Origin of the sequence: Natronorubrum amylolyticum, from assembly GCF_052040145.1 — an archaeon.
Lineage (GTDB): Archaea > Halobacteriota > Halobacteria > Halobacteriales > Natrialbaceae > Natronorubrum.
Genome location: NZ_JBPPFW010000006.1, coordinates 56,476 through 110,206, shown reverse-complemented (window position 1 = coordinate 110,206; position 53,731 = coordinate 56,476). Strand labels below are relative to the sequence as shown.

At 62.1% G+C, this 53,731-nt stretch carries 63 protein-coding genes and 1 pseudogene (1 of these 64 cut by a window edge); 32 read left to right on the top strand and 32 right to left on the bottom strand.

Annotated features, from left to right (window positions below):
* A protein-coding gene (locus tag ACSFDB_RS19945) for a DUF2270 domain-containing protein (protein WP_440767331.1) crosses the window boundary here: on the top strand, window positions 1-147 show its 3' end. The gene continues 570 nt to the left of window position 1, outside the view; only the last 147 of its 717 coding nucleotides appear in the window; its start codon lies off the left edge, out of view; its stop codon occupies window positions 145-147.
* 409 nt (window positions 148-556) lie between these two features.
* Here the strand turns inward: ACSFDB_RS19945 and ACSFDB_RS19940 are convergent, their stop codons facing one another.
* The 3 genes from ACSFDB_RS19940 to ACSFDB_RS19930 all read right to left on the bottom strand — a co-directional run bounded on the left by ACSFDB_RS19940 (window position 557) and on the right by ACSFDB_RS19930 (window position 1,445).
* Window positions 557-754, bottom strand: a complete 198-nt coding sequence (locus ACSFDB_RS19940) for a hypothetical protein (RefSeq protein ID WP_440772646.1) — start codon at window positions 752-754, stop codon at window positions 557-559.
* A gap of 101 nt (window positions 755-855) precedes the next feature.
* The gene (locus tag ACSFDB_RS19935) at window positions 856-1,209 is read right to left on the bottom strand and encodes a type II toxin-antitoxin system PemK/MazF family toxin (protein ID WP_440772645.1); all 354 of its coding nucleotides are present in this window, start codon (window positions 1,207-1,209) and stop codon (window positions 856-858) included.
* Window positions 1,206-1,445 carry a hypothetical protein gene (locus tag ACSFDB_RS19930; protein ID WP_440772644.1) on the bottom strand — a complete coding sequence of 80 codons (240 nt, stop codon included), beginning with the start codon at window positions 1,443-1,445 and terminating at the stop codon, window positions 1,206-1,208. Before ACSFDB_RS19930 ends, ACSFDB_RS19935 begins: the two co-directional genes overlap by 4 nt.
* Before the next feature lie 397 nt (window positions 1,446-1,842).
* Between ACSFDB_RS19930 and ACSFDB_RS19925 the strand changes: the two genes are divergently transcribed.
* On the top strand, window positions 1,843-2,553 hold the full coding sequence (locus ACSFDB_RS19925; RefSeq protein ID WP_440772643.1) for a hypothetical protein: 711 nt from the start codon (window positions 1,843-1,845) through the stop codon (window positions 2,551-2,553).
* Window positions 2,554-2,630: 77 nt separating this feature from the next.
* Here ACSFDB_RS19925 and ACSFDB_RS19920 read toward each other — a convergent pair whose 3' ends face one another.
* The 6 genes from ACSFDB_RS19920 to ACSFDB_RS19895 all read right to left on the bottom strand — a co-directional run bounded on the left by ACSFDB_RS19920 (window position 2,631) and on the right by ACSFDB_RS19895 (window position 7,911).
* Window positions 2,631-4,070 (bottom strand): NAD-dependent epimerase/dehydratase family protein, encoded by a 1,440-nt coding sequence (locus tag ACSFDB_RS19920; RefSeq protein ID WP_440772642.1) that lies wholly within the window; start codon window positions 4,068-4,070, stop codon window positions 2,631-2,633.
* A 213-nt stretch (window positions 4,071-4,283) separates the two neighbouring features.
* Complete coding sequence (locus ACSFDB_RS19915) at window positions 4,284-5,459, bottom strand: DegT/DnrJ/EryC1/StrS family aminotransferase (RefSeq protein ID WP_440772641.1); 1,176 nt, start codon at window positions 5,457-5,459, stop codon at window positions 4,284-4,286.
* Window positions 5,460-5,607: 148 nt separating this feature from the next.
* Complete coding sequence (locus ACSFDB_RS19910; RefSeq protein ID WP_440772640.1) at window positions 5,608-5,994, bottom strand: universal stress protein; 387 nt, start codon at window positions 5,992-5,994, stop codon at window positions 5,608-5,610.
* A 377-nt stretch (window positions 5,995-6,371) separates the two neighbouring features.
* Window positions 6,372-6,683 (bottom strand): DUF7521 family protein, encoded by a 312-nt coding sequence (locus tag ACSFDB_RS19905; protein ID WP_090311506.1) that lies wholly within the window; start codon window positions 6,681-6,683, stop codon window positions 6,372-6,374.
* On the bottom strand, window positions 6,680-7,027 hold the full coding sequence (locus tag ACSFDB_RS19900; protein ID WP_006091105.1) for an ArsR/SmtB family transcription factor: 348 nt from the start codon (window positions 7,025-7,027) through the stop codon (window positions 6,680-6,682). The genes ACSFDB_RS19905 and ACSFDB_RS19900 overlap by 4 nt, the downstream gene beginning before the upstream one ends.
* A 173-nt stretch (window positions 7,028-7,200) precedes the next feature.
* Complete coding sequence (locus ACSFDB_RS19895; RefSeq protein WP_440772639.1) at window positions 7,201-7,911, bottom strand: alpha/beta hydrolase family protein; 711 nt, start codon at window positions 7,909-7,911, stop codon at window positions 7,201-7,203.
* 113 nt (window positions 7,912-8,024) lie between these two features.
* Between ACSFDB_RS19895 and ACSFDB_RS19890 the strand changes: the two genes are divergently transcribed.
* Window positions 8,025-8,189: a hypothetical protein gene (locus ACSFDB_RS19890; protein WP_440772638.1), complete on the top strand. Its 165-nt coding sequence runs from the start codon at window positions 8,025-8,027 to the stop codon at window positions 8,187-8,189.
* A gap of 132 nt (window positions 8,190-8,321) precedes the next feature.
* A complete protein-coding gene (locus ACSFDB_RS19885; RefSeq protein WP_440772637.1) occupies window positions 8,322-8,594 on the top strand; it encodes a hypothetical protein in 273 nt (90 codons plus the stop codon).
* Between the two features lie 15 nt (window positions 8,595-8,609).
* On the opposite strand, the gene ACSFDB_RS19880 is transcribed toward ACSFDB_RS19885, so the two are convergent.
* Entirely contained in the window at window positions 8,610-8,927 is a 318-nt protein-coding gene (locus ACSFDB_RS19880; protein ID WP_440772636.1) for a hypothetical protein, read from the bottom strand.
* 183 nt (window positions 8,928-9,110) lie between these two features.
* Between ACSFDB_RS19880 and ACSFDB_RS19875 the strand changes: the two genes are divergently transcribed.
* Window positions 9,111-9,344, top strand: a complete 234-nt coding sequence (locus ACSFDB_RS19875) for a hypothetical protein (protein ID WP_440772635.1) — start codon at window positions 9,111-9,113, stop codon at window positions 9,342-9,344.
* 44 nt (window positions 9,345-9,388) lie between these two features.
* Here the strand turns inward: ACSFDB_RS19875 and ACSFDB_RS19870 are convergent, their stop codons facing one another.
* A complete protein-coding gene (locus ACSFDB_RS19870; protein WP_440772634.1) occupies window positions 9,389-10,483 on the bottom strand; it encodes a tyrosine-type recombinase/integrase in 1,095 nt (364 codons plus the stop codon).
* Between the two features lie 463 nt (window positions 10,484-10,946).
* Between ACSFDB_RS19870 and ACSFDB_RS19865 the strand changes: the two genes are divergently transcribed.
* Both ACSFDB_RS19865 and ACSFDB_RS19860 read left to right on the top strand, forming a co-directional pair.
* Window positions 10,947-11,465: a DUF7342 family protein gene (locus ACSFDB_RS19865; protein ID WP_440772633.1), complete on the top strand. Its 519-nt coding sequence runs from the start codon at window positions 10,947-10,949 to the stop codon at window positions 11,463-11,465.
* 88 nt (window positions 11,466-11,553) lie between these two features.
* Entirely contained in the window at window positions 11,554-11,892 is a 339-nt protein-coding gene (locus tag ACSFDB_RS19860) for a toxin-antitoxin system TumE family protein (RefSeq protein ID WP_440772632.1), read from the top strand.
* 152 nt (window positions 11,893-12,044) lie between these two features.
* On the opposite strand, the gene ACSFDB_RS19855 is transcribed toward ACSFDB_RS19860, so the two are convergent.
* Window positions 12,045-12,872, bottom strand: coding sequence for a DUF4097 family beta strand repeat-containing protein (locus tag ACSFDB_RS19855; protein ID WP_440772631.1), 828 nt, complete (start codon window positions 12,870-12,872; stop codon window positions 12,045-12,047).
* Between the two features lie 288 nt (window positions 12,873-13,160).
* On the opposite strand from ACSFDB_RS19855, the gene ACSFDB_RS19850 reads away from it, so the two are divergent.
* Entirely contained in the window at window positions 13,161-14,306 is a 1,146-nt protein-coding gene (locus ACSFDB_RS19850; protein WP_440772630.1) for a tyrosine-type recombinase/integrase, read from the top strand.
* A 173-nt stretch (window positions 14,307-14,479) separates the two neighbouring features.
* Here ACSFDB_RS19850 and ACSFDB_RS19845 read toward each other — a convergent pair whose 3' ends face one another.
* Genes ACSFDB_RS19845 through ACSFDB_RS19805 form a run of 9 tightly spaced genes read right to left on the bottom strand, consistent with a single transcriptional unit; the run spans window position 14,480 to window position 22,971 of the window.
* Window positions 14,480-16,336, bottom strand: a complete 1,857-nt coding sequence (locus ACSFDB_RS19845; protein ID WP_440772629.1) for a Na(+)/H(+) antiporter subunit D — start codon at window positions 16,334-16,336, stop codon at window positions 14,480-14,482.
* A complete protein-coding gene (locus tag ACSFDB_RS19840) occupies window positions 16,333-18,303 on the bottom strand; it encodes a proton-conducting transporter transmembrane domain-containing protein (protein ID WP_440772628.1) in 1,971 nt (656 codons plus the stop codon). The genes ACSFDB_RS19845 and ACSFDB_RS19840 overlap by 4 nt, the downstream gene beginning before the upstream one ends.
* Complete coding sequence (locus ACSFDB_RS19835) at window positions 18,300-19,907, bottom strand: proton-conducting transporter transmembrane domain-containing protein (RefSeq protein ID WP_440772627.1); 1,608 nt, start codon at window positions 19,905-19,907, stop codon at window positions 18,300-18,302. The genes ACSFDB_RS19840 and ACSFDB_RS19835 overlap by 4 nt, the downstream gene beginning before the upstream one ends.
* Window positions 19,900-20,280, bottom strand: a complete 381-nt coding sequence (locus ACSFDB_RS19830; protein WP_440772626.1) for a cation:proton antiporter subunit C — start codon at window positions 20,278-20,280, stop codon at window positions 19,900-19,902. Before ACSFDB_RS19830 ends, ACSFDB_RS19835 begins: the two co-directional genes overlap by 8 nt.
* On the bottom strand, window positions 20,273-20,776 hold the full coding sequence (locus tag ACSFDB_RS19825; protein WP_440772625.1) for an MnhB domain-containing protein: 504 nt from the start codon (window positions 20,774-20,776) through the stop codon (window positions 20,273-20,275). The genes ACSFDB_RS19830 and ACSFDB_RS19825 overlap by 8 nt, the downstream gene beginning before the upstream one ends.
* Window positions 20,776-21,324, bottom strand: a complete 549-nt coding sequence (locus tag ACSFDB_RS19820) for a DUF4040 domain-containing protein (RefSeq protein ID WP_006091089.1) — start codon at window positions 21,322-21,324, stop codon at window positions 20,776-20,778. Before ACSFDB_RS19820 ends, ACSFDB_RS19825 begins: the two co-directional genes overlap by 1 nt.
* Window positions 21,321-21,653 carry a monovalent cation/H(+) antiporter subunit G gene (mnhG, locus tag ACSFDB_RS19815; protein WP_440772624.1) on the bottom strand — a complete coding sequence of 111 codons (333 nt, stop codon included), beginning with the start codon at window positions 21,651-21,653 and terminating at the stop codon, window positions 21,321-21,323. Before mnhG ends, ACSFDB_RS19820 begins: the two co-directional genes overlap by 4 nt.
* On the bottom strand, window positions 21,650-21,937 hold the full coding sequence (locus tag ACSFDB_RS19810; protein ID WP_440772623.1) for a cation:proton antiporter: 288 nt from the start codon (window positions 21,935-21,937) through the stop codon (window positions 21,650-21,652). The genes mnhG and ACSFDB_RS19810 overlap by 4 nt, the downstream gene beginning before the upstream one ends.
* Entirely contained in the window at window positions 21,934-22,971 is a 1,038-nt protein-coding gene (locus ACSFDB_RS19805; protein WP_440772622.1) for a monovalent cation/H+ antiporter subunit E, read from the bottom strand. The genes ACSFDB_RS19810 and ACSFDB_RS19805 overlap by 4 nt, the downstream gene beginning before the upstream one ends.
* 248 nt (window positions 22,972-23,219) lie before the next feature.
* Between ACSFDB_RS19805 and ACSFDB_RS19800 the strand changes: the two genes are divergently transcribed.
* The 4 genes and pseudogenes from ACSFDB_RS19800 (at window position 23,220) to ACSFDB_RS19785 (ending at window position 26,043) form a co-directional block, all read left to right on the top strand.
* Complete coding sequence (locus ACSFDB_RS19800; protein WP_440772621.1) at window positions 23,220-23,393, top strand: hypothetical protein; 174 nt, start codon at window positions 23,220-23,222, stop codon at window positions 23,391-23,393.
* 3 nt (window positions 23,394-23,396) lie between these two features.
* Window positions 23,397-23,768 (top strand): (2Fe-2S) ferredoxin domain-containing protein, encoded by a 372-nt coding sequence (locus ACSFDB_RS19795; protein WP_440772620.1) that lies wholly within the window; start codon window positions 23,397-23,399, stop codon window positions 23,766-23,768.
* A 58-nt stretch (window positions 23,769-23,826) separates the two neighbouring features.
* The gene (locus ACSFDB_RS19790) at window positions 23,827-25,509 is read left to right on the top strand and encodes a class I adenylate-forming enzyme family protein (protein WP_440772619.1); all 1,683 of its coding nucleotides are present in this window, start codon (window positions 23,827-23,829) and stop codon (window positions 25,507-25,509) included.
* 8 nt (window positions 25,510-25,517) lie between these two features.
* A pseudogene (locus ACSFDB_RS19785) lies at window positions 25,518-26,043 on the top strand (MaoC family dehydratase).
* 176 nt (window positions 26,044-26,219) lie between these two features.
* Here ACSFDB_RS19785 and ACSFDB_RS21070 read toward each other — a convergent pair.
* The 3 genes from ACSFDB_RS21070 to ACSFDB_RS19775 form a co-directional block, all read right to left on the bottom strand.
* Window positions 26,220-26,378: a hypothetical protein gene (locus ACSFDB_RS21070; protein ID WP_502260898.1), complete on the bottom strand. Its 159-nt coding sequence runs from the start codon at window positions 26,376-26,378 to the stop codon at window positions 26,220-26,222.
* 152 nt (window positions 26,379-26,530) lie between these two features.
* The gene (locus tag ACSFDB_RS19780) at window positions 26,531-27,454 is read right to left on the bottom strand and encodes a diacylglycerol/lipid kinase family protein (RefSeq protein WP_440772725.1); all 924 of its coding nucleotides are present in this window, start codon (window positions 27,452-27,454) and stop codon (window positions 26,531-26,533) included.
* 273 nt (window positions 27,455-27,727) lie between these two features.
* A complete protein-coding gene (locus ACSFDB_RS19775; protein WP_440772618.1) occupies window positions 27,728-28,060 on the bottom strand; it encodes a hypothetical protein in 333 nt (110 codons plus the stop codon).
* Between the two features lie 170 nt (window positions 28,061-28,230).
* On the opposite strand from ACSFDB_RS19775, the gene ACSFDB_RS19770 reads away from it, so the two are divergent.
* Window positions 28,231-29,418: a thiolase family protein gene (locus ACSFDB_RS19770; protein ID WP_440772617.1), complete on the top strand. Its 1,188-nt coding sequence runs from the start codon at window positions 28,231-28,233 to the stop codon at window positions 29,416-29,418.
* A gap of 82 nt (window positions 29,419-29,500) precedes the next feature.
* Window positions 29,501-30,571: a quinone-dependent dihydroorotate dehydrogenase gene (locus ACSFDB_RS19765; RefSeq protein ID WP_440772616.1), complete on the top strand. Its 1,071-nt coding sequence runs from the start codon at window positions 29,501-29,503 to the stop codon at window positions 30,569-30,571.
* 27 nt (window positions 30,572-30,598) lie between these two features.
* Here ACSFDB_RS19765 and ACSFDB_RS19760 read toward each other — a convergent pair whose 3' ends face one another.
* Window positions 30,599-30,829, bottom strand: a complete 231-nt coding sequence (locus ACSFDB_RS19760; RefSeq protein WP_440772615.1) for a hypothetical protein — start codon at window positions 30,827-30,829, stop codon at window positions 30,599-30,601.
* A 146-nt stretch (window positions 30,830-30,975) separates the two neighbouring features.
* Window positions 30,976-32,343 (bottom strand): allantoinase AllB, encoded by a 1,368-nt coding sequence (gene allB, locus ACSFDB_RS19755; RefSeq protein WP_440772614.1) that lies wholly within the window; start codon window positions 32,341-32,343, stop codon window positions 30,976-30,978.
* Between the two features lie 278 nt (window positions 32,344-32,621).
* Between allB and ACSFDB_RS19750 the strand changes: the two genes are divergently transcribed.
* From ACSFDB_RS19750 to ACSFDB_RS19735, 4 genes are all read left to right on the top strand, one after another.
* Window positions 32,622-33,599 carry an NAD-dependent epimerase/dehydratase family protein gene (locus ACSFDB_RS19750; RefSeq protein ID WP_440772613.1) on the top strand — a complete coding sequence of 326 codons (978 nt, stop codon included), beginning with the start codon at window positions 32,622-32,624 and terminating at the stop codon, window positions 33,597-33,599.
* 244 nt (window positions 33,600-33,843) lie between these two features.
* Complete coding sequence (locus ACSFDB_RS19745) at window positions 33,844-34,197, top strand: hypothetical protein (RefSeq protein WP_440772612.1); 354 nt, start codon at window positions 33,844-33,846, stop codon at window positions 34,195-34,197.
* 1,208 nt (window positions 34,198-35,405) lie between these two features.
* Window positions 35,406-35,912, top strand: a complete 507-nt coding sequence (locus tag ACSFDB_RS19740; RefSeq protein WP_440772611.1) for a helix-turn-helix transcriptional regulator — start codon at window positions 35,406-35,408, stop codon at window positions 35,910-35,912.
* Between the two features lie 169 nt (window positions 35,913-36,081).
* Window positions 36,082-37,548, top strand: a complete 1,467-nt coding sequence (locus ACSFDB_RS19735) for a DUF7282 domain-containing protein (RefSeq protein ID WP_440772610.1) — start codon at window positions 36,082-36,084, stop codon at window positions 37,546-37,548.
* 123 nt (window positions 37,549-37,671) lie between these two features.
* Here ACSFDB_RS19735 and ACSFDB_RS19730 read toward each other — a convergent pair whose 3' ends face one another.
* On the bottom strand, window positions 37,672-38,175 hold the full coding sequence (locus ACSFDB_RS19730; protein WP_090311557.1) for a DUF7344 domain-containing protein: 504 nt from the start codon (window positions 38,173-38,175) through the stop codon (window positions 37,672-37,674).
* Window positions 38,176-38,544: 369 nt separating this feature from the next.
* Window positions 38,545-38,706, bottom strand: a complete 162-nt coding sequence (locus tag ACSFDB_RS19725) for a DUF7563 family protein (protein ID WP_175529395.1) — start codon at window positions 38,704-38,706, stop codon at window positions 38,545-38,547.
* Between the two features lie 596 nt (window positions 38,707-39,302).
* Between ACSFDB_RS19725 and ACSFDB_RS19720 the strand changes: the two genes are divergently transcribed.
* The 3 genes from ACSFDB_RS19720 (at window position 39,303) to ACSFDB_RS19710 (ending at window position 41,334) form a co-directional block, all read left to right on the top strand.
* Window positions 39,303-39,635 carry a helix-turn-helix domain-containing protein gene (locus tag ACSFDB_RS19720; protein ID WP_440772609.1) on the top strand — a complete coding sequence of 111 codons (333 nt, stop codon included), beginning with the start codon at window positions 39,303-39,305 and terminating at the stop codon, window positions 39,633-39,635.
* 227 nt (window positions 39,636-39,862) lie between these two features.
* Window positions 39,863-40,138: a PadR family transcriptional regulator gene (locus ACSFDB_RS19715; protein ID WP_006091066.1), complete on the top strand. Its 276-nt coding sequence runs from the start codon at window positions 39,863-39,865 to the stop codon at window positions 40,136-40,138.
* A 212-nt stretch (window positions 40,139-40,350) separates the two neighbouring features.
* Complete coding sequence (locus ACSFDB_RS19710; RefSeq protein ID WP_440772608.1) at window positions 40,351-41,334, top strand: DUF8471 domain-containing protein; 984 nt, start codon at window positions 40,351-40,353, stop codon at window positions 41,332-41,334.
* A gap of 540 nt (window positions 41,335-41,874) precedes the next feature.
* Here ACSFDB_RS19710 and ACSFDB_RS19705 read toward each other — a convergent pair.
* Window positions 41,875-42,402: a DUF7344 domain-containing protein gene (locus tag ACSFDB_RS19705; protein WP_440772607.1), complete on the bottom strand. Its 528-nt coding sequence runs from the start codon at window positions 42,400-42,402 to the stop codon at window positions 41,875-41,877.
* 418 nt (window positions 42,403-42,820) lie between these two features.
* Here ACSFDB_RS19705 and ACSFDB_RS19700 point away from each other — a divergent pair, with 418 nt between their 5' ends.
* From ACSFDB_RS19700 to ACSFDB_RS19680, 5 genes are read left to right on the top strand one after another with little or no spacing between them, the layout of a single operon-like run.
* Window positions 42,821-43,399, top strand: a complete 579-nt coding sequence (locus tag ACSFDB_RS19700; protein WP_090311564.1) for an acyltransferase — start codon at window positions 42,821-42,823, stop codon at window positions 43,397-43,399.
* Window positions 43,396-44,625, top strand: coding sequence for a DegT/DnrJ/EryC1/StrS family aminotransferase (locus ACSFDB_RS19695; RefSeq protein ID WP_440772606.1), 1,230 nt, complete (start codon window positions 43,396-43,398; stop codon window positions 44,623-44,625). Before ACSFDB_RS19700 ends, ACSFDB_RS19695 begins: the two co-directional genes overlap by 4 nt.
* On the top strand, window positions 44,622-45,611 hold the full coding sequence (locus ACSFDB_RS19690; protein WP_440772605.1) for a Gfo/Idh/MocA family oxidoreductase: 990 nt from the start codon (window positions 44,622-44,624) through the stop codon (window positions 45,609-45,611). Before ACSFDB_RS19695 ends, ACSFDB_RS19690 begins: the two co-directional genes overlap by 4 nt.
* Before the next feature lie 50 nt (window positions 45,612-45,661).
* Window positions 45,662-47,155 (top strand): nucleotide sugar dehydrogenase, encoded by a 1,494-nt coding sequence (locus tag ACSFDB_RS19685; RefSeq protein ID WP_440772724.1) that lies wholly within the window; start codon window positions 45,662-45,664, stop codon window positions 47,153-47,155.
* Window positions 47,148-48,203: a glycosyltransferase family 2 protein gene (locus ACSFDB_RS19680; RefSeq protein ID WP_440772604.1), complete on the top strand. Its 1,056-nt coding sequence runs from the start codon at window positions 47,148-47,150 to the stop codon at window positions 48,201-48,203. Before ACSFDB_RS19685 ends, ACSFDB_RS19680 begins: the two co-directional genes overlap by 8 nt.
* Before the next feature lie 48 nt (window positions 48,204-48,251).
* Here the strand turns inward: ACSFDB_RS19680 and ACSFDB_RS19675 are convergent, their stop codons facing one another.
* A complete protein-coding gene (locus ACSFDB_RS19675; protein ID WP_440772603.1) occupies window positions 48,252-48,455 on the bottom strand; it encodes a hypothetical protein in 204 nt (67 codons plus the stop codon).
* A gap of 190 nt (window positions 48,456-48,645) precedes the next feature.
* Between ACSFDB_RS19675 and ACSFDB_RS19670 the strand changes: the two genes are divergently transcribed.
* Together ACSFDB_RS19670 and ACSFDB_RS19665 are read left to right on the top strand one after the other, a co-directional pair.
* Complete coding sequence (locus ACSFDB_RS19670; protein ID WP_440772602.1) at window positions 48,646-49,077, top strand: hypothetical protein; 432 nt, start codon at window positions 48,646-48,648, stop codon at window positions 49,075-49,077.
* Window positions 49,078-49,260: 183 nt separating this feature from the next.
* Window positions 49,261-49,551, top strand: coding sequence for a winged helix-turn-helix domain-containing protein (locus tag ACSFDB_RS19665; RefSeq protein ID WP_440772601.1), 291 nt, complete (start codon window positions 49,261-49,263; stop codon window positions 49,549-49,551).
* Between the two features lie 42 nt (window positions 49,552-49,593).
* Here the strand turns inward: ACSFDB_RS19665 and ACSFDB_RS19660 are convergent, their stop codons facing one another.
* Window positions 49,594-49,953 (bottom strand): thioredoxin family protein, encoded by a 360-nt coding sequence (locus ACSFDB_RS19660; protein ID WP_440772600.1) that lies wholly within the window; start codon window positions 49,951-49,953, stop codon window positions 49,594-49,596.
* Between the two features lie 296 nt (window positions 49,954-50,249).
* Here ACSFDB_RS19660 and ACSFDB_RS19655 point away from each other — a divergent pair, with 296 nt between their 5' ends.
* Together ACSFDB_RS19655 and glnA are read left to right on the top strand one after the other, a co-directional pair.
* On the top strand, window positions 50,250-50,585 hold the full coding sequence (locus ACSFDB_RS19655) for a DUF8106 domain-containing protein (RefSeq protein ID WP_440772599.1): 336 nt from the start codon (window positions 50,250-50,252) through the stop codon (window positions 50,583-50,585).
* A gap of 267 nt (window positions 50,586-50,852) precedes the next feature.
* Window positions 50,853-52,208: a type I glutamate--ammonia ligase gene (glnA, locus tag ACSFDB_RS19650; protein ID WP_440772598.1), complete on the top strand. Its 1,356-nt coding sequence runs from the start codon at window positions 50,853-50,855 to the stop codon at window positions 52,206-52,208.
* A gap of 108 nt (window positions 52,209-52,316) precedes the next feature.
* Here glnA and ACSFDB_RS19645 read toward each other — a convergent pair whose 3' ends face one another.
* Window positions 52,317-52,550: a MarR family transcriptional regulator gene (locus ACSFDB_RS19645; RefSeq protein WP_440772597.1), complete on the bottom strand. Its 234-nt coding sequence runs from the start codon at window positions 52,548-52,550 to the stop codon at window positions 52,317-52,319.
* A gap of 192 nt (window positions 52,551-52,742) precedes the next feature.
* Here ACSFDB_RS19645 and ACSFDB_RS19640 point away from each other — a divergent pair, with 192 nt between their 5' ends.
* A complete protein-coding gene (locus tag ACSFDB_RS19640; RefSeq protein ID WP_440772596.1) occupies window positions 52,743-53,105 on the top strand; it encodes a hypothetical protein in 363 nt (120 codons plus the stop codon).
* Between the two features lie 115 nt (window positions 53,106-53,220).
* Window positions 53,221-53,568 carry a hypothetical protein gene (locus ACSFDB_RS19635; protein WP_440772595.1) on the top strand — a complete coding sequence of 116 codons (348 nt, stop codon included), beginning with the start codon at window positions 53,221-53,223 and terminating at the stop codon, window positions 53,566-53,568.
* Window positions 53,569-53,731 lie beyond the last annotated feature (163 nt).

Genomic DNA, 53,731 nt, shown 5'->3' with positions numbered 1-53,731 from the left:
CCTGGCCTGGTCGTCACAACAGCGCTGGCTTTGTTCTATATCGGAGTCTTTTTGATTGCGTTCTGGCCGGGCAAACGCGAGGCGAAAGGAGAGATCCACGACGTTGAGTCCGGCCATTGGAAGGACGCGGAGGATGAACGTCAGTAATCCGTTCAGAGGAAGGCGTTACCGCTGTGGTCGAACTGTAAGCGCAGCACCCGCGAGCGACCACCGGGAGCAAATGGCCTTTTTATTGAAGTTTTGCGCAAGGGTAGCAAAGCGAACCTAACGCGGAAAGAGTTCGCTCCGCATGGGTACTGAGTGAATCAATGGATGGCTGAGCTTCTGCGGTTCACTCGTTCGGAAACCGGAAAAGTGCACGCAATCATGTGATGTATATTATCGGCCTGGATAAAGTGGAGCAAAGGGATAGTAGATAGCACTAAGCGAGTTTTGAGGGCGTGTACCACGTGATCCGCACTCAGAAATCTTCCGATTGCTGTTTAGTTGGTTCGTATCGAAGTGTATGAGCCGTGACCGATCACCGGAGCTAGCGGACACTACACGTGCGAGTACATCACTTTTCTGACTGCGCATATCGGTCGTACAGCCACCACGGAACATCGAGTACCACAGCCAGCCCGACTGCTACTCCGAACCCCACCAGTAACCCATCAGTGAATCGAACTGCGAGGAAGACTGCAATACCGCTAACAGCAACTCTCGTTACTCGATTCGGGTTCCAATCGAAAAGAGCAGACCGAAGTGTGGACATATTGTTCGATCATATAGTCGAAGTTATAACTGTTCTGCAAACAAGGGTCTAACAAGAGCCAATCGATACACGCACGCACTATTCAGACCACAGCAGATACGTCAGTCCAGTCCGAGACTCAGTTTCAACGCTTCGTCCACTGCCTCCATCGACTCTCTGTCGAGACTCCCAAGCACCGAGTGAACCCGTTTTTCGATGGAGACGGCACGAATTTGATCGAGTCGAATCGAGGAATCTTTCTCGAACGGTGACTCCGCTGCTTCGACGAGAACCTCGAACGGGTAGCCCCTGTACGTTCCCGTCGCAGGTGCAACGATTGTCGTACTGGCGTTTTTGTTCCCAACGTCGTTCTGGACGACTACCACAGGGCGAGTTTTCTTCATTTTGTGCCCTTCCGCAGGATCAAGCCGAACGATAACGACGTCGCCGCGACGAATTTCCGAGACCTCGCTCATTTATCCAGCCCGTCCCACGCCTCGTCCGATGCTTCGTCCCACTCTTCTGCAAGCTCTTCCGCACTCTCAGATGCCTCGCGGTACGCAGCAGCCAGTTCATCTTCGTTGGGATGGCCAGACTCTACCTCAACGACGGCGACGGTCACACGCTTGTTCGCGTACTCCGTTCCGAGATAGATTCGACCTCGGTCATCGGTCTCGTTAGTTCGTAGGTCCCGAGCATCTACTTTCGTCATGTTACCGACTTGGACCTACCGCTGAATAAGTATTGCCCACTATTACCCACGGCAGATGCTTTCTGTGACTCGTACTATGGATTTCAGCTACCTGAACAAGGTCGAACAGGGCGAGACCACTGAAAAACGCTGTCGATGGCTTCGTTGCCGAAAACTGATTCAATCGCCGTCCCCACCTCTGATTTCCTGACACTCACCGGTCGATGGCAAATGCTTGATGGGTTCGCTCGAGAATGCGAGCCTATGTCCGAATTCGACCGACGACGGAGCCGACCGTCGATAGCCGCCTGCGTGCAAACCATCTCTACTCCGGTTTCAGTGACGGCAAACCGGTCGATCGGTGAGAACGGGAACGAACAGGGACCGATCTGGAACCCGTTCGAAGGGGTGGATCGGGATGGAAACTGATCCAGAAACTGGAGACAAGGAGTCGGTACAGGCTTCGGTCGAGTTCCGAGACTGTACGCGGATCCAAATTACTGGCACGTACGAGGACGTCCTCCTCGGTGTGACCTTCGTCTCTGACGACGGAGAGACGGGCACGGTCGTCGATTCGGTCGGCGGCGTTGACGGTGAACGAACGATCGACTCGACCGTCGAATTCGACCTTTCGCCGGAGTCGACGGTCCTCGAGTACGTCGAACTGTTCGAGAGCGAGGCTGCAATCCCGGGGCTCGGAGACGCACGGGTCGAGAATCCGCAGTTCGAGGACTGTTATCTGGACCGAGTGGACGGCGAAAACGGTGGCTCGAGGTCGTCGCCGTCTGCGGAGTTCGTCGACTGCGAGACGGTTCGGGTCACCGAACCCGCAGCCGAGGTGCTCCTTTCGTTGTTCTGGTGGGACGAGCGGGGGCAGCTCGGAACGATCACCGAACCGGTCGGTAGGGTCGAGGATGAGCGGACGATCTCAGCGACGACGGAGTTCGGAACGTTCGCCTACGGCCCGGTTATTTCGGGAATCGAACTCTTCGACGCCGGAACGCCGACGGTTCCTGGTGGCGGAGACGTGTCGGTCCGAAATCCGGATGCCGAGTCGTGCGCGACATCGATCCGTGACGCGTACGACGGGCCCGACGAACTGGGCGAGAGTCCACCCGAGCGTTCCTGATCGGGTCCGAGACGGGAATTCGATTGCACGGGCTGTCGGTGTCGAGGATGGTCGATTATGCGATCGAGCAGTCAGAACTACACTTCTTTCGAGGAAAGCGTCTCACGCGTCTGCTCGCGCGAGACCGGGTCGTGACTGTCGAGGATAGCGGCCGCGTTCTCGTAGCTCGGGGCCCGTTCGAGCGTCTCGTAGTTGTTGTATCTGGTCGCCGTATAATCGGTGTACGCGTTGGACGTAAACTGTTCGTTCAACTCGAGACAGTGGTCGCGTACCGTCCGTTCGGGCTCGAATCCCAGCTCCGTCCGGATCTTCTCGAACTCCACGCGATAGCTCCGTTCGTCCGTGAGCTCGTCGTGGTACTCGATCGAAGCGTCGGGGAAGCAGTCGGCAACGATGGTCGCGAGTTCGTCGATCCGGTAGTTCTGCTGGTTCGACCCGACGTTGTAGACGGTGTCGGCAACGTCATCGATCGGCGCGGTTAGACAGTCGACGTACGCCCGAGCGGCGTCAGCGACGTGGACGTTCGGTCGGTACTGGTCGCCGCCGAACACCGGGATCGTTCCCTCAGTATGGGCCTTGGCCGGCAGGATGTTTCCGACGAGATCGAATCGCATCCGCGGCGACTGGCCGTAGATCGTTGCCATCCGGAGAATCGTCGGCGAGAAGTGCTCGTCGGCGAGATCGTGGAGCACGCGCTCGGATTGAATCTTCAGCCGAGCGTACAGCGAGACCGGATTTCGTGGCGATTCCTCGCAGAGGCGCTCGGCTTCGGTCTCGGAGCGTCCGTAAACGCTGCAGGTCGAAGCGAAAACGAAGCGGTTGATACCGTGGTACTTACAGATCGACGCCAGCAGCTGCGTCGAGTGGAGGTTGTACTCGAGCGTCTTCTCCGGATCGATCTCGGAAGCGGGATCGCCGACGATGCCGCCGAGATGGATGACGGCGTCGACCCCGTCGATCGCTTCGAGAACGGTATCGATTGATCGGGCATCGCCTCGATACAAGGTGAAGCGATCGTCGTCGCGAAGCCTGCTGATGCCCGCGTCGCCGTACATCAACGGATCGAGCACGCGAACGTCGAACCCGTCCTCGAGAAGTTGCCGACAGAGCACCGAGCCGAGATATCCTGCCCCCCCGACGACGAGAACCGTGTCGACGGCGTTCGAATTCGGCTCGACTTCTCGTGTCACGTCGTCGATCAGCTCGATCGTCGTGACGTCGGTGACTCGTTCGTCGCCGTCGACCACGGGCGCGATGGTTGTCTGCTGTACTCGATCGTCGCCCTCGAGAGCGTTCGATGCCCCTTCCACTGTTCGGATACTCCCGCTCGTATCGACGATAATTGGATCATCGTTGACCACGTCCGAAACCGGCGTATCTGGTGTCCCCCCCTCGAATAGCTTTTGTCTGAGTCGCTCGTCGGTCGCGGTCCCAACGAGTTGGTTCTCGTCGTTGACGAGAACGATACCTCTTGCTTCGGATCGATCGATCCGTGAAAGTGCGGTCCGGATCGACATCCGCGAATCGGCTGTGACTGGCCATCTCATGATTACGTATCGACTCCAACTGCCGCTACTGTCGGCTCGGTACCGACGCCGACGCGGCCTATTCACTCAACCCAGAGCGTTCCCCTTTGTTATGGGTCGGTTGGATTGATAGTCAGCTAATATTGATAGAAGGTTGTCGTGACGTGTGTCGGAGTTCGTCGACTGCAGCAGGTCTGAGAAATATCAGTTCTGCGTCGTATTTGACTGAACCGAACCCGTAGCCCTGTCACGCTCGAGACCGTCTCTGACGCCGGTTGTGATCCGATCGATCTCGTCGTCGCGTAGTCCCGGATGAATTGGAAGCGAGAGGACCCGTCCCGCGATCTCTTCGGTGACGGGAAGCGCACCCGATTCGTAGCCGTACTCGCTACGGTACGCTTGCGTGAGGTGAACGCTCGGATCCCAGTACACCTTCGACGCAATCCCTCGCTCGGTTAGGGTATCGATAACGGCGTCTCGGTCGACCCGTTCGTCGAGCGTGACCGTGTACAGCTGGTAGACGTGGCGTCCACGACCGGCAGTTCCGTGGGGATCGACACCGTCGACAGCAGCGAAACTGTCGGACAGGCGTGATGCCACGCGCCGGCGGTTCGCAATGTGGTCTTCGACTTTCCCGAGTTGTGCACAGCCGATACTCGCCACGAGGTCCGACATTCGTACGTTCGTCCCGACGCCCGTGTATTCGCCGCTGTCGGGTGAGTCGAAATACTCAGAGGAGGCGCGACCGTGCGAGCGGTAGCGCTCGAGGCGGCGAGCGAGATCGTCGTCGTCGGTGACGACGGCCCCACCCTCGCCCGTCGGCAGCACCTTGTTCTGGCAGAAACTGAGTATCGCCGCATCACCGATCGTCCCCAGCGCCCTGCCGTGATAATCGGCCCCGAACGATTCGGCGACGTCCTCGATCAACGGGACGCTCGCGTCGGCGGCAATTTCCTCGAGAGGACCGATCTCACAGGCGGCGCCGTAGGGATGGATCGGTAAAATTGCCGCCGTGTCGTCGGTTACCCGCGCCTCGACGCGTTCGGGGTCGAGACCGTACGTCTCCCGCTCGATATCGGCAAACACCGGAGTGGCGCCGACGAGTCGAACGGCGTTCGCAGTCGCGATAAACGTAAACGAGGGGACGATCACTTCATCACCCTCGCCGATACCGTATGCCGTTAGCGCGGCAACCAGTGCCGTCGTCCCCGAGTTGACGGTCACAGCGTGTTCGACCCCCAGATACCCCTCGAGTCCGTCCTCGAACTCCTCGATGTACGGCCCGTTCGCCCAGAACGAACCCCGCGTAATGGAGTCGACGGCGTTCGCGACGTCGTCTTCGTCCCAGGGAATTTCGAACAACGGAATCTCGTCACTCATCGAGCGGCGATTCGCGGGACTGCCGATTAAGTAGCCGTTCGCTACCGACAATCATTTGACTATTTTGATGCTTGCAACTTCCTGCACAGTCATTATGAGTACGGTTCTTCCCACCTTCTAGGGAAATTTCGACGCTCCTCGAACTCGTCTACGCGTCCGGGACTGGCACGACGACGACCGGCAGCGACGCCGTCTCGAGCAGCCGTCGTGTCGCCGACTCGACAGATGTCGACTCGTCGGCGAGCCCGTCGTGAGCGGCGATCAGTATCTCGTCTGCGTTGACTTCCGTTGCGGTCTCGAGGAGCGTTTGGACAGGCTCGTCGCCGGTTCTAAGCTTCGTTTCAACGTCACCGAGTGCAACTAATCTGACGGGAGCGACGTTCAACGCCTCCTGTGCGTCCCGCCGTGCCGTCGGGTCGTCCGCCGGTGCGACGGCGACGATCGTGGCATCATCGTTGCTCGTTGCGCGCTCGTCGAGGTAGTCACAGATCGCTGCTGTCGTGTGCACGGACGCCGTGCCAACGAGATAGTGCATATCGAACCCTCGGAGAGCGGTACGAAGAACGTGTTGACACTCGCGTCTCGATCACGAACGGTTCGAATGCGAGGCGACCGGGTCGATCCCTCGTGAGGATTTTCCGACTCAGAAAATTCGCTCGTATCACTATTACGTGCTAGTCGAAAGGAGGGAGCGGGAGGGTTCCTCCCTCCGAACGGCGTGTGTCGTCGGAACCGATCATCCCAACGGTGCCACTCCGCTGACGAACTGCTGTCCCCGGCGGACGATCACGTGCCGGCCCGCGGTCGTCCGGACAGTCTCTCCGACGAAGCAGTCCCCGCCCCCGCTTCGGCCCGACGAACCCGACGCTCATCTCAGATTTTGCAGCCAGTAGGACCCAGCGTGCCGTCAACTCAGTGATGGCCGTACAGCGAGTACATGATCGCCACCAGTCCGAGAAGTCGACTCACGTTCTCGAGAAAGACCGTGACGACCTGTCCCGGGCTGGCGATGGTCGTGACCGTGACGTTGATCAGGAACGGACAAAGCGTTAGCAAGAGCAATCCAGTAGCGAGATAGAGCATCGATCCCGCGTCGTTGCGACGGTAGCCGCGGTAGGCCTGGTAGGCGATGACCGTGCCGAACAGCGCGACGAGAAAGAGCGTCGCTACGGTCAGGAGTTCGAACAACGGCGCTTCGTCGATCCGGACGATGTCCTGGCTCATCGCATCCCCTCCCACAGACGGGTGAACTTGTCGGCGACGTCTTCCTCGCGATACGTTACCTCGAGTTCGAACGAGCCGTCCTCGAGGGAGAGCTCGAGATGTTCGAGGTTCGCGCTGTAAACGCTGTAGTGATTTCCGTCGGGTGCGAGCTCCGTCTCTTCGGTGACAAGCTGGCACTCCTCGAGGCGGTCGAGTCGACGATAAATCGTCGGTAGGGACGCATCACACCGGTCACTCAGGGTACTGGCAGACATGGGTTCGATGCTCGTATGGGTGAGGATTTTGCGTGCGTACTCGTCGTCGAGCACCGCGAGCACTGTCGACAGATCGGTATCCTCACTCACTGCTACCTGTTCGTTCCGGCAACGCTATGAAAAACGGTCCGGTTTTTCTGACCGAGAGAATCCGCTCTCGAGGCCGATCGGTGGCGATTTGGGACTGATATCGATACGGGAAAACCGGCTCGAGCGGCCGAAAAGAATGGTATATCAACATGTGATTTATCGTGATGCGGCGATCACTGCGTCTCGAGCCAGTGAAACGTCCGCTCGAGGAGCCGTTCTTCGGCTTCTGACGAGAACAGGTGGCCCTCCGTGGCGAACGTCTCGAGGAGCATGTCCGTCTCGAACTGCGAGGCCGCCTCGAAGCTGTGAGCCACGTCGACGGAGTCGTCCTGCGTGCCGTGAAAGATCGCGACCGGAACGTCGAGCGAGCGTTCGACGGTATCGAAACTGTACCGTGCGAAATCGTCGAAGAACCGACGATCGATTCGATCGCCGGTCTCGAACCGATACTCGCCCTCGCGCTCGACTACCGTCCGATACTCGTCGAAGACGCGGTTGTACGTCACGGGTGCTCGGGTGACGACTGCGTCGACTCGGTCGTCACGCACGGCGGCGTGGAACGCGACCTTGCCGCCGAAACTCGAGCCGAACAGGACGTACGACGGCGGTTCGAACCACTCGACGACGGCCGCCAGATCGGCGAGCTTCGAACTGAGCGTCTGGTCGACGAACGCGCCGTCGGACTCGCCACAGCCCCGAAAGTCGAACCGGACGGCGTTGTACCCCCGTTCGACCGCTCGCCGACAGCGTCGCTCGTAGCTCCCCGACTTGTCGCTCAGAAAGCCGTGGCAGAAGACCAGCCAGTCGTCTCCGGGCGCCTCGTGGTGGACGGCGGCGACGGATTCGCCGTCGTCGACCGGGATCCGATGGTCCGTTTCGGCCATTGTGTGTCCTCTCGAGGCTCGCGACCGTAGGCGTTGTCGTTCGTGGTCGATTAGCACCTGCGGCTTCCATCGCTGGCACACCGTTTACCCACCGACGCGGCGACCCCCTCAGTATGACCCGCACGACCTATCGATGTACCTGCGGCGCGCTGTTGAAATTCGCGCAGGATCTCGAGAAGGAGTCCGGAATCGCGACGCGGAGCTGGAAGTGTACGGACTGCGGGACGCCCGTTCCGGGACAGATCGCCGAGAAGGTCCGCCACCAGCATCCGTCCTGATCCCCGTCCCGCCTCGATCGAAGGGCGTAACGCGTCCGGTTCGACACGGTCCGCACACGGCGTTGCAAGCACCGCCGATATGTCTCGAAGGGGAGACAGCCAGCGTACACGATGAATCGCAACCGAAGGCGCATGCTCGAATTGACGGGAATCGCCGCAGTCGGCTCGATAACCCTGCTCGCCGGGTGTAGCGACGAGGGCCCCGGTGACGAGGAGCCGGACGGCGACGAACCGGACGAGAACGACGGCGATGGGGGGAACGGTGACGACGCTGCAAACGGTGACAACGGCGACGACGAACAGGCCGACCATCCCGACGAGGTCGGTGACGAGGGCGACGCCGGTGCCGATGACGCGGCGGAGCCGACGGGCGGCGCTCCCGACGAAGACGACGACGATAACTGAGCACGTCGAAGATCGTTACTGACGGTCGGTCTCGAGTTCGGACTCGAGCGCGAGCCTCCGGCCTCGTGCGTATCGCCATTGCGCATATCCGTAGTACACCAGCGAGAGACCGGTGAGAACACCCAGCGCGATGGTCGAGAGTAGTAACGCGACCACCGGTTCGATCGTCGTCTCGAGAGGGCGGTGGAGGGACTGCTCGAGCGCTTGCCGTTGAGCCGCCGAGAGACCCACGACGAAGGCGTACCAGGCGAACGAGAGCGTGCTCGCGGCCCAGAGAACGAGGCAGGCCGCGGAGAGGAGCCAGCCTCGTCGCTGGAGCGTCGCGTCACCCATCAGTCTCTCTCCTCGATGGAACGCCGAAATTCGGCTTCCGAATGTACATCAGTACTCGTGACCGCCTTTGCGTGAACGCGAACAGCCGAATCGCGATCCATTGTCGCCTGCATTTGGCCGAGAGTTATATCGAGAGCGCTCACGTGCACAGGTAGTAGTATCGTCAGGACGTATCGCGCGAGTATGACCGACGAGCAACGTCAGGGCGACGGCGGTCCGGATCGATCGGGAACTGCTCAAAGAGACAGACTGGCGCCGCCCGGTTCGCCGGGTGGAGCCGCAGCCGCTGCCTCCGTACTGTGGGGCGCCGTCGCGTTCCTCCACCTGGAATCGATCGCTATCGGATTGTTGGTGTTCCTGGCAGTTCTCACGTCACTCGAAGCGATCGCTGGATTCGTGACCGAACGGACCGACTGAAGACGGACCGCATTCGAGCGAGAAGCCCCGGAGCGAACGGAAGATTACTCGTCGTCGAACACTTCGGTATTGTCCGCACCCAACTCGCTCGCTTCGATGTGGGAGTACATCGTCGACGTCGTCTTCGGATCGGCGTGACGAAGGGTTCGCTGGGCCCGCTGTGCGCCGTGTTCCCTGTACAACGTTTCACCGACGCCTCGTCGAGCGCCGTGGAGGGTCAGGTACTCGCCGTCCGTAAGGCCGGGTACGTCGGCCTCGTCCGACAGTCGTTTCAACAGCGTTCGCGTCCCAGAGATGGTCACCGACGGCGGTTCGATCGCGTTCTCGAGAACGAACGTCCACGGGTCAGCGTCGGGGACGTCGTATCCCGCGTTTCGAATACGCTCGTACAACGAGGGCGGATGTCTCGAGGGAAACACCGGCCAGGACTCGTTCGATGGATCGACGAGCGACCGAAGTCGGCGAAGCGGGTCGATCGTCTGTCCCGTCAGTCCGACCGCTTCCCGGTCCTGACTCTTGCCGAAGACCTGGATCACCCCGTTCTCGAGGTCGACGTCGGACCACCGCAGTCCGTTTCGGCGATCGTGTCGTGAATCGGCTACCACCTCCGATCCGCGGACGCCCGTGTACGCGAGGACGGTGATCAGTGCGCGATCGCGAACCGCTTCGACGGCGTTGCTGCCCTGTTTGTCGACCGCCGCTCGAGCGCGTTCGTCGACGTACTCGACGATCGCCGCTCGCTGTTCGGGATGCCAGAACTGCTGGTCGCCGCTGTCGGTCGTCGCCGCCGGAAGCGGCTTTCTCGCCTCGCGTTTTTCGGCGGGGTTCTCGCCGAGGGTACCCACTTCGACGGATCGAGCCAACAGCGCCGACACGTAGTTGTAGTACGTTTGCGCAGTCGAAGCGCTAATCGCATCGGCGTGTACCCGGCGCTTGAGATGCGACGCGTAGTTCCGCATCGTCAGTGGCGACACTCCCTCGAGCGTATCGACGTCTCGGTCGGCACACCAGTCGATCCAGTTCTCGAGACTGTACTCGAGGTTCTGTGCGTAGTTGCCGTCGCGTTCGGCGACGAACTCGGCTATCGCGTTCTCGAGCGGCGTTTCCCCGGACGAACCCCCGGATTCGGTATCCACCATCGACGTAGCTTCGCCGACGGCGGCGACCCTCCTAAATCCACCGTACATTATTGGGCTAATGTACTGTGTACTATTGGAGTTGATTAGACCGTGGTTTTAGCCCGTGAATGTGCAGGAATCAGGAGATTAGATGTTCTTGGAGACGCCCATATATCTTATAATGATATACGAAACAGGATTGTAACTCAGCAGAGGTTCGGATGAAGGAATCCTACAAACTACTGGATTACAATTACTTATTTAGACATACTATGTCAATTAAGGAACAATAATCAAATTGCGTTTTAGATGCTTCGGAACCTCGAGGAAATGAGATAATCAGTCGAAAATGTCGTCGTAAAGTCCTCTCTTGGGCTGTGAGTTCCTTGGAACGGTACGCGTAGATTTATGTGGTAAGCGGGAAATTGGACGATATATTTTGGGCGAAGAAAGGAATATATGGGTTAGGGCCATTGATGGAAGTATGACAGACAACACCCGACGCGAAGGGCCACCTCCGTTCGACAGACCGTTCGAGGATGAGGACACGAAGCAGCGCGTGTATGGGGCAGTTTTGCACGCTCGAGAGCCGATGACGGCCGCTGAGATCGCCGAGCAAGCAGACTGCTCGGCGGAGTCGGCACGGACCCACTTGTCGTTCTACGCCGATCTCGGCATCGTTATTCGACACGAGGGACGACCAGTCAGGTACGAGCGCAACGACGACTACTTCGAGTGGCGTCGAGTGAACGAGTTAGCGCAGAAGAATACCGTCGACGAGTTGCAGGGCCGCGTCTCAGAGTTGACTGATCGAATCGAAGCGTATTGTGACGAATACGGCGTCGATTCACCCGCCGAGGTCGACGTCCTCGAGTTTGATGCGGAGCGGATCGACGATGTGTACGTCGCACTCGGTGATTGGGCCACCGCTATTGAGGAGCGTCGTCATCACGAACGTGCCCGGAGAAAGGTTGCCAGTTCAACGGCTCCGTCCCACAGCTGACATGGTACCGTCGAACGACGGTCGGAGTCCTGCGCCGATCGACCGATCGGTGTTAGAGCGACTTCGATCCCAATTTGTCGGGAGTCGAATGTTTCATTCGGCGGAAATCGTTACGACTGGGAAGCTACACCTTCGTGTCGACCTGTCCGACGAATACTACCCGAACGAGATGTCCGCTCGTCTCGAGATTCGCTGGTACCGAAACGACGATTTCAACGTCCACTATCAAGAGGAACGGCCAGATAGTGCGTGGAAGTGTCGATGGGATCGGCATCCGAACGCGCACAACTCGAGAGATCACTTCCACCCGCCGCCAGCCGCGAGTCGCAGCGACGCGAAAAACGAACAGTGGCCAACTGACCATTGCGACGTGAGCCGCCTCGTCCTCAATCGGATTGAAGAGCGAATCGAAACGCTGTGGGGGTAACAGTAGGCAGAGAGAATATCGGCAGCATCGACTCCATAGTACGTATTCTATCGATTTCCTCGACAGAACTGATATCAACTACTCAAAGAACATCTGTCGAACGCACGCACTTACCGCGTTCGCGGATAATTCCCTGAATCGGGGGTCAATCGCTACCGACCCCTCACCGTCACGCCCCCCGTTTCCGTCGAAACCTCGAGTCGATTCGCCCCGTCACCGACGACGGCTTCGATCAACGAATCGCCGGCCATCTCCGGGAGGTCTTCCACGTCGGTGACTTCGATCTGGCCCGTCTCGGTCGTGATCTCGAGCGTCAGATCGAGTTCGTCGGGAACGCGCAGATCGATAGAACCCGTCGACGACACGATGGTCGCGTCGTCGTCGATCCCGGACAGCGAAACGTCTACGTCGCCGGTGTCGGTCTCGAGTCGGTCGATCGACGCGGGATCCTCGACGGCGAGGTCGCCGGTTTCCGTCGCGGCCGAGACGACCCCCTCGACCGCTGTTGCACTCACAGCTCCCGTTTTGGAGGTTATCTGTAGATCCCCGTTGACGTTCTCCACGTCGATATCACCGGCTCTGGACTCGAGTCGCCGCACCTCGAGTCGGTCCGGAACGGCGACCGAGAGGTCGAGCACCGGATCGGGCCGGAGCCCGAAAACGGTCCGCGCGTCGTCTCGGTCGACCGAAATATCGAGGACGTCGTCGTCGGTCGTCGTCGACAGCCCGATCGACTCGAGATCGTCGCGGCTGACGGCCGCCTTCTGGCCCTCGATGTCGATCGCGTCCGTCGGTGCCGTGTGAACGTCGACATCGCTGAGCGTCGTCGAGACCGTTACCGCCCGTAGCTCGTCCGTGGTGTGTGTCTTCGTTACCGTTTGCTCGACGTCTCGGCTCCTCGAGAGACAGCCGGCGACGCCACAGAGGACCCCACCGGCGGCGCCGGCCAGCACGGAGCGCCGTGACGCCTGGCGTGTCATATGGTGACGTACGCTGCCAGCGGCCATAATGGCGACCGTCACGACGAGCGAGAGTCCGTTCGAAACGACAGTTCGTTCGATTGCTCTCGTTTCTTTCCGGACAGGGGAGACCGAAACACAGATTTAGGGTGGTGGACCAGTACCGTACGAACAGATGATTCGCGGCGTCGATCCCACCGGTCGTACTCGCCGTGTCGTCGGCAGCCGTGAGCGAACGGCGTCCCGTGACGGTGAGCGCCACAATCGGATCTCGCGTATCGAACCAGCCGTCGAGCGGGTGATCGAACCGTGAGCAACGCCGACGGCGTCACCGTCGTCGACGCGGTCGACGCCTACCTCCAGCGCAAGGCCGTCGGCGACCCCGACGGTCCCGGTGCCGGAACCTACGCCTCGAACGCCGAGTCGATCCTGCGGCGCTGGGCCGACTGGCTCGAGACCGAACACGGCGTCGTCTCGCTGTTTTCCCTCGAGATCGAACAGATGCGAGCGTACGCCGTCGAGTTGCGATCCCGGGCCGACCGCGGCGAGTACGCGGCATCGACCGCCGGGACCTACTACGCGGTCGTCCGAGCGTTTCTCTCGTGGTGTGTCCGCGGCGGTATCCTCGAGTCGAATCCGGCCGCGGCCGACGCCGCCGAGTCCGCCCTCCCCTCCGGAGACGATCGATCCAGCGACGAGTTCTGGACGGCCGCACAGCGCCGACGGCTCCGGACGCACGTCCGCGAACGCGCACTCGAGGCCTCGGCAGGCGAACTCGACCGGGAGGAACGCTGCAGCCGACTGCGAGAGTACGCGATGGTTGCCCTCCTGGCTCACTCCGGGGTTCGCGGCTCCGAGCTGTTTCGCGTCCCCGACGACGAACGACGCACGGGGGCGACCTGGGACGACGTCGACTTCTATACGGGAACGATCCGCGTGCTCGGGAAATCACAGCGACTCGAGGACGTGCCGCTGCCGGCATCCGCCCGGACACCGCTGCGACGCTACCGGGTCGTTCTCGATCCGCCGTCGAACGACTGGCCGCTGTTTCCGACGCGTCATGCGCCCTCCATCGCTCGTCGCGTCAGGAGCGTACTAGCGGAACGGGGCCACACTGAGTCCGAAATTGATGCGCTTCTCGCGGAGACGACGGCGACCCAACTCGCTCGCGAGCGTTCGATCGCGCCACCGACGATCACTACCGAAGGTGCTCGTTCGGTCCTGAAACGGCTCTGTGAGGACGCGGACGTCAACATCGACGGCGACTACCTGACGCCGCGAGGAGTCCGGGAGACGGCCGACGGCGACAGCGATCTGTACCGGCGCGAAGCGACGACGTCGAAGCCCGCGCTCCGCGCGTCGGTCCTCGAGCGAACGATCGCCGTCCCGGAATCGCCGCCTTCGATCATCGACGTCGGCTCGAGCGACCGTGACGAGCAGTCGGAACAGGACTGAGACGATATCGGAGCTCAGATGAGTGCCGTTGTCGATAGGAAATACTGTTCGACGTGGGGTTGATGCGTGAGTGGTTTCTCGAGCGACCGGCGTCGAACGTTGACTGACGGTTCTCGAGAGGGGTGAATCAGTTCTGGCGGAGACGGAAAACAGGAACTCGTCCGAGGCGGATTTCAGCTGATAAGCAGCCAGAGGACGACCGTGAGTACGATCGTGAGCAACAGGACGGTCGTGCCGATGCTAATCCGAAGGTGAATCGTCGACGGACGGCCGCCGTCGGCCGGCCGGCGCTCCTCGGCGTCGACCATCGGGAGCCGACGAGCGGCCGCATCGACCGCCAGCACGGGGTTGTTCCCAACCCAGTAACAGCGCTTGACGAAGCTGACGACCGCGTTGTCGACCGCGGCGTACGTCCCCGTGGTCGCTCGCATCGTCCCACGACCGACGTGGTAGGTGACGGGGTTGACGATCAGCGCCGGATCGGAGTAGTCGAGCTTCGAGAGCGGCTTGCGGATGAGCTTGAAGCCGACAGCCGAGATGGCGATCAGGATAGCCGCGTCCTGTAAGTGCCCGACGCTGTAGGGAGTCAACGTCTGATCTTCGCCGCCGGGACCGAGGAACTCCGTCCCGTCGATCAACGGCAACAGATCGGTGAAGACCGGCCAACCAATCATCGGCAGACCGAGGACGACACACGCGCCACCGACGGAGAACATCGCCGTGATCTGGCCCGGTTTTGCGTCTCTGACCTCCCGGTCGCTCTCGCCATGGAAGAAGACGTAGAAGCCGAGCTTGATAAACGAGAGGAAGGTCCCGATCGCACCGATGAAGAGCAGCCAGTACAGGGCCTGATACTCGGATCCGCCGTAGTAGTGCGGATCAGCGGCGTCGAGGACCATCCCCTTGCTGATGAAGCCGCTGAAGCCGGGGACGGCGGTAATCGAGAGCGCGCCGATGAAAAAGGCGATCGCGGTTAGCGGCATCTCCCGCCAGAGTCCGCCGAGTTTGTAGAGGTCGTTCTCCCGCGTGCGGTAGATGACGACCCCGACGGCCATGAACAGCAGGCTCTTGTAGAGCACGTTGTTGAACAGGTGCCCCATCGCGCCGGCGGCACCGATCGTGGTCCCGATACCGATCCCAGCCACCATGTAGCCCAGCTGGGCCTGGATGTGGTAGGACAGCAGCGCGCGCATGTCGTGCTGGAGCAGCGCGAAGACGACGCCGTAGACGGCCATCAGCCCGCCCATGTAGGCGAGATAGATGTTGCCCTCCGGAACCGCACGCAGGAGGACGTACGCGCTCGTCTTCGTCGTGAAGGCCGCGAGGAACACCGACGCGGCGAAATGTGGCCGCGGATAGGTGTCCGGCAGCCAGGTGTGGAAGCCGACGAACGCGACGTTGACGCCGATCCCGAGGATCGCGAGCAACATCGGCAGCCCCTCGCCGAACCCGCCCGCCAGCAGGGCGTTCGGATAGTCGACGCCCTCGCCGAAGACGAACGTCCCGACCTGGGCGTAGTGGGCGATCACCGCGAACAGCACTAAGCTGCCGCCGATACCGTGGGCGATCGCGTACCGATAGCCCGCGCGGACGGCGTCGCCGCCGTAGTGCCAGACCAGGACGGTACTCGTCAGCGCCATGATCTCCCACATGAAAACGAGGACAAGCCAGTCGCCTGCGAATGCCACGCCGAACGCGCTTGCGACGTACGCCAGCGCGAACGCGGCCATCGTCTTCGTGGCCTCACTCGAGTACGCGTAGATCACGGCGAACGTACCGAGGAAGCCGAGGGCGATCCCCATCATCCGGGTGAACTCGTCGATGTAGAACGGCCGGATATCGGAGAATCCGAGGAAGGTCCCCGTGAGGTGGGCACCCTCTGGAGCGAAGACCGCAATGGCCACCACAGCAGCGAGGCTGAGCGCGCCGATCGCGAAGCCGAGGATGCGCGGCAGGACGAGCACGAGCAGGGCCGCCGCGAAGACGATCAGCGGCGGGTAGGCCATCGTCAGTAGGTCTGCTTCGATCATCGATCGATCACCTCCATAGCCTCCTCGAGCGAAAGATCGTGTAACTCGTTAAACGAGTCGACGCCGAAGACGCCCTCGACGATGTACATCGCGAGGTCGAGGAAGACGGCGTAGTCAGGGATCACGCCGAGCGTGACCGCGCCGGTCGCGATGACGCTGATCGGGAAGATCATGAGCCACGTGCTCTCGGTGAACGGCGAGTGGCGTTCCCAGCCGCCGGCCGGCGGCCCACCGTGGTGGTGGTCGCCGTGGTCGTGATGGTCCTCTGCGTGATCGTCGTGGGTCTCTGCATCCTCGGGAACGGTGTGGTCGCTCGGATACTTGTCGACAGCATATTCGGGTTCGTCTTCGTCGGTGACTGTCTCCGGCGTGCCGGCGCCTTTGGCTTCGGTTTCGTCGTCCCGTTCGTCCGCAGGCTGTGGCTGGCCGCTTTCGGGCTTCTCGTCGGATCGATCGCCACCGTCGGTCGCGACCGTCTCTTCGTTCTCGAAGTAGGACTCGCGTTTGCCACCCGGCGGGAACTCGAGTAGCGGTTTCGCGTCGTGGCGATCCTCGCTCTCGAAGAAGGCCGTGTAGACGACCGGCCAGAGGTAGGCGATGTTGAGGATTCCGGAGACGATCAGCGCGGTGGCGAACAGCCAGTAGCCGCCGCCGACCGAGCCGGAGCCGATCAGCATGTAGAACTTGCTGACGAAGCCGGCGATCAGCGGCATGCCGGCCATCCCGGCCGCGCCGATAGCGAACGCGGACATCGTCAGCGGCATCCGCTTGCCGATGCCGGCCATCTCGCTGACGTAGTCGGTGTGGGTCTCGACGTGGACCGCCCCCGCACAGAAGAACAGGGTGAGCTTCCCGAACGCGTGGGCGGGAATGTGGAACAGGGCCCCGAGGATCGCGAGCGGATGGAGCATCGAGAGCCCCAGTACGATGTAGGACAGCTGTGCCGTCGTCGAGAACGCGAGCCGACGTTTCAGGTGATCCTTTCGCAGGGCGATGATACTCGCCGCCGTAAGCGTGAACGCGGCCAGTATCGCGAGCGGGATATTCAGCCCGACCTCCCCGACACCGGGAACGCTCAACGGCAGATCGTAGATGAGTCCAGGACCGAAGACATCGAGGATGACGCGTGCCACCCCGAACGCGCCGGATTTGACGACCGCCACCGCGTGGAGCAGTCCCGAAACCGGCGTCGGCGCGACCATCGCGTCGGCCAGCCAGGAGTGAAGCGGCATCACCGCGGCCTTGACGCCGAAGCCGGCGATCAGCAGGTAGAAGGCGGCCTGAGCGAAGACGGGATCGGCCTGTGCGGCTTCGGCGAGCATCCCGATACCACCGGACTCGAAGGCCAGATGCGCCTCGCCCGCGGGGTCGGCGCTACTGGTGAGCCAGTAGACCAGCACGGTCCCGGCGAGCAGGAAGACCCCGCCGCCGAAGAACGTGTACGCGAGATACTTCCGTCCCGCAATTCGGGCCTCGTTGTCCTCGTTGTGGGCGACCAGCGGGTAGGTGACGAGGCTCAGCAGCTCGTAGAAGATGAAGATCGTCACCAGATTGCCGGCGAAGGCGATCCCGATCGCCGTCGAGAGACTGGCCGCGAAGGAGGCGAAGAAACGCGTCTGCGCGTGTTCGTCGAGCCCCCGCATGTAGCCCGCGGCGTAAAAGGAGGTAAAGATCCAGAGGAAACTCGCGAGCAAGGCAAACAGCAGTCCCAGCGGATCGGCGCGCAACACGAAGTCGATTCCCGCGAGGAACTCGACGCCGAGTGAGTCCGCGAGACTCCACTCGTAGACGGTGCCGTCCATCACACCGGGGAGCATGCTGAGGATGATTCCGAACTTCGCCAGTGCGGCGACGACCGACCAGCTCTCGCGGACGTTCGGGTAGCGATACGACGCGATGATCAGACACATCGCGAGCGCCGAGACGAGGACGGCGGCTAACGGACGTGGGTCTGCAACTTCAGTCATTCAGTAAACACCTCCGACGTAAACGGCTCGAGCCACTCGAAGAACGCACCGCCGGCGAAGCCGAGCAAGACGGCGACGACGGCGATGACGACGAGGATTCCGAGCATGCCGATCGAGACGGCGTCGGGAGATCCTCGGCGGATGGAATCACGATCGAGGGCCGTTGCGCCCTCGTGTCCGGTATCGCCGCCGGTATCAGCTCCGCCGTCCGCAGCGACTCGGCCCGGCGGATGGGGTGATTCGACCGGCGTCGCCGGCGTGAAGTACATCTTCTCGAGCAACCGGGCCGAGTAGGCCAGCGTGAGCATGGTGCTGAGGAAGATGACGACGGCGACGGGCCAGACCTCGGCCTCGACCGCGCCGACGGCGACGTACCACTTGCCGATGAAGCCGGCCGACGGCGGGATGCCGATCAGCGCGATCAGCAGGATCGCGATCGAACCGGCGGTGAACGGTCTGTGTTCGGCGAGACCGGCGTACTCGTTGACGGTCCGAGCGCCGTAGCCGAGCGCGACGACGCCGGCGGCGACGAACAGGCCGGCCTTGATGACGCCGTGGCCGATCAGGTGGATCACCGCGCCGACGAACGCCGTCTGCGTGACGAGCCCGTAGGCCGCGACGATGAGACCGAACTGCGCGACCGAGGAGTAGGCGAACATCCGCTTGACGTCTCGCTGGATCACCGCGAGGGTGCTGCCGGCGAGGACGCTCACGCAGCCGACCGTGACGACGACTTCCGTCAGATACGGCGTCGCCGTGAGGAACTCGGGGCCGAAGACGTTGTACATAATTCGGCCGAGCGCGTACGCCGAAACCGTCGAGACGAGCGCCGCGATCACCGGCGTCACCCCGTCGGGGGCGTGCTGGTAGGCGTCGGGCTGCCAGGTGTGCAGGGGCCACTGGGCCACCTTCAGCGCGAAGCCGATGAAGATGAAGGCGAACGCCGCACGGAGCAGCGTCAGATCGCTACCGCCCTCCTCGGCGACCAGCGGAATCGCCTCGCCGAGAACCTCCATGTTCAGGGCGCCGGTCGCCATGAAGAGGAAGCCGACGCCGATGAGGTACAACGAGGCCCCCATCGTCCCGAGAATGAGGTACTTCAGGGCCGCAACTGCGGACTCGGGACCGTCGGCGGCGGCGATCATGGCGTAGGTCGCCAGCCCGACGATCTCGAGGAAGACGAACATGTTGAACACGTCGCCGGTCAGCGAGAGCCCGAGCAGGCCGCCGATGAGCAGCAGGTAGCCGGTATAGAACGTGTTCCCGCGCGGCCCGCCTACGCGCGTGTACGCGAGGACGCCCGCGGCGGTGACGGTGACGAGCAGGGCGATCAACACGGAGAACTCGTCGGCGACGAGTTCGATGCCGACGCCTTGCGGGCGGTCTTCCGTTTCGCCCCAGCCGCCGAGGACGTGGACGACGCGGCCGGTCTCGTAGACGGCGGCCGCGAGGTAGACCGTAGCCGCGGTCAGCGCGGTGGTCGTCAGCGCGGCGACGGACCAGCCCGTGCGCTCGAACCGGAGTCCGAGGACGATCGGTACGGCCGCCAGCAGGATCGGCACGGCGACCAGCAGGGCCGGTAGCATCTCGGCGAGACTACTCATCGGCACGCACCTCCCGAAGGGTGTCCTCGCGAAGCGTCCCGTACTCCGCGTAGATGCGGACGATGAGCGCGAGACCGACGGCCGTCAGCGCGATCCCGACGACAATTGCAGTCAGCACGATCACGTGCGGGAGCGGACTCGCCATGAGACCGGGATCGCTTCCGTCAGACGGAACGATCGGCGCCTTCCCGCCCTCGACGTAGGCGACCGCGACGAAAAACAGGAAGATCGCGGTCTGGAAGAGATTGACGCCGATCAACTTCTTCACGAGGTTCTCGTTGGCGATGATCATGTAGATCCCGATCCCCATCAGGACGAACATCAGCGCGTAGGCGTAGCGCGTCGTGAGGACGTCGAGTGTGCCCTCAATCATCGTCGCTCACCCCCTCGAGCGACTCGTCTTCGCGCCTGTTGCGTTCGGGCACGAAGCCCGCGGCCGTCGCGAAGAACAGCGTGATGACGACGCCGGCGACGATCAGTGCGACGCCACCGACCTCGATGGCCTCCATCCCCCAGTAGTGGGCGATGCCGAACGTCTCGGTGAATGTATCGTACTCGAGGAAGCTTCCCCCGAGGGCCATCGTGGCGAGACCGGTTGCGACGAAGATGGTGACACCACCGGTGACGAGTCCGACGACGAAGGAGTTTTTCAGCCACTGGCGGGTGGGTTCGATTCCGAAGGCGAAGGCGAGCATAAGCACGGTGACGCCGATGATCGCGCCACCCTGGAAGCTGCCACCGGGCGTGTCGGCCCCGTGGAGGCTCATGAACATCCCGTAAGTGAGCGTAAACGGTGCGATGATCTTGACCGTCGTCATGATCACCTGACTCTCGGTGTAAGTATCGTCGTAGGAGTCGGTCTGAGACATTAGGTGAACACCTCCCGTTTGAGGACGAGGAGAACGGCGACGCCGGCGGCAAAGACGACGACCGCCTCGCCGAAAGTGTCGAACCCACGGTAGGAGGCCAACACCGCGCTGACCGCGTTCTGCGCGCCGGTGTCGGCGTACGTTTCCTGCAGGTAGTACAGCGAGGGCGTCTGCTCGAGCACGCCGCCGCCCCAGATCGGCGCGTCCTCGGTGCCGACCGCATACATATCCGGAAGCAGCGTCAGCGTCACGAGGACGAACGCGCCCACGGCGACGACGGCGGGCACGCTCACTCGTTCGAACAGCTGATCGGTCGGCGGACGACTCGTCCGCGCGATAGTCAGGAGGAGCAGAATCGTCGTCACGCCGGCGCCGATTGCGGCTTCGGTCATCGCGACGTCGGGCGCGAGCAGGTACGTGTAGAGGATCGCCATCCCGAGGCTGTAAGCGCCGAAGACGACGATCGCGGAGAGGACGTCCCGGAACAGGGCCGTGGCGATCGCGGTCAGCAGGATGAACACGGCGAGGGTGAGGGCGAACGGACTCATTTGGTCTCACCCTCCTCCTCCGAATCCTTCGTCCACGGGTCGATGCCGCTCTCCGCGGCCGAGCGGGTGATCGCGTGGGCCGCGGTCGGATTCGTGATGAAGACGAAAAACAGCAACAAGACGGTGTATACCGTCGCGTGCTGCCAGCCGAGCGCGAGTGCGACGGCTGCGAGTGCGAGTCCCGCGCCGAGCGTGTCCGCCTGGGATGCGGTGTGTGCGCGCGCGTAGACGTCGGGCAATCGAAGCACGCCCATCGCCGAGACGAACGTGAAGAACAGTCCAAAGGCGATGAGGACGATAATCGCCCAGAACCGGATCGACTCGATCACAACACACCACCTCGCTCGACCGTAAACTTCGAGATGGCGACCGCCATCAGGAAGTTGAGCAGGGCGTAGATCAACGCGATATCGAGGAACCACGGCTCGTCGAGTCCCGCCGCGAGCAGGGCCAGGATGACGACCGTGTTCGTCCCGAGAACGTTGACGGCGAGCAGTCGGTCCTGCGTCGTCGGCCCCGCGACGGCCCGATAGAACATCAAGATTGCAAGGACGACGAACAGCGCCGCCGCGCCGAGGAAAATTTCCTCGACCGTCACGCCGCTGGGGATCACTGCTCTTCACCCCCGAGAATCTCGGTGTCACCGCGCTCTCTCGGCGTCGCGATCGCAGCCGCTTCGCGGCCGTGGAAGACGAATCTGACGGCACGCTCGAGCGACCCGTCGAAGAGATCCTCACGGGCAGACGGGATAAGCGTGTGAACGATCAGCCGCTGGTCGTCGCCGCGGACCACGAGCGTCCCCGGCGTGAGCGTGATGCTGTTCGCGAGCGCGAGCAGCGGGAGTCCGCCTCTGACTCGGGCGTTAAGACGGGTCATCGTGGGATCGATCGGCAGCGACGGCCGCAGGATCACGATCGAAATCGCGAGGTTGGCCTTGACGATCTCCCAGATGAGATACGGGACGTAGAGGCCAAAGCGGAGCGTTCGGAGCGGCGACTGGATCCGATCGAGCGGAAACGTAAACGTGATGTGTGCGAGCGAGACGGAAACGATGCCGGCAACCGCCGCGCCCGTCACGAGATCGAACCAGTAGGTCGGATCACCGAGGATCAGATAGAAACCGTAGGAGATCCAGAATAGGGCGAACAGTCGGTCGAAGCGTTCGGTCCCGTCGCCGACCAGTCGCTCGTGGCGCGCCGGTCGTTCGACCGGTGCCTCGTCGTACGCCAACCCGACAGCGTCGAGTTCGCGTTCGATCGACTGGAGCATCTGGGCCGTCGCACCCGGCTGATACTCCGGGTCGAGCACGACCAGACCCATGTCCTGTTCGCGCGCGTAGTCGTCGAACGCACTGGCAAAGTCGCGGGGACCGAAGAGATACTCGTCGGTGCCGAGCAGCGTCGTCTCGACCGTGACCGACGCACTGCCGGCGTCCTCTCGAACCCAGTTGGCCGCTTTCGAGAGGATCTCTTTGGCCGCCTCGGTCTCCTGTTGGCCCTCGATGAGGTCCGCCTCGTGGGGTAACGCGACCACCAGATGGACCTCGAGTTCGTCCGCTCGTTCGAGACCGGACTGAACCGCGTAGCCGACCGTCTGTCGAACGGTCACCGTATCCGACAGCGGTACGAGCACTCGTTCAACCGCCACGGCGCGTCCCTCCTCGAGACAGTCGATAGATATTCATGTCACTCGTCGTTAGTCGAGTCAAGCGGTAGCCGTAGGAAAACGATTTCGTTATCCGCCAGACGAACTGACGGTTCAGCGAATTGTATCGGCCGAATCGTAACAACGGAATTTGGTTTTCGATACGACGAGAGTATCGCTCGAGAGATAAATCGAACGAACGACCGGTATCTTTACAATCGCATTTGATCTATCTCAACCTAACTTTCAGCATGGAGACGAACGATACCGTTCGCAGTCGATTCGAACCCGCCCGCACCGGACTGACGCCGCTCCGGGCCGTGATCTGGGCGCTGGTCGCCGTCTCGTTCAACCCCGGTCGACGGCGTTCGGAACCGTCCACTGACGCTGGTGACTCGTACGAAGCCCTGACGATCAGTCCATAACCAATGCAGGACCGAACCGACAAACAGCGCGACCGACTCGCCGCACAGGTGTTCGTCTGCACGAACGACCGCGACTCGGAGTACGCCTGCTGTGCCGATGTCGGCGGCCAGGAGACCCTCGAGGCGATCAAATCCTGGCTTCGCGAGCGCAACGCGTTCTGGAGCCCGATTTCGGTAACCGAAACCGGCTGTCTGGGCCTCTGCAGCGAGGCGGGAACGGCGATCGCGATCCAGCCGCGAAACCGGTGGTACTCGGATATTCAGCCCGAAGACGTTCCGACGCTTCTCGAGCGCGAGTTCGGTCCGAACGCCGACCGTGTCGGCGAGGCGTTCAGCGAGGACGCGGGTGACGGCAAGCACGCAGCCGGCGATTGAGAACTGATCACCCGTCACAACTGTTTTGTCGTCCGATTCCGACTGGTTGCGTACGATAATGCTCGCCTGGCCGGAGGAAACCATCTACGAGGGCGTGGCGTCGGTCGCGGCGGATCGACCGGACCGGGCGGCCGTCGTCTTTCGAGGATCCGCCTGGAGCTACGCGGAGCTGCTCGAGGAGAGTCGCGCGCTCGCTCACGGGCTCGCCGACCTGGGCGTCTCGGCGGGGGACGTCGTCGCCGTCTGGCTCGGAAACCGGCCCGAGTGGATCGTCTGTCAGCTCGCGACGTCGTTTCTCGGCGCGGCGATGGTCGCCGTCAACACGCGCTACCGAACCCACGAACTCGAGTACATGCTCACCGATTCGGCGGCGAGCGTGCTCGTCACCGAGGAGTCGCTGCTCGGCCGGAACTACCACGAGATGCTCGAGACGACGGTCCCCGAGGTGGCAAAACAGTCGCCCGATTCGTTCGCTCCCGACTCGATCCCCGCGCTCGAGGCGGTCGTCAGCCTCGATTCGTCGTCGAACCTATCGGCACTGCGCGGGTACAATACGGTACTCGGGACGGGATGTGATCGGCTGGAAAGCGAGCAAAACTCGCTCGAGCCAGCGACCGATCCGACCGCGCCGGCGGCGATTTTCTACACCAGCGGCACGACGAGCGATCCGAAGGGCTGTCTGCAGTCGAGTCGGTCGCTGTTGAACCACTCCGCCCACGTCGCGGACCACCTCGACGTCACTGCAAGCGACACCGGCGTCGCAACGCTGCCGTTCTGCGGGATCTGGGGGTACAACACCCTGTTCAGTCACCTCGCGACCGGCGCGACGGTCGTCGCACAGACCCATTTCGATCCCGAGACGACCCTCGGACTGGTCGACGAGTACGACGCGACCGCCCTCACCGGACTCGGCGTGATGTTCGAACGGCTGCTCGAGCACGAGTCCTTCGCGCGGTCGCGCGTTGAGACGATCGAACGCGGGGTAGTCGGCTTTATCAGTAAGGGATACGACGAGCCCCTATTCGAGCGCATCGAGGAGACGTTCGGGTTCCCCGTGGTCCAGCCCTACGGGCTCTCGGAGGCGAACAGCCAGATCTTCGTCGGCGATCCGGACGATCCGATCGACCGCCGGAAACGCGTCGGCGGGCCGCCGATCCACCCGGCGATCGACGCGACGATCGTCGACCCCGAAACCCGGGAGGAGCTACCGACGGGCGAGGAGGGCGAACTCGCCCTCCGGGGCTACCTGCTCGCGGACGGCTATCTCGGCAAACCCGAGGCGACTGCCGAAGCCTTCAGTGAGTCGGGTTGGTTCTACACCGGCGATCTCGCGACCGTGGACGACGACGGCTCCGTCTACTACCGCTCGAGACTCGACGACGCGCTCCGAACGCGGGGCTTTCTCGTCGCGCCTCGCGAGATTGCGGCTACCGTCGAAGAGCACCCGGGCGTTCGCTCCTGCGAAGTCGTCGGCGCACCCCACCCCAGGCACGGTGAAGTGCCGGTCGCGTTCGTTATCACCAACGGTGACGGACGTGACGGTGACGGAAGCGACGGGAACGGAGGTAACAACGTGTTCGCAACGGATTTGGAGTCGTTCCTCGAGGACCGCGTGGCCGACTACAAGGTGCCCGCCGCGTTCGAGTTCGTCGACGAGTTCCCGACGACGGAGGGACCGAACGGCGAGAAGGTACAGAAAACGCTATTGCGAGAACGAGTGCAGGACCGGTTCACCGAGTGAGATACACGATGGATACCCCAGAGGCGGACGGAGGAGACGAACTGGACGAAACGCAACGCGCAGACGACAAGTCCACTGACAAACGACTCGTCTCGGGCTGGCACGGCCGCTACTACGAGGACTTCGAAGTGGGGGATATCTACAAACACCCCTTCGGCCGCACCGTCACCGAGACGGACAACGTCTGGCTGACGAACGTGACGATGAACCTCAACCCGATGCACTTCAACGAGGCCTACGCCGCCGAGACGGAGTTCGGCGAGGCCTCGTCGACGACACCTTCGTCATCGCGCACCCGTCTTCCACGGCGACACCATCTACGCCGAAAGCGAGGTCCTGAGCAAGCGGGAACTCGAGTCCCGCGACCACGTCGGCATCGTCGAAACCGAACTCCGGGCGTACAACCAGGACGGTGAGCACGTGTTGAGCGTAGAGCGAACGCCAATGGTGCTGAAACGCGAACACGCCGAGCCGTCGGCTGCGAAACCGCCGGGATGGCTCGAGGGGATCGGCACGCAGCCGGAGGACTGCTAAAAAGCAGCATCAGTAGCATTTTCAAACAATCAGCTTTGTTGAAATCCTCAATCGATGATAGTTTTCAGCTACCGTGCTGAATACACGCGTATCGCCTTGGCTTGGGTTCGCATCTGATTGGGAGGAATCGAGTAGTTGGAAATATCTGATGAGATTTTAGGGGAAAGTCTGGTCTTCTATACGGTAAACGGTGTTCGGTAAGAAGAGTCACCGTTTTGGGGTTGAACCCAGCCGTTGAGGGAGACCCGAATCTTCCTTTCGTGAATTACATCGGCTTCTTCAGGCCCGTCGGAGACCACGACGTAGTCGTAGTGTTGGCTCAGCAGTTTCCACACTATGGACGGATCGTTCTAACAGGCTCAAAGCGTTTGCAAAAGATAGCAAACCCAAATTGGTCACTGTAATACCAGCATTCTCCTATCAACCAGTTCAGTCATGCAGCGGTGAAACGAAGGACGGCGAGACGCGGACTACAACCTTGGGGACCTTATTCTGTCGTGCGCTTACCCCACTCCTCCGGATTCGGATCGTAACTGGGGCCGACGAAGAACTCCATTGCTCCCGGCTGGCTATCGACTGTGAGTTCCGTCTCGTCAATCATCTCACCGTCGAGACTGAACTGGACTGGCGCCCCCTCGTGCGTTACGTGGAGGTGTGACGTCTTCAGTCGCGTGAGGTACGTGGCGTTGCGACGGAGCAGTTTGTCAGCAGCACCCGCCGCGAGGTAATTGAGCGTCGGCGCGTCCTCGATAATGACGACGTTTACCTGCCCGTCCTCCATGTTCGCCTGACGCATTCGTTCGCCGGGGAACCGTCTACCGTTCCCAATCAGCAACATCAGCGCATCTCCGGTCCAAGCAGGGTCGCGGTCGGGCCCCACTGAGACGTGTAGTTTCAAACTCTCGAAGTCCTGAGACACCGACATCGTCGTAAGTACGTACGCCAACACGCCGAGTCGTCGCTTGCGGGCGGGCGTCGTCTTCGCACTCGCATCTGCCGTCAGACCACCGACACACGAGTTCAGGAACGGGCGACCGTTCGCCATCCCTACGTCAAGCCCACGCGGTTCATTGGATTCGATTACCTCGAAAGCGTGCTCGACGCCGCGGATGCCGACGTTGTCCGCAAAATCATTCCCAGTCCCAGCCGGGATGACGCCCAGCGAGACCTCGTCTAACTTCTCCGCTTTGAGTACGCCCGTGAGCGTCCCATTCAGAGTTCCGTCACCGCCGCAGGCAACGACTGTATCCGCGCGCTTCGCTGTCTCGGCCGCAAGTTCGACCGTGTGGTCGCCCCCCTCGCTATCCAGGACCTCCCAGCCGCGCTCGATTGCCATCTCCCGTGCTATCTGGGTTCGCTTCCCGTCGCCACTACGGGGATTTCTGACGACGACCGCACCTGATCCACTCATACCACACCGTGACGCCACGCCCTGAAATGGATGGCGACGACGCCTTTATCATATGACTACCATCCACTACTTATGGTCAAGATTCTGTCAACAAACACTAGTATTTTATCATGAGAGCGTGACCAGAACGACTGTGTTCGATCGCGACCTGCATACGCACAGTCGGTTCTTTCACCGCGCTCCCGAGTTCGCGGTTGGCTACGACCCTCATAGCGTACGGGCAACGCTCAGGATAGCACGCCGACGCGGACTCGACGGAGTCGCAGTTACGAATCACGACTTCTTTCGGCGCGAAACCCTATTAGCGATGCCTGTATCCCCGGTATTGAGATATCGACGACAGAGGGCTATCTTCTCGCTATCGGCCCGAAGCCACCCGAACGCACGTATTCCGGTACCCTTTCTCCCGAAGAAGCCGTCGAACTCGCACACCAGCACGACTGCGTCACAATCGTCGCCCACCCGTTCCGGAACAGTCGCCTTCGGGAGAGCGACGCGGACTTCGACGCGATAGAAATCAACGGTAAACACCCAGAGCATCGGGAGCAAATCCAACGTAATGGCTCTATTGAAATTTTCATCAGATGATAGGTTGAGACCACCCATCGGTCAGTATAGGGCAAGGGGTGTGTCCGTCGAATCAGTTTTCCACTCGTACCATCAGTATCCGTCCTTTCTACCGACACTGCTCGCACTGCAGAAAGCAGACCCACATCGCTTCCGAACAATTGTGGCCTCACGCCAACATTGATCCGAACCCGCGTGGTCGACCCACTATGTCCAGCACTGACTCCGACACCGACATCGTCCTCGTTGACGGCGCACGAACGCCACACGGAACGCTCCTCGGATCGCTCGCGGACGTCGAACCGGTCGAGTTGGGTCGCATAGCCGTAGATGGACTCCTCGATCGAGTCTCCATCGACGAAACCGACGTCGACTGGGTGGCCCTCGGCAACGCGATCCAGGCCGGAATCGGGCAAGTTCCGGGTCGACAGGTCGTCGTGAAGTCCGCGCTCCCGAACGAGACGCGGGCGACGACGATCAACGAGGCCTCGGGATCGGGAGTGAGCGCCATCTCGCTCGCTGCGGACCGAATCGCGGCGGGCCGGGACGAGTTCGCGATCGCCGGCGGGTTCGAATCCATGTCGAACGCCCCGTGGATCCTGCCGGGCTACCGGAAGGGCCGCCGCTACGGGAACGTCGAACTCGAGGACTCGATGCTGCTCGACTCGCTGTGGGACGTGAACCTCGACGTTCACATGGGCGAGATCACCGAAGGGCTGGTCGACCGCGAAGCGGTTTCGCGCGAAGCACAGGACGAGTACGCCCTCGGAAGCCACCAGCGCGCCGCCGAAGCGATCGAATCCGGCACGTTCGACGACGAAATCGTCCCCGTCGAGACGAACGGCGAGACGGTCGACACCGACCAGGGACCGCGACCCGATTCCACGCTGGAGAAGCTGGCTGAACTGCCGACACCGTTCGCGGAGGACGGCACGATCACCCCTGGAAACGCCTCGAAACTCAGCGACGGTGCGGGTGCGGTCCTGCTGGCCGACGAGGCCGCGGCCGCGGATCGCGGTCTCGAGCCGATGGCGCGCGTCGTCGACTATGCGACCGCTTATCGGGACCCCGATCGGTTCAACGAGGCCGTCGGCGACGTGGTCGCGGACTTGCTCGAGCGAAACGACCTCGCCGTTGAGGACGTCGACGCCTACTGGATCAACGAGGCGTTCGCCGCCCAGGCGGTGTACGTCATGGACCGGATCGGCATTCCGCGGGAGAACATGAACCCGAACGGCGGGGCGGTCGCCTTCGGTCACCCGATCGGCGCCTCCGGCGGGATGCTCGCGGCCAGCCTCGCCTACCAGTTTCGAGACGATCCGGACGTCTCCCGCGGCTTCGTCGGCATGAGCATCGGCGGCGGCGGCGCGATTATGGCGCTGCTCGAGGAGTACTGACTCCCAGTCGAGAACCGACGACGCGGTTCGTCGCTCAAGCCCTTCGGGACGTTTAGGTAGCAGCCGTTCCGAAGGTCCGTCAATGACGCTGTACTCGCGGGTTCGCCCCCTCGCGTTCAAGCTACCGGCCGAGACGGCCCACGACCTCGGCAAGCGGACGCTCCGGACCGCTCAGTCGACGTGGCCCACGCGAACGGCCCTCTCGGCTGCGTATCAGTACGAGCATCCGGCCCTCGAGGTCGATCTGTTCGACACCACGTTTCCGAACCCCGTCGGCGTCGCCGCGGGGTTCGACAAGAACGCCGAAGTGACCCACGCCCTCGAGGCGCTCGGCTTCGGCTTCGTCGAGATCGGTACCGTGACGCCCTACCCCCAGTCGGGGAACGATCGGCCGCGGCTGTTCCGGCTGCAGGAAGACGAGGCGATGGTCAACCGGATGGGATTCAACGGGCAGGGGATGGAGCGCGTGAAGTCGCGAGTCGAGACCGACGGCACGCCCGACTTCCCGCTCGGCGTGAACATCGGCAAGATGAACTCCTCGAACGAGCGGGAGGCGATCGAAGACTACCGGCGCGTCTTCGACCGACTCTCGCCGTTCGCCGACTACGTCGTCGTCAACGTCTCCTGTCCGAACACGCCCGACGAGTTCGACGAGGCCTCGCCCGACCACCTGCGAGAGATTTTCGAGACGCTCGAGGACGAAAACGACGCGGACGCCCCCATCCTGGTCAAGATCGGTCCCGACGAACCCGAGGAGTCGGTACTCGATCTCGTCGACATCGTCCAGGCGTTCGATCTGGAGGGCATCGTCGCGACGAACACCTCCACGAGCCGCGAGGGTCTCGAGTCGCCGACCCGGGAAGAGTGGGGTGGTCTCAGCGGAGCCCCGCTTCAGGACCGGTCGACCGACGTCATTCGAACGGTTGCCGAGTACACGGACGGCGAGCTCCCAATCGTCGGCGTCGGCGGCGTCGACTCGCCGGGAAGCGCCTACGAGAAAATTCTGGCCGGCGCCTCGCTCGTCCAGCTGTACACCGGATTCGTCTACGAGGGGCCGTCGACGGCGAAACGGATCAACCGAGGGCTGGTACAGCTACTCGAGCGAGACGGCTTCGCGTCGGTCGAAGAAGCTGTTGGTTCGGGCCTCGACTAAACGGCCGTATCTGCGTAACTACATCGATCAGTCCGCAGGCTCGGGATCGTCGATCGCGTCGTCGAGCCCGTGCATCTCCGCGGGACCGACGGTCTCGTCGGTGCGTTCCTCGTGAATCTCACGACTCCCGGAATCCTCCTGCTGGGGTTCGACCACGGGTTCCGCGTCGCCGTCGGTCACGGAAAGGTACACCGACCGAAGCTGTTCCGTCTTATCCCCTTCGCTGGCCTCGTCCGTCTCGGAGTCGATAGCTGTCATCGTTCGTGATCCTCATCGGTTCCAGTGGTGCCGGTTGCGAATATAAGCCGATCGCCGCTTTCAGAAAGTGAGAATCGTCACGGCGAACGACACCGAATAGCCGTTCGGCCGGAAAAATCGATCAAACGGGAACGAAGCCGTGGTTCTCAGTCGACGTCGACACGCGTTCCGTAGCCCGACTCGCCGACGACCGCGCCATCCTCGTAGACGACCTCGCCGCGGACGACCGTCGACACCACGTTTCCGGTGAACGACTCGCCCACGAACGGCGTGACGCAGTTCTTCGAGTGGAGTTCGTCGCTACTCTCGAGCGTCCACTCCCGATCGGGGTCGACGATCGTAAAGTCGGCGTCGGTGCCGACCTGCAGCGATCCCTTCTGGGGGTACATGCCCCAGACCTGTGCCGGTCGGGTCGAGTGGCGGCGGACCCACTCCTCGAGCGTGAGGCGACCCTGATCGACGAAGGAGAGCATGACCGGGACTTCGGTCTCGAGGCCAACGAATCCCGAAATCGCCTCCCAAGTGTTGCCGAAGGGATCGTCGACTTTCTTCTCCTCGGGGGTGTGTGGTGCGTGATCGGTCGCGATACAGTCGATCGCGCCGTCGTCGATCCCGACCGCCCAGAGCTTCTCGCGCTCCTCGGCGTTTCGAATGGGAGGCTGAATCCGCGCCGGATTCCCCTTCTCCCGCATGACCTCCTCGGTAAACCAGAGGTAGTGAGGCGTCGTCTCGGCGGTCACGTCCACCCCCCGGTCCTTCCCGCGGGCGACGGCCTCGGCAGCCGATCCCGAAGAGACGTGGTACATGTGGATCTTCGCGCCGGTCTCCTCGGCGAAGGTAATCATCCGTTCGACGGCCTCGCGCTCGGCGATCACGGGCCGGGAGTGGGAGTGATCGATCGGGGCGTTCCGCCCTTCAGCCTGGAACTGTTCCGTGTAGTGATCGATGATCTCTCCGTTCTCCTCGTGGAAGCCGAGGCGCTTGCCCGTCTCCCGAATCTGCTCCATCGCCTCGAGGATCTCGCCGTCGTTCGGCGGCGGCACGTCGCCCACCGTCGATCCGAGGAAGATTTTGTAGCCGAGCGCGCCGGCCTCGTCGATGGCCGGAATCAGATCGAGGTTCTCGCTCGTGACGACGACGTAGCTCTGGAAGTCGACGTGCGCGGCGGCCTCGCCGCGCTCGAACTTCAACGCGAGGTGCTCGGGACGGTCGATGACGGGATCCGTGTTGGGCATCCCGACGACGGTCGTCACGCCGCCGGCGGCGGCCGCTCGCGTCGCGGATTCCCAGTCTTCCTTGTACTCGAGGCCGGGTTCGCGGTTGTGAATGTGGCAGTCGACGATCCCCGGCACGAGGACGTTTTCGTCGGCATCGACGACGCGATCCGCGTCGGGCAGACGGTCGCTCCGACCGACGGCGACGATCTCACCGTCCTCGACGGCGACGCCCGAGTTCGGCGTCCGCCCGGCGGGAGTCACCACGGTACAGTTGCGTACGACGAGGTCGACGGTCATTGCCGGGAGTTGCCGAGCGCGGCGCATATAGCTTCTGTTGGGCGGTGAGCGCAGAGGCCGCGTTCCCGAGCGACAGTTGCCTCGAGCCCCGCGGGCGCTCGAACGTGTCGACTGGGCCTCTCGGTTCCCGGCGGGCCGTCGAACCCGAAGCGTCTCGATGGGGGGAGCCAGTCCGGAGATGAAGCCGGCTCAGTAGCGAACTACTAGCGCGCGTAGGGACCGAATACGGTAGGGTACGAGTGCTATACTAAACGGCGGGGAAGTGGGACGGAGAGTAGATGGATTCGCCAGCGATTCGTGACAAGACGGTGCTCGTGACCGGTGGGGCGGGCTTCATCGGCAGTCACCTCGTCGAGGCTCTGGCCCCGCACAACGAGGTCCGGGTACTCGACAACTTCTCGTCGGGCGACCGGACGAACCTTCCCGAGGACGTGACGATCGTCGAGGGAGATATCCGCGATCCGATCGCCCTGCAGCAGGCGGCCCGCGGCGTCGATATCATCTTCCACCACGCCGCCGTCGTCAGCGTCTCCCGAAGCGTCGACGCCCCCCGCCAGAGCAACGAGACAAATCTCGACGCGAGTTTGCTCGTCTTAGAGCAGGCCCGCCAGGAGGACGCACGGGTCGTCGTCGCCTCGAGCGCGGCGGTTTACGGCCATCCTGACGAGCTTCCGGTTTCGGAGACGGCGTCGACCGAGCCGTCGTCACCGTACGGCATTCAAAAGCTCGCGCTCGATCAGTACACCCGACTCTACGAGGACCTGTACGGTCTCGAGACGGTGGCCCTACGGTACTTCAACGCTTACGGACCGCGCCAGCAGGGCCCCTACAGCGGCGTCATCTCGACGTTTCTCGAGCAGGCGCGCGCGGACGACCCGATCACGGTCGAGGGCGACGGCGAGCAGACCCGCGATTTCGTCCACGTGAGCGATATCGTCCGAGCGAACCTCTACGCGGCAACCACCGACGACGTCGGCGAAGCGTACAACATCGGGACGGGGACCCGAATCTCGATCGAGGAGTTGGCCGAGACGATTCGAGACGCGACCGATTCGTCGTCGTCGATCGTGCACCGCGACCCCCGCCCCGGAGATATCAGACACAGTGGGGCGGATATCGACAGGGCGAAGCGGACGCTCGGGTTCGAGCCGCGAGTGAGCCTCGAGTGCGGGATTCAATCGCTCGTCGACGGAACGCGGCTCGCACCGGTCGACGACACCGAGACCCTCCTCGAGTCGGCGACGAACAGTCGCTAGCATCCGGGCAATCGTTCGTCCGATCGCACGACCGCTGAGTGAGGGGTGTGAGACCCGTTTTGAAGCGACGGAAAAGGTGACAGCCATCGGAATCCGATCCGTGGCGGCGGAGCCACGACCGATGTCGTGTTGGGATTAAATAACCGGTGAGTGTCTCAAAAACCGACTTCTGAGGCCGTACAACACGGTTTTCATGAGTGTAGGTGAAAGATAACTAACGGTATCCGCAGCCTCGAAGGGACGTATGATCGAAAGCCTCATCGTATTCGCAGTGAGCCTACTCATCGGCGCTATCGGCATCTACGCCGGTGCAAAGGTGATCGTCGACTCCGAAGACTACACGTACGCACTCGTCACGGCCCTGTTAGGGGCGATCATCTGGGGCGTCGTCGGGTTCTTCTTCGGCTGGATCCCGCTGCTCGGGCCGCTCCTGGTCTTCGTCGCCTATCTCGCAATCATCAACGCCCGATACCCGGGCGGTTGGGTCGACGCGGCCGCGATTACGATCGTCGCCTGGCTCTCCGTCCTGATCGTGCTCTACGTCCTCGCACTCGTCGGCGTGACCGGATTCGACGCCGTTGGTGTGCCGGGCGTCTAACGTGAGCGACGGCCAGCCACGTCACTGCGGAATCGGGCGCTCAACAACACTGTTCTCGCGGCTTCCGTGACGAGAGCACCGCGTGACGAACTCGCACCGGCGCGTCGTTTCGACTTCGACGTCGATCCGGGAGCCGGCTTCTCGCTCAAGCCAAACGGAACCGTCGTCACAGTCTGGACTGCAAACGGAGACGACGCATCGGTAGCAGCCACCACTCGGGCTCGATAGCAGCTATCACTCGGAGTTGGTAGCCGTCGAAATGACCGAACAGTTCGCTCGGTCGCGAGCGACGGATTGCGGCCGGATGTCCCATCGGCCTCAGTGGGCCATCACGTTCACTGGTCACCCGAACGCGTGCTCGCGATCACTGTGGTTTCGACCGACGATGGCGACCACACCGGACTCGAGACGGTGTTCGGAACCGATCCGTTGTGGAACAGCGATCGCTCGAGCACCCTCCTCATCTACCCCTCCGGAGGGCATCGGCTCGTAACGCGACAGCAGAGAACGACTTCTGTCCTCGAACTCGCCCGCCAGTTCGGCGGGACCGGGTCCGGAGATGGCGTGTAATCCAGTTGCCCCCCACTCGAAGTAGCCGACGGACTGGCGGTCGTCGTCGGTCGCCGACCGCCACGACTGACGATGGCAGCAACAGATTGATTCACAACAGCAACGACAGCCACGGCCGACATACCACTGACAGAATCGCTCTCTGCCGCCACGACCGACCCGTTGGTAGCGATAAATTGAACGGATTTCGAGAGACTCACGGAAGTATTTACTTACCGACTAAATCGAGTGGAATCCGAGCTAGTCGTTGCGAACGTCCGACCGAGTTTATTCGAACCCTCGGTCTACGTATCGTCGGAGCAACACCGAGTGATCGCCGTCGCGGCCACCAACTCCCACGGTGAATGCGGCAGCTTCGGTGGTGGAGAAGCACCAGTGAACACAACCGACGCAATCGGCACGGGGTTTCGAGCGAGCGGATCGTGTGCGACAACTGTACAGCGCTGCTGTGCACGAGCCCGAACTGTACGCGATCTAACTGTCGTCCGTCCACGACATCGCGACAGGAGACGAGCGCACGATCTATCACCTCCCATGAGATACGATATCGTACGAATAAATGATTGATAAAAAACATTTTGAGGAGCGGTCACGACGGTATAGAGAAACGTGAGTGAAACCAGCCACACCCAGCCCACATGAGCATTCAGTTCCGAGCCTCCGTCGCGGCGGTCGCCGCTTTCAGTACGGTCAGCACCGCATCAGTCCCCACCGGCACGAGCGTCGAGACACTCATCCCACTTATCGTCTCCAGCCACGGACAGCCGGCCCAGATCGGGTGGAGCCCACACCTCGCAGCGCTGATCGGCATTCTGGCACTCGCGCTCCTCGGTGGCGTCCTCGCCGCCCGCAACCGATTTGACGAGCGGGACACGCTCGTCACCGAGTCGGAGCCACGGAGCGAGGAGTTCCTGACCGACCGAGAGCGAGTTCAACAACTCGTCCGCGAGAACGGCGGTCGGATGAAGCAATCGAGAATCGTCGACTCCGTCGACTGGTCGAAAGCGAAGGTCAGTCGACTGCTCGCCGAACTCGAGGAGGAAGGCCGAGTCACGAAACTTCGTCTCGGTCGGGAGAACCTGGTCTGTCTCCCGGGTCACGAGCCGACGGCCTCCCAGTCACCAGAGAAACCGAAAAGCGAGTGACGGCCACCGCTGACAGCCGTAGCAAACGTATCAGCAACTATTGCTTTCGTGGTGCGAAGCACTGCCTGAAGCAATCCCTACCGGCCGTAGGATGCGATTTCCGGCCGCAATGGTTGTGGCGGTTTATGCGGGCTAATAGCCATTAGCCGGTGCCTTACGGCAGACAGACATGACTACACGCAATCAGCTACTCGTAGTACTCACCGCCTTGATGATGGTGTGCTCGAGCGGGGCGATGGTCGCGGGTGCGGCGCCGACCGCGACCCTCGATGAGCACGACGAGGACGAGTACGACGATTCAGACGCGGGCGAGGACACAGATGCGGACGGAGATGACGCGGATCCCGACGACGCTGACGAGGAGGTGGATCCACCTGAGGACGGCGTCGACGAGGACGCCGAAGCGACCGTGACGTTCACCGACCAGGAACTCGAGAACGACACGGTCGTCGTCGACGAAGTGACGGTCGATGACGGCGGCTTCGTCGTGATTCACGACAGCAGCCTGCTCGCGGGCAACGTCTTCGAGAGCGTCATCGGCGTCTCCGAGTATCTCGACGCGGGGACACACGAGAACGTCGAAGTGACCCTCGACGAGCCGCTCGAGGAGGACGAGACGCTCATCGCGATGCCCCACTTCGACACGAACGACAACGAGGAGTACGACTTCGTCGAGACCGACGGTGCGGAAGACGGTCCGTACCTCACTGCTGACGACGAGCCGGTGACCGACGAAGCCGTCGTCACCGTCGACGCGGAATCGGAGGAACCGCCCGAAGAGACCCCTGAAGCGGTCGAAGAAGAGCCAGTAGCGGAGGAGCCGGTTGACGAAGAGGGTGTAGACGTCGACGAGGAACCGGTTGAGGAGGAGCCAGCCGACGTGGCCCCTGACGATGCTGACGACGAACCACCCGAAGAAGAGCCTGACGCAGTCGAAGATGAACCGGTAGCGGAGGAGCCGGCTGACGAAGAGGCTGTAGACGCCGACGACGAACCAGTTGAAGAGGAACCCGAAGCGGTCGATGACGATACCGTCGACGTTCTCATCGAAGAGGTGACGATCTTCGTGTTCTTCGATGAACTACCGCACGACAAGCCAGCCGACGGCCACCACGTCGACGTCGACGCGAACGATGTCGATGTTGACGACGATCTCGAGGGCGCTGCAATCGACGGCGACGCAGCCGAAACCGATGCGACTGCCGGTGACGATGCGGCTCACGACGGTGCGAACGAGACGTACGATCTCGACGAACTCGGCTACACGTTCACCGATATCGAACTCAACGTCACTATCGAGACGGTGACGATCGTGCCGATTTACGATCACCACGGTGACGACCACCATTACGACGCCGACAGCGGTCACCACCATGCCGACGGCGACCACCACGACGCCGACAACGGAACGGACGGCGTCGAAGCGGATTCAGTTGACGACGCACACGATGCAGCCGACCACGACGAGTACGACGTCGTGATCGAACACGCGTCCGTCTTCGTGTTCGTCGGTGATCTCGGTGAGCTACCACACCACCCAATCGACGACGGATCGGCTGAGCACTCCGACGACTACGACGATGCTGGCGACGACGACGGTGCCGACATCCAGCCCGCCATCGCGAGCGCGCTCTAGGCACAGCTCGTCGGATCACCCCGTCGAACAGCCGCTTTTCTCGGCGCTATCGAACCGCAGACCGAAACGCGTTCTCAAAAGTCACTCACTGACAGCAGCGCCACACGACAGCCGATAGTGGCGTCACGCGAGCAGCCGATACAGGCTGCTCGCAGCAACGGCCAACAGCACGACGACGCTCGAGAGAACGGGATCGACGCTCGAAAGCAGCGGAATCCCGAGCCCGGCGAACGCGATCACAGCGAGGCCGAGCAGACAGACGGCGAAGTGAAACCGGAGCGCCGTCGACTCGGTCTCCCCGTGGCCGTCGATGTACTGCAGGACATCGTCGAAGTTCGGACCCCGCTGGATCGTCTTCGCGTCGGAATCGTACTCGATGACGGCATCCTCCTGGAGCTGTGGAAGATGCGTCTGCTGGAGGGAGACGTAGACGCTTTTGTACAGATTGTTCGGAACAGGTGTCGTGTCGGTTTCGTTGGCAGCGATCTCCGATGCGATGTCGGAGACGTCGACCTGTCCGGCCTCCTCGGCGAGGAGTTGGACGATAGCCCGCCGTCTGTCGTTCCCGAGGATGTGGAACACTTCACTTTCGGCGAGTGACTCGGAACGATTGGTCTGGACAGACATCGATCAGGAAGAGCGCGTATTGTCGACGAGCAGTCCACCACCAGGTACCATACGCATCGTCGTTTCGCAGACCACTAACTTTAACTTTTGCAGACTAGATCCCACCTGACCTGCCGCTGACGCGGCCAGCACGACCAGAATAGCAGTAAGTTCGGGATACACAGGTGTCTCTCGACACGTCGATGAGGCGGTCGGCGGTATCGCTGACGAGACCGTTTTGTCAGCGCGGTGCCGAACGAACTGGCTGAGAACACGAATCGGGATCGATTTCGGTCCGGGAAGGAGTCGACGGCGTTCGGCGGGCGGTCGCTCGTAATCACCGAATCGGGGTGTCGCGCAACGAAATCGGACCGCAAAATCGTGTCGCCCTCACTTACCCGGCAGATGGTTACCGGACTGCATCTCACGATAGGTCGTACAGGCCGGACAGCCGTGGACGATATCTCCGTTGTCACCGAAGACGCGTGCGAACTGTTGGGTTACATGGGTGCCACAGTTGCGACATCGTGCGCCTGCGGTCGACGATTCCATGGGCTTCCAATCTTGTTGGGTGGATTTCATGGTTGGATGGGGGGGTACTCGGACGAGGCGAGTGGGCGTCGGTCACCGACGTCGGTCGGTCGTCGAGACCGACCAGCGATGGCGCAGACACCGGTACATCGCCGAAGTCGTCCGGGCATCACTTCTATCGAGGGGAGCAAACGTGGATAAAGGACGCCGACCGTTCACCCGACGCACAGCCGTGAGAACCGCGAAATACGGGGTTTCCGCCCTGTACCCTACGATAACAGCGGTGTGTCACCGAATGACGATAGTTCGACAGGACGGTTTCCACACCGAGTTTAGATGGCTTGCCTTGCATTCGACGGGCAAACAGCGGATTGACCTATCCCATACCGTCCGAAAGCTCCCATTTCCAGATAGAAATTAGGAGTTTCGCTAAAGAATGATCTTGTTTCGAGATATAAGGTACATCGTTATAAAATACCACTATCGCTTACTCATCGTCGTGCTGGAACATACTGGTGCCCATGATGGGGATGGACCGTATTCCCGGTCGACCCGTCTCGATCCCCCGCTCGTGAGAGTGAACGGCTCCAACCCGCCACAACTGAGTGATTTCGACGATGTCAATGCAAGCGAGTAATACGCGATCCGAACCGACGCCAGAACCGTCCGCCCAACTCGACGTCCTCGGGGACGAGTGTGCGCGAACGATCCTCGTCGCGACGAGTGACGGACCGAAGACGGCGAAGGAACTGACCAACCGAACGGATAGCTCGTCGGCGACGGTGTACCGACGAATCAACAACCTCCTCGAGAGCGATCTCCTCTCGGAGTGCGTTCGGTTCGACGACGACGGCTCGCACACGACGGCGTACGAGGCGACGATCGAGACGCTGCAGGTCCAGATCGGTGGGGACGGGATCGACGTCTCGGTGTCGGAGATCGACGACTGACGCGTTCCGAATCGCGGTAGTGCTGATGTGATCCGGACTGAACTGACGAACCGGCGTCGGACGTACAATCCGAATGAGCGACTCTATCGGTTCGAATAGTAGTGTCCGAGACTGTCTCGAGAACGTTCACTTTAGTTCGTCGAACATGTCTTGAAAGGAGTTCTAACACTGCTGTATGATACGGATAACAAATATCTATTCAGTGGAATGGTCACTGTGATTGAACAATGCACGATCTGACCGGCTTCCAACGCGACCTCCTGTACGTGATCGCAGGTGCCGATCAGCCCTCAGGACAGACCGTCAAGGACGAAGTCGAGAAGTACTACAGTTCGGAGATCAATCACGGTCGCCTCTATCCGAACCTCGATACACTCGTGAATAAGGAGCTGGTCGAGAAGGGACAGCTCGACAGACGAACGAACTACTACGCGATTACGGACGACGGTCGAGAGCGAATCGACGAACGTCGCGAGTGGGAAGCACAGTACGTCGACTTCTAAAAGTGCGATACGAGACGAGTATCGTCGATCGACAACGGGCGTCGAGAGCGTGAGTGAGACTGACGTCCCACCGGTACCGAACGGGGCCGATATCGCGGTAACCCGGGCATAACAAAGCAATAGAGAGTCCTTTGAGATAACGATTCGAGAATGATATTCGTGTCGGCTCGAGCCAGGCGAAAGACTGACCAGCACCATCTAGTGGTCGATCGATGAGCCACGAAACGAGTACACAGACGGGATTCGGTGTCGTCCGGGAGTATCCGGTAGATCTCGCGGTCGTCTCAGTCGCCGCAGTACTGGCGTACGGGGTAGCCACGTGGTTTCCGGAAGGAAACGTCCTCAGACTGTTCGTGACGTTCCCGCTCGCGTTGTTCCTTCCGGGATACGCACTCATCTCGGTGCTCTTTCCGGCGGGAGATCGGAGCGCGCGGAAAACGACATCAGCGTCCATCGAAACGCGGCCTCGCGGAATCGACGTCGTGGAACGACTCGGACTGTCGTTCGCGGTGTCGCTCGCGATCGTTCCCGCGCTCGTGATCGCGCTGCCGTTTACTCAGTGGGGTCTCGCAACCGGTTCGATCGCGGCTGCACTCGTGATCGCCACCGTCGTTCTGGCACAACTCGGCGCCCTTCGTCGGCTCCGAACACCGAAGCCGGAGCGATTCGTCGTCTCCCCGCTCGCGTCGGTCTCGAGACTTCGGCAGGATGAAAGCGCCGTCGCGACGGTCTCGTCCGCGTTGCTCGTCCTCGCGATCGGGCTGGCTGTAGGGGCCCTTCTCATCGGGTTTCTTGCCCCAGTCTCGACGGGCGGGTTCAGCGAACTGGCACTGTACAGCGAGAACGACGACGGTGACCTGGTCGCCGGAGGAATCGACGACGAGATCGAGGCGGGCGAGTCGGTTCCGGTGACCGTCTCGATCGAGAACCAGGAGGGCGAGGAGACCGACTACACGGTCGTCGTCCAAGAACAGGTGATCGAGGACGGTGAGGTCGTCGAACGAACCGAACTCGACGAGCTCGAGACGACGCTCGACGACGGCACGACCGGGACCGGCGAGCTAGCAATTACGCCGACGGCGGGCGAGGGAGAGACGGTCCGTATCAGCGTCCTCATGTACGAGGGTGACGCGCCCGACGAACCGACGAACGACAACGCCGACGAGGACACCTTCTTCTGGGTGACGACCGAGTAACGTCCGTCGCCGTCTCTTCGGTCCTGTCCACCGCTCTTCGGGCCCAAGCCGAGCCGTACCGACACTGGACAGTCGCTACCAGGCGGAACGGCTGGGCAGCCGTCGCAAGCTGGAACTGGGACGCAATCGTGTTGATCCGACACAGCACCGCAATTGTGACCGGACGAAACACCGATTTTACTGCCGAGGGGACGCCACAACGGTCGAACCGGTTCACGTCCGCAGCGTTCCGCGACAGCCAACTCGAGACGCCCACTACCCGCACATCGGCTCGGAGACGAAAACGACGACCGTCGCGGCGGATACGTCATGTCTCAGTCAATGTCGTGAGTAGCGTCCGCTCCCGATGGCACGGTCGTTGCGCGATGGATCGAAAACCGTCTCGCTCGATAGTATCAGTTCGACGAGAGCGACCGCTCCAAACCACGAACGAGGGCAGTCACGAGAACCCAGATCGATGATGCAACCGGTCTCGAGCCGGAGACGCCGCTCTCGGTGAGCGAAAAGTCCGGTCGACCCAGAGCGAGATGGCACGCTCGGTTACAGTGCCAGTTGCAGGTCGAATTCGGGGCGACGCGAGACGTGTTGGGCGACCGAAACCGCAAGAACGAGCAGACACAGGACCAGTGCGATCGCCGGTGCGACGGTCGCCGTCAAGGGACCGATCGAGAGCCACGACAGCGCGACCCCGATCACGCCAAGCGCCGTGACCGACGCGTAGAGCCGATGCCAGGGGCGCTGATTCTCGAGTCGATGATCGAGGTACGGCTCGAAGACATCGTCGCCCGGAAGGAGATCGATGGCGTGATCGTCCGGATCCCAGTCGACGATGCCGTGCTCCTCGAGCATCGGCAGATGGGTCTGGTACAGGGAGATGTAGACGCGCCGTCGCTGCGTGCGCGTGACATCGTCCGAGTCGATACCGTTCTCCCAGGCGGCGACCTGCTCGACCAGCGGAGCGAGATCGCAGCTCCCTCCGTGTCGCTTGAGATACTGGACGGCTCGGCGTCGCCGGGCGTTGCTAAAGACGTCGAACAGTTCGGCTTGCGTCAGTTCGTGTTTAGACATAAGCGTCCTCGCGTTCCCGAAGTGGCTCCCATTCCCGTGTCACGGGTATGTTCGGATACCTCACGATACCGAATGCCAGACTGTGGCACTTTACTATCACTCGACTACCCTGGCGAAAGGTATCTGTACCAGTCGGTTGCCATGACCGACATATAATCCAATATTTCCTCACGAATACGGACCCGGAGCGATCGAACAGCGGAGTGAACGGCTGGTTCTCGACAATTCGGCAATACTCCGGTTCGTCGAGAGTATAGCTCCTGGCTACACGTCTCGCAGGCCGGGGATAACAAAGCCGTGTTACCGGCTGTATCTGGATGATTGCCCACACGGGTATCGAGGTATCAATGATATATCAACGACGACACGCAAGATTTCGACGACACGTAGCGGGCTTCAGTTCGGGAGGTGAGCCGCGGTGAGCCGGTTCGTCTGTGGAGACGACTGTACGGTCGACGACGACGTGACGGTCGGCCACGGCGAGTTCGATGCGCCGACCCGAGTCGGCGACGGCGCGACGATCAGAGCCGGATCGATCGTCTACGGTGACGTCACGATCGGCGACGAGTTCACCACGGGCCACGATGTACTCGTCAGAGAAGGAACGACGATCGGCGACGACGTCCTCGTCGGCACCAAGACGGTCATCGACGGCCAGACAACGATCGGGTCGCACGTCAGTCTGCAGACGAACGTCTACATCCCGACCGAAACGACGATCGGGGACAACGTGTTCATCGGGCCGAGCGCCGCGCTGACCAACGACGAGTACCCGATCAGGACTGACGACGGGCTCGAGGGACCGACCATCGAAGACGGCGCGTCGATCGGTGCGAACGCGACGCTGCTACCCGGCGTCACGATCGGAGAGAACGCCTTCGTCGCGGCCGGATCGGTCGTCACCGACGACGTCCCGCCCGATACGCTCGCCGTCGGCACACCGGCGTCGATTCGAGAACTTCCGAAACCGCTCGAGGGGGCGAATCAGATCGCATGACCGAGCCAGAAACCGATTCCGAGAGAGACATCGACGCCGAGACGGACGGCGGCGTCGCCGAATCCGACACCTCGGAAACTGAACCGGCCGAGAACGGAGCGGCCGACGGTGAAGCGGGCGGATCCGTCTCGATCGCCGCTCCCGACATCAGTTCGGACGCCATCGATCGGGTCGAGTCAGTTCTCGAGAGCGGTATGCTCGCCGACGGTCCCGAAGTGCGAGCCTTCGAAGACGAATTCGCCGCCTACTGCGGCGCCGAGCGGGCCGTCGCGACGTCGAACGGGACGACCGCCCTCCACGCCGCACTCGAGGCACTGGGTCTCGAGGACGGCGAGGCCGTCATCACGTCGCCGTTCTCGTTCGTCGCGAGCGCAAACGCGATCAGACTCGCCGGCGGTACCCCCGTCTTCGCGGACATCGACCCCGAGACGTACACCCTCGATCCGAGCGCCGTCGAACGGGTGCTCACAGAGCGTGACGACGTCGTCGGCATCATGCCGGTCCACCTCTACGGATTGGCAGCCGATATGAACGCGATCGGTGATATCGCGGACGAACACGACCTCTTCGTCGTCGAGGACGCCTGTCAGGCACACGGCGCGGAGATCGACGGCGACCGCGTCGGCACCCTCGGTGACGCGGCCTGCTTCTCGTTCTATCCGACGAAGAACATGACGACCGGCGAAGGTGGGATCATTACCACCGATCGCGACGACGTCGCCGACCGAGCCGCGGGCTACGTCAATCACGGTCGAGACGTCGGTGACGATGCAAGCTACGAACACATTGAGCTGGGCCACAACCACCGAATGACGAGTATGGCCGGCGCGGTCGGCCGCGCCCAACTCGAGCGACTCCCCGAGTTCAACCGCGAGCGTCGTGAGAACGCAGCCTACTACGACGAGCAGTTGGCGGAGCTACCGATCGAGACGCCGACAGCTCCCGAAGGGTACCGTCACGTCTACCACCAGTATACGATTCGGACGGACGATCGGGAGGCCATCGCAGCAACGCTCGACGAACATGGCGTCGACACCGCCGTCTACTACGACACGCCGATTCACCGTCAGCCGGCCTACGAGACAGTGAGTACGGCTGCAGAAACGTTGCCAAACGCAGAACGGGCGGCCGAGACGGTCCTCTCGCTTCCCGTCCATCCGTCACTGTCGGAGTGCGATCGACGAACCGTCGTCGACGCGGTACAGGACCACTTCCACCCCCAATGAGTCGAACACCCTCCTCACGGCCGATTCGAGCCGGCGTCATCGGCGTCGGTTCCATGGGCGAAAACCACGCGCGCGTGTATAGCGAACTACAAAACGTCGATCTCGCCTGCATCACCGATCACGACGAAGCGATCGCACAGCGAGTCGCGGACGAGTACGGCACCGAGGCCGTCGACTTCGAAACCGTCCTCGATCGCTGTGACGTCGTGACGGTCTCCGTCCCGACGCAGGCACACTACGACGTCGTCTCGGACTGTCTGGCGGCGGGCCTCCACGTCCTCGTCGAAAAGCCGATCGCCGAAACGACCGAGCAAGGGCGAGCGCTGGCGGAGCAGGCGGACAGAGAAGGGCTCGTCCTTCAGGTCGGACACATCGAACGGTTCAACCCGGCCGTCCAGACGGTAACCGACCTGATCGACGACCTCGACGTCATCAGCCTCGAGGCCGAACGCCTCGGTCCGCCGCTTGATCGAGACGCCCTCGGAAACGTCGTCTCGGATCTGATGGTCCACGACATCGACGTCGTCGGCTCCGTGCTCGACGCGAAGCCGGACACGATGACCGCAATGAGTGCCGAAAACGGCCAGTACGCCACAACAACGATGCAGTACGACGACGTCGTCGCCTCGCTGACCGCGAGTCGCGTGACCCAGAAGAAGGTCCGAAAACTCACCGTGACCGCTCGCGAGTGTCTGGTCGAAGTCGACTACCTCGAGCAGTCCGTACTGATCCACCGGAACTCCTATCCGGAGTACGTTGTCGACGACGGCAAGCGCCGGTACCGACACGAGAGCGTCATCGAACGCCCGCGGGTCGATAACGGCGAACCGCTCCGTCACGAACTCGAGGCGTTCGTCGATGCCGTTCGGACCGGTTCCGAACCGGTCGTCACCGCCGAAGACGGGATCCAAGCCCTCGAGACGGTCCAGACGATCGAGAAACTCGTCGAGGAGGACGTCAGGAAAACGGAGGTGCAAGTCCAGTGAGCCGAGAGACAACCGGTGGGCCAGGAACCGACGACGGCGCTAAAACCGAGATCGACTCGAACGGCGGTCTCTACGACTCGAGCGACTCCCCGAGTCAGCAACGCAAACTGCTCACGTCGGGCGAGCTCCCGGTTGCGGTCTACGGCCTCGGGAAGATGGGGCTCCCGCTCGCGGGCGTCTACGCAGAGACGACGGGCAACGTCACGGGCGTCGACATCGATCCCGACGTCGTCGAGACGATCAACGGCGGCGAGAGCCACGTCATCGGCGAGCCGGGACTCGGCGAACTCGTCGCCGAACAGGTCGAAGTCGGTCGATTCGAGGCGACGACTGACGGCGCCGAAGCGGCTGCAAACGCCCGGATCCACGTCATCATCGTCCCGACGCTGCTGGACGAGAACGACGAACCGAACCTGACGACGGTCGAGTCGGTAGTCGACGACATCGCGACCGGTCTCGAGCCCGGCGATCTGGTTATCGCCGAGTCGACACTGCCGCCGACGAGCTGCCGAGACGTAATCCAGCCACACCTCGAACAGGAGAGCGGGCTGGCGGCCGACGAGTTCGGCCTCGCGTTCTGTCCGGAGCGGACCTCCTCCGGTACGGCGCTGCGTGACATCCGCGGCCAGTACCCGAAGGTCGTCGGCGGCATCGACGACGAAAGTACGCGAGCCGCCGCGGTCGTTTACGACGAGCTTTCGGACAACGACGTCCATCCCGTCTCGGACGCGACAACTGCGGAGGCCGTCAAGGTGTTCGAGGGCGTCTACCGCGACGTCAACATTGGGCTGGCCAACGAACTGGGGCGGCTGGCCGACGAACTCGGTATTTCGGTCCGCGAAGCGATCGAGACGGCCAACGATCTGCCGATGTGTCAGCTCCACGATCCGGGACCGGGCGTCGGGGGCCACTGCATCCCCTACTACCCACATTTCCTGCTCTCGCAAAACGAAGAGCCGATGGATCTCACGCGGACCGCCCGACGGATCAACGACGAGATGCCGGCGGTCGTCGTGGAGCGACTCGAGCACGAACTGTCGAACACCGGTACCGATCTCGCGGACGCCGCCGTGGTCGTCCTCGGCATCACGTACCGGCCAGGCGTCGAGGAGACTCGCGCCTCACCCGCGATCGGCGTCATCGACGAGTTAGCCGATCGCGGCGCGAACGTCGCCGGTGTCGACCCGCTCGTCGATCCCGAGGAGTACGGCGCTCGAGCCGTCGGCATCGACGACCTCGCTAACGAGACCTTCGACGCAGCCGTGATCGTCACACCCCACCAGGAGTTCGACGAGATTCCGTGGGCCGATCTCGAGCCGATGGTCGTCGTCGACGGCCGAGACGCGGTCGACCTCTCGGAGACGCACCACCGAGCGTACACACTCGGCGGTGCAGCGAGCGGCCGACCGCCGACGGACGCAGATGGAAGCGACGCGGTGTCGACGGACGGTCAGTCGGTGACCGCGGACGGCGGCACGATCGAACGAGCGAGCGGTTCGGACGCGGTCGACGGCACGACAACCGACGGAGGAGACGATGTATAAGGGCAACCGAATCGGCGTCGTCGTCACGGCCTACGATGAGGAGGCGTTCGTCGGAACCGTCATCGAGACGGTTCCCGACTTCGTCGACCGAATCTACGCCGTCGACGACGCGTCACCCGACGATAGCTGGGCGGTGATCCAGCAGGTCGCATCGCAAATCAACGAGACCGCCGAACCCAGACCCGAACTCGCGGTCACCGACGGCGGCGAGGGACGACGCGTCGTCCCGATCCAGCACGAGGAGAACCGGGGCTACGGCGCGTCGGTCAAGACGGGGTACAGACACGCCGTCGAAGACGAGATGGACGTCGTCGCCGTAATGAACGGCGACGGGCAGATGGACCCCGATATCCTCCATCGAATCATCGATCCCGTCGTCGAAGGCGAAGCCGACTACGCGAAGGGGAATCGCCTCCTCGATCCCGAGGATCGACAGGATATGTCGACGTTCAGATTCGTCGGCAATGCCATGCTCACCGGGCTCTCGAAGTTCGCCTCGGGCTACTGGGCGATCAGCGACCCGCAGAACGGCTACACGGCGATTTCGCGCGAGACGATCGAAGAACTCGATCTCGACTCGGTTACGGACGAGTACGGCTTCCTCAACCACATCCTCACCCACCTCAACGTCAACGAACAGCGCGTTGCAGATGTGCCGATGACGGCGGTCTACGGCGAGGAAGAGAGCAGCATTCGATACGTCCCGTTCATTCGGTTCGTGTCATTACTGTTGCTCCGGAGCTTTATCTGGCGGCTGAAAACGCGGTTCGTCGTCCAAGAGTTCCACCCGAGCGTCGTCTTCTACGGCGCCGGCTCCGCCGGACTGGCCGGTGGCACCGCCGGTATCGCCGGCTCGTTCTTCCGAACCCTTCGCGGAAAGGACGGCTTCACCAGTGCGATGGCGTCGTTCGCGACGCTCCTGGTCGGCGTCGTCGCGCTCGGCATCGGCATCTGGCTCGACGCCGACGAGGACGAGGACCTCGAGGTGACCGGCTACGAGTATAGCACCGAACGGACCAGTAGCGAGCAGCTACCGGATCACCGGTAGTTCGACGGCTTTCACGCTGAGAAAACAGTTACAGTCCTCAGCCGACACCTAGATCGAATAGCGGACGATATCGTCAGACTCGCACGCCGGGCAGCACGTCGTCTCTTCCGAGACGTTCGTTCCGCAGTTTCGACACTCGTGGACGACCGTGGTTGACTCCTCGCGCTCGCCGGAGTTCTGTGTCGTCGCGGGTGATTCGGTACTCGGTTCCGAGTCGGCAAAGAGACCGGAGAGGAGACGAGAAAGACTCATAGAATGGGCTTACCGATTGTTCAATCGATTTTGGTATAAGTGTTTCGTGATCGAGTATTCGAGCCGGCTCCTCGAGCGAGCAACCGGCCAACGTACTAACAAAGAGTGTATCAAGAGTATATATTTCACAACAGCTAACCGTTAGTTCAGTGAGAAGGCTTATACTGTCATACTCGGCTTCATCCAGTATATGGGACGCACGAACGCGACGATCGATTCCGAGACTGAATCCGACGAGCAGGCTGGTGCAGTCGATCGAGCCGTCTCGCCGACGCTCGCGGGAACGCCGATGGCGACGATCGCAGCGACGAGACCGAGCAGGACCGAAAACGGCGAGGACCGCACCAACACGCTGACGATCATCGGTCGCGACACCCCCTCGAGTTTCGAGATCACCGTCGACGGCGAGATCGAACTGCTCACGGACGACAGTGGCACAAACGCGACCGTCGTCTCGGGATCGACCGTCGAAGGGACGGTCGAAGCCGAAACCATCCAATTCCAGTTCACCGGCGACCTCACCGACGTGACTTTCGTCGATCGCGAGATCACGGGCCTGTCACCCGCCGCCGCCCCGAACGTCCACGTGGACTACTCCGCCCCGAAACAGTCACGCCCCTGAGCCGAGGCGATTCCGATCGGCCACGGTACGGACGATACCCTCCGGTAGAACGTACGATACCGCCGACAGCAGGTAGACCGGATCACGATCGGCAGGACCCACTCGAGCGGTCGATCCAACAGGATCATGTAGCACGACGACCTTCTGTCGCACAACGCCACCCCTGGTGAACGGAGAGACAGTATGGACGACACGAATCCCGACGAATACGAGTGGGACGTCCCCGCCGAGTGGATGACTCCCGTCGACGACGATATCCTCGAGTTGATGACCGAGAACCACATCTTCGACCCCGACCACATCGAAGAAGAGGACGTCTGCCGCGCTCCGGACGCCGCCTACCGCTGTCGAGAGCTCGCAAAACGTGGGCTTCTGAAGAAGCAAGCGATCGGCATGTACGACATTACGGAGCTGGGCGAACAGTATCTCGCGGGCGAGGTCGATCCGACCGAACTCGAGGCCGACGACGAGTAACGATCCGTTCGGCGAGGAGCGCTCACGCACCCAATTCGAGTATCAGGTATCGGCTGCCTCGATCTCGACAGCGCTTGGAACGGTCGCCTCGAGGAATGCGACGACGGCGCCCGCACCGACGAACCCTTCGGCCAGCCGTCCGACCTCCTGTCCGTTCTCAAAGCACAACAGCGTCGGCACCGAGTCGATCTCGAACCGGTCGACCAGAGAGAGATCGTCGCCGGGATTCACCAACCCGACGGGAATCCCGGTCGCTCGAGCGACGTTTCCTAACACCGGCTCCATCGCCTGGCACTTCGAACAGCCGCTGGTGTAGCACTCCACGAGCGCGACGATATGGTCTTCGAGAAACGCATCGAGATCGGCACGGTCCTCGAGCCGAGTCGGCCTGTTAGCGTCCATACGCCCCGTAGCTGCTGGAGCCTAAAATCGATACTGTCGGCGACGACGCCGACAGATTTGCTGTGCAGAACGAACTACCGGCTGATCCACTCGAGTGAACTCACCTGAAACGTCACGCAGAACGGGCAGTTCGAACGATCCGTCATCGACACGCTGAACGCCGGACAGACCTCGCGTCGAAGCCCGTTCTCGCCTCCAACAGGCGCATCGTTTCGGCCGTAATCGGTCGTATATTCGATCGGACCACCCACAAACATAGCAGGTGGCTTTATATCCCGAGCCGGTAGGGAGGCGCGATGACTCGACACACAACCAACCACGACGAGCGGACGCCAATCCCCCGAAAGTCCACCCTCTTCTGCTGGGAGTGCGATCACGCGAGCCCGATCGACGGCGACTGGGTCCGCTGGACGCGGAATCGCCACGAGGAGTACGTCTGTCCCGTCTGCGAGACGACGATCTCGAAACGTCCCCTCCCCGACGATACCACGCGCGACCGTCGACCGCCGCGGCCGTCCGCGTCGTGGCACCGAGCGGTTCGAACCACGATGCGCGTCTGGCGTGCGAGCGTCGATATCAGCGTCTCGAGCGTCGAAGCGATGGCCCCCTATCCGATCGGAAACGGTCGGTAAGACGCCGTCCGTCGTCACCGACCGACCACCTCGAGAGCGAGTGAGCCCAGCGGCGATGCCGCTCTCCCACCGGTCCCGATCACCCAGCCTCAAGCGGCGACGCGTACAGCCATCCATTTTTCCGACAGTTTTCCTGTCGTTGTCAGCCACACACCCTCATACGCCCTATATTAAACGACATTCGTCCATCGATTATACTTCATAGTGATATTCGCCCACAACAGCAGAGCTTTAATAGTAGAATCCATTATTCGAGTCGAGAAAAAGATGACAAGCGGAAATCTCACCACCGCAGAAGAAGACGTGCTGGACGAGATCGAATCGAAAGATATCGACTTCCTGCGACTCCAGTTCACCGACATTCTGGGAACAGTGAAGAACGTCTCGGTGCCGGCACGGCAGGCCGAGAAGGCGTTTACCGACGGCATCTACTTCGATGGCTCCTCGATCGAAGGCTTCGTGCGCATCCAGGAATCGGACATGCGTCTGGTTCCGGATCCGAACACGTTCGCCGTTCTCCCGTGGAGACAGCGCGAGGACGGCGCCTCGGCCCGAATGATCTGTGACGTCTACGACACCTCGACGGGCGAACCGTTCGAAGGTGACCCACGTCACGTCCTCAAACAGGCGATCGAGCGCGCCAACGAGATGGGCTACGAGATCAACTTCGCGCCCGAACCGGAGTTCTTCATGTTCCAAGAGGACGAAGACGGTCGCGCGACGACCGAGACCGCCGACCACGGTGGCTACTTCGACCTCGCACCGAAAGACCTCGCCAGCGACGTCCGCCGCGACATCATCTACGGCCTCGAGGACATGGGCTTCGAGATCGAAGCCAGCCACCACGAGGTCGCTCGCGGCCAGTACGAGATCAACTTCGAGTACGACGACGCGCTGACGACCGCCGACAACGTCGGTACCTTCCGCACCGTCGTTCGCGCCATCGCGGCCGAACACGACCTGCACGCGACGTTCATGCCGAAACCGATCCCGAAAATCAACGGCTCGGGCATGCACACCCACATGTCGCTGATGACCGAGGACGGCGAGAACGCGTTCCACGACGAGGACGACGAGTTCAACCTCAGCGACACCGCCCACTCCTACCTCGCCGGCATCCTCGAGCACGCGCCGGCGATCACGGCGGTCGCGAACCCGACAGTCAACAGTTACAAGCGCCTGGTTCCGGGCTACGAAGCGCCCGTCTACGTCGCCTGGTCCGACCGTAACCGCTCGGCGCTCGTCCGCAAGCCGGCCGCACGCGTCCCGGCCGCCTCGCGCATCGAACTGCGCTCGCCGGACCCGTCGTGTAACCCCTACCTCGCCTTCGCCGTCATGATCCAGGCGGGTCTCGAGGGTATCGAAAAGGGCCTCGAAGCACCCGACCCGGTTCGGGAGAACATCTACGAGTTCGACGAGGAAAAACGCGAGGAGTACGGCATCGAGACGCTGCCGTCGAACCTCGGCGAGGCCGTCGACGCCTTAGAGGCGGACGAAGTCATCTACGACGCGCTCGGCGAGCACATCGGGCCGAAGTTCGTCGAAGCGAAGAGCCAGGAGTTCGAGGACTACCTCGTCGACGTTTCCGACTGGGAACTCGACCGTTACCTCGAGACGTTCTGATCGCCAGCCCAGTCGCTCCACGAACGTCCCGCGTATAGTGCGGAAGCGAGTCTCGAGTGTCGAGGAACGTACCGACGACTGCCGACTCCGTCACCCGCTGCGCCGTTTTCAGTTCGCGACGACGTACTCGTTCGCTTGCCGCTCGACGAACCCGGCGCTCGACAGCGCGTTCAGAATACTCAGAATCGAAAGTTTCTGCAGCGACAGCGTCGCACACAGTTCTTCGGCGGTCGCACCGCCGGTCGCCTCGAGGTAGACGTAGACGAGTTTCGCCTGCGCCGACTCGAGGTCGTCGGGAATCGGTTCGATCGTTGGCCGCGGACGGTATTGCTGTGGATTCATTGTCACCAACACCGTCCTCGCTCGTGTACATAAATTCCCGCGTGGATTGTGTATATATCCCACGGAGGGCTCTAGTAGGCCGTCCGGCGGACTGTCAGCCTCGGGAGAACGCGACGCGATCGGGATTCGGAGGCGAGATTCGAACGGGACCGGTGGACGTTTGGGATCGGACTCCGAATCCGCGGGTGAGCGATGACGACGCGCGATCGACCCCAGCCGCCGACCGATATCGATCGAGAGCTCGACGACCTGCTGGACGAACTCGAGCGTCGAGACGCCGACACGCTTCGCACCGTCGGTAGCTACCTCGACGATCTCGCGGCGTGGAAAACGGCCGAACTCGACGACGAGCGACCGCCGGGTGCGGAAGCGACACCCGGCGATGACACCGGTGATCGCGACGAGAGCGAGACGAGTGTCGGCGACGAACTCGAGTACCCGTCGGACGTCCCGGAGCGAGCGAGCGTCACCGTCAAGGAGATCGCCGGGACAACCTACCACTACTACCAGTGGCGCGACGGGGACCGAATCGAGTCGAAAACCGTCGAGCGGTAACGCCGTCGGTCGATTCCATCAGTCGCGTCGGCGGACGAACTCGTCGGTCGTACCGACCGTCGCTCGAGCTGTCGGATGGAGAACGACTATATGACAGCACGAGTAACAATCGGCTATGCTCACCGCGTTGTACGGCTTCCTCGCGTTTGGCTTCGTCCTCGGCGGCGTCGTCTGTGCGTACGATGCGCGCTCGTACACCGACGAGCAGCGGGCTCGAGCGCCACGACTCGTCCGAGCGTATTTCGGCTCGGGGCTCCTGCTGTCCGTCGTCGGGCTCGCCAGCCTCGCGTGGATTCTCGGCGGCGGAAACGTCTGGACCGCCGGCATACTGCTGCCCGCCGTCTCCGCGCTTCCGTGTCTCGTGCAGCACCGACTGCACCAGCGGCTCGCGGTCGATCGAAGTCCACTGACCGATCGGCTCAGCAGCAGCGTCGCCCGGAAACTCAATTTCCCGGATCACTGATTGTCGGGTCCCGAATCGACGTACGGTGACGGTCGGTCGTCGGATTCTAGCACTCGTTCGGCTCAGGTCCCACTCGTCGTCGGCAACGGAGCCACGCGTCAGTTCGTCTCGGTCGCCGGGGAGTCGAAGCTCGAATCCGCTGGTCTCAGTTTCGCACACCTCG

Excerpts from the sequence above, each read along its gene's own strand:
- ACSFDB_RS19940 (WP_440772646.1), bottom strand. The coding sequence starts at position 754 with ATGTCCACACTTCGGTCTGCTCTTTTCGATTGGAACCCGAATCGAGTA.
- ACSFDB_RS19935 (WP_440772645.1), bottom strand. The coding sequence starts at position 1,209 with ATGAGCGAGGTCTCGGAAATTCGTCGCGGCGACGTCGTTATCGTTCGG.
- ACSFDB_RS19930 (WP_440772644.1), bottom strand. The coding sequence starts at position 1,445 with ATGACGAAAGTAGATGCTCGGGACCTACGAACTAACGAGACCGATGAC.
- ACSFDB_RS19925 (WP_440772643.1), top strand. The coding sequence starts at position 1,843 with ATGGAAACTGATCCAGAAACTGGAGACAAGGAGTCGGTACAGGCTTCG.
- ACSFDB_RS19920 (WP_440772642.1), bottom strand. The coding sequence starts at position 4,070 with ATGTCGATCCGGACCGCACTTTCACGGATCGATCGATCCGAAGCAAGA.
- ACSFDB_RS19915 (WP_440772641.1), bottom strand. The coding sequence starts at position 5,459 with ATGAGTGACGAGATTCCGTTGTTCGAAATTCCCTGGGACGAAGACGAC.
- ACSFDB_RS19910 (WP_440772640.1), bottom strand. The coding sequence starts at position 5,994 with ATGCACTATCTCGTTGGCACGGCGTCCGTGCACACGACAGCAGCGATC.
- ACSFDB_RS19905 (WP_090311506.1), bottom strand. The coding sequence starts at position 6,683 with ATGAGCCAGGACATCGTCCGGATCGACGAAGCGCCGTTGTTCGAACTC.
- ACSFDB_RS19895 (WP_440772639.1), bottom strand. The coding sequence starts at position 7,911 with ATGGCCGAAACGGACCATCGGATCCCGGTCGACGACGGCGAATCCGTC.
- ACSFDB_RS19890 (WP_440772638.1), top strand. The coding sequence starts at position 8,025 with ATGACCCGCACGACCTATCGATGTACCTGCGGCGCGCTGTTGAAATTC.
- ACSFDB_RS19885 (WP_440772637.1), top strand. The coding sequence starts at position 8,322 with ATGCTCGAATTGACGGGAATCGCCGCAGTCGGCTCGATAACCCTGCTC.
- ACSFDB_RS19880 (WP_440772636.1), bottom strand. The coding sequence starts at position 8,927 with ATGGGTGACGCGACGCTCCAGCGACGAGGCTGGCTCCTCTCCGCGGCC.
- ACSFDB_RS19875 (WP_440772635.1), top strand. The coding sequence starts at position 9,111 with ATGACCGACGAGCAACGTCAGGGCGACGGCGGTCCGGATCGATCGGGA.
- ACSFDB_RS19870 (WP_440772634.1), bottom strand. The coding sequence starts at position 10,483 with ATGGTGGATACCGAATCCGGGGGTTCGTCCGGGGAAACGCCGCTCGAG.
- ACSFDB_RS19865 (WP_440772633.1), top strand. The coding sequence starts at position 10,947 with ATGACAGACAACACCCGACGCGAAGGGCCACCTCCGTTCGACAGACCG.
- ACSFDB_RS19860 (WP_440772632.1), top strand. The coding sequence starts at position 11,554 with ATGTTTCATTCGGCGGAAATCGTTACGACTGGGAAGCTACACCTTCGT.
- ACSFDB_RS19855 (WP_440772631.1), bottom strand. The coding sequence starts at position 12,872 with ATGACACGCCAGGCGTCACGGCGCTCCGTGCTGGCCGGCGCCGCCGGT.
- ACSFDB_RS19845 (WP_440772629.1), bottom strand. The coding sequence starts at position 16,336 with ATGATCGAAGCAGACCTACTGACGATGGCCTACCCGCCGCTGATCGTC.
- ACSFDB_RS19840 (WP_440772628.1), bottom strand. The coding sequence starts at position 18,303 with ATGACTGAAGTTGCAGACCCACGTCCGTTAGCCGCCGTCCTCGTCTCG.
- ACSFDB_RS19835 (WP_440772627.1), bottom strand. The coding sequence starts at position 19,907 with ATGAGTAGTCTCGCCGAGATGCTACCGGCCCTGCTGGTCGCCGTGCCG.
- ACSFDB_RS19830 (WP_440772626.1), bottom strand. The coding sequence starts at position 20,280 with ATGATTGAGGGCACACTCGACGTCCTCACGACGCGCTACGCCTACGCG.
- ACSFDB_RS19825 (WP_440772625.1), bottom strand. The coding sequence starts at position 20,776 with ATGTCTCAGACCGACTCCTACGACGATACTTACACCGAGAGTCAGGTG.
- ACSFDB_RS19820 (WP_006091089.1), bottom strand. The coding sequence starts at position 21,324 with ATGAGTCCGTTCGCCCTCACCCTCGCCGTGTTCATCCTGCTGACCGCG.
- ACSFDB_RS19800 (WP_440772621.1), top strand. The coding sequence starts at position 23,220 with ATGGAGACGAACGATACCGTTCGCAGTCGATTCGAACCCGCCCGCACC.
- ACSFDB_RS19795 (WP_440772620.1), top strand. The coding sequence starts at position 23,397 with ATGCAGGACCGAACCGACAAACAGCGCGACCGACTCGCCGCACAGGTG.
- ACSFDB_RS19790 (WP_440772619.1), top strand. The coding sequence starts at position 23,827 with ATGCTCGCCTGGCCGGAGGAAACCATCTACGAGGGCGTGGCGTCGGTC.
- ACSFDB_RS19780 (WP_440772725.1), bottom strand. The coding sequence starts at position 27,454 with ATGAGTGGATCAGGTGCGGTCGTCGTCAGAAATCCCCGTAGTGGCGAC.
- ACSFDB_RS19775 (WP_440772618.1), bottom strand. The coding sequence starts at position 28,060 with ATGGGTGGTCTCAACCTATCATCTGATGAAAATTTCAATAGAGCCATT.
- ACSFDB_RS19770 (WP_440772617.1), top strand. The coding sequence starts at position 28,231 with ATGTCCAGCACTGACTCCGACACCGACATCGTCCTCGTTGACGGCGCA.
- ACSFDB_RS19765 (WP_440772616.1), top strand. The coding sequence starts at position 29,501 with ATGACGCTGTACTCGCGGGTTCGCCCCCTCGCGTTCAAGCTACCGGCC.
- ACSFDB_RS19760 (WP_440772615.1), bottom strand. The coding sequence starts at position 30,829 with ATGACAGCTATCGACTCCGAGACGGACGAGGCCAGCGAAGGGGATAAG.
- allB (WP_440772614.1), bottom strand. The coding sequence starts at position 32,343 with ATGACCGTCGACCTCGTCGTACGCAACTGTACCGTGGTGACTCCCGCC.
- ACSFDB_RS19750 (WP_440772613.1), top strand. The coding sequence starts at position 32,622 with ATGGATTCGCCAGCGATTCGTGACAAGACGGTGCTCGTGACCGGTGGG.
- ACSFDB_RS19745 (WP_440772612.1), top strand. The coding sequence starts at position 33,844 with ATGATCGAAAGCCTCATCGTATTCGCAGTGAGCCTACTCATCGGCGCT.
- ACSFDB_RS19740 (WP_440772611.1), top strand. The coding sequence starts at position 35,406 with ATGAGCATTCAGTTCCGAGCCTCCGTCGCGGCGGTCGCCGCTTTCAGT.
- ACSFDB_RS19735 (WP_440772610.1), top strand. The coding sequence starts at position 36,082 with ATGACTACACGCAATCAGCTACTCGTAGTACTCACCGCCTTGATGATG.
- ACSFDB_RS19730 (WP_090311557.1), bottom strand. The coding sequence starts at position 38,175 with ATGTCTGTCCAGACCAATCGTTCCGAGTCACTCGCCGAAAGTGAAGTG.
- ACSFDB_RS19725 (WP_175529395.1), bottom strand. The coding sequence starts at position 38,706 with ATGGAATCGTCGACCGCAGGCGCACGATGTCGCAACTGTGGCACCCAT.
- ACSFDB_RS19720 (WP_440772609.1), top strand. The coding sequence starts at position 39,303 with ATGTCAATGCAAGCGAGTAATACGCGATCCGAACCGACGCCAGAACCG.
- ACSFDB_RS19715 (WP_006091066.1), top strand. The coding sequence starts at position 39,863 with ATGCACGATCTGACCGGCTTCCAACGCGACCTCCTGTACGTGATCGCA.
- ACSFDB_RS19710 (WP_440772608.1), top strand. The coding sequence starts at position 40,351 with ATGAGCCACGAAACGAGTACACAGACGGGATTCGGTGTCGTCCGGGAG.
- ACSFDB_RS19705 (WP_440772607.1), bottom strand. The coding sequence starts at position 42,402 with ATGTCTAAACACGAACTGACGCAAGCCGAACTGTTCGACGTCTTTAGC.
- ACSFDB_RS19695 (WP_440772606.1), top strand. The coding sequence starts at position 43,396 with ATGACCGAGCCAGAAACCGATTCCGAGAGAGACATCGACGCCGAGACG.
- ACSFDB_RS19690 (WP_440772605.1), top strand. The coding sequence starts at position 44,622 with ATGAGTCGAACACCCTCCTCACGGCCGATTCGAGCCGGCGTCATCGGC.
- ACSFDB_RS19680 (WP_440772604.1), top strand. The coding sequence starts at position 47,148 with ATGTATAAGGGCAACCGAATCGGCGTCGTCGTCACGGCCTACGATGAG.
- ACSFDB_RS19675 (WP_440772603.1), bottom strand. The coding sequence starts at position 48,455 with ATGAGTCTTTCTCGTCTCCTCTCCGGTCTCTTTGCCGACTCGGAACCG.
- ACSFDB_RS19670 (WP_440772602.1), top strand. The coding sequence starts at position 48,646 with ATGGGACGCACGAACGCGACGATCGATTCCGAGACTGAATCCGACGAG.
- ACSFDB_RS19665 (WP_440772601.1), top strand. The coding sequence starts at position 49,261 with ATGGACGACACGAATCCCGACGAATACGAGTGGGACGTCCCCGCCGAG.
- ACSFDB_RS19660 (WP_440772600.1), bottom strand. The coding sequence starts at position 49,953 with ATGGACGCTAACAGGCCGACTCGGCTCGAGGACCGTGCCGATCTCGAT.
- ACSFDB_RS19655 (WP_440772599.1), top strand. The coding sequence starts at position 50,250 with ATGACTCGACACACAACCAACCACGACGAGCGGACGCCAATCCCCCGA.
- glnA (WP_440772598.1), top strand. The coding sequence starts at position 50,853 with ATGACAAGCGGAAATCTCACCACCGCAGAAGAAGACGTGCTGGACGAG.
- ACSFDB_RS19645 (WP_440772597.1), bottom strand. The coding sequence starts at position 52,550 with ATGAATCCACAGCAATACCGTCCGCGGCCAACGATCGAACCGATTCCC.
- ACSFDB_RS19640 (WP_440772596.1), top strand. The coding sequence starts at position 52,743 with ATGACGACGCGCGATCGACCCCAGCCGCCGACCGATATCGATCGAGAG.
- ACSFDB_RS19635 (WP_440772595.1), top strand. The coding sequence starts at position 53,221 with ATGCTCACCGCGTTGTACGGCTTCCTCGCGTTTGGCTTCGTCCTCGGC.